This is a genomic window from Nostoc sp. FACHB-280 (genome assembly GCF_014697615.1).
In the GTDB taxonomy this organism is placed as follows: Bacteria; Cyanobacteriota; Cyanobacteriia; order Cyanobacteriales; family Nostocaceae; genus Nostoc_B.
On record NZ_JACJSD010000015.1, the window covers coordinates 1 to 57,671 of the forward strand.

Consider the following 57,671-nt stretch of genomic DNA (forward strand, 5'->3'; position numbering starts at 1 on the left):
TTTTGACAAATACTCAGCACTTTCTTGAACTTCTAGATTGAAAGGGCGTGCCATTGCTTCCTCATGAGTCTTTTTCTTCCATGTTCTTTATTCTACAGTTCTATGCACGCTCATTTAGACTTGGTATAATGATTCATCAACATCATTATAAAATTCATTTTTCAACCTTTTTTAAATCGCCGATAATTACGATAAACCGATTAAAAATATCAGGACTTAAATTTAGTCAATAAATAAGTCCTGATCTACCAAACTCAAATTAGTTAACGAGGTTATTCCTAACAAAACTATCTAGAGAATTTTTGACAGAGTTAATGTATGCTTGGTCATTTAAAACTTGTGATGGTAATTTGTTAGCTAAAACTGCGCTACGAACAACATCTTTAGCACTAATTTGTCTAGTTTGATAAGCTTGAAGCAAACTAGCATAACCAGGAATTCCTTGATTTCTCAACTGTCCTTGATAAGCCAAACCAGCAATTTCAAAAGGGTCGATTGCAGTAGTGACTTCTGAAATACCACCTAAAGCTTTGGAATTATCTACTATCGCTTCTCTGCTATAAGCAGGACTGAGAGTAGTAGATATCAACAATAAAGTTAAACCACTAAAAATTATGCTTTTCATGATAGATTTATATGTGTGAGCCAACAAAGTAAAGCAAATTGTCCCCTGCTTAAAAAGCACAAAGACATTAATAAACCTATCTATTACTAGACAAGTTATTTGCTACGAAACTTAATTTAATTTTGTCTTGAAAATTTAGTAAGTGACCTCTGACTTTAGAATGTTAATTATGTTGTTTTTAATAACAATTTTTTCTATATATATATGTCTAATGAAATATTGACAAGTTAGGTAAAAATTTTTGTAGTCAAGGCAATAAAAAAATGGGAATTAGGAATTTTTTAACTCCTATTCCCTCAACTTAAATATCGATTTTCACTATTAGACGGAGTAATAAGCGGGAAAAGATTTAGCATCTTTTGGTTTGACGTAAACCTGTTGTTGTGGCTCTAACTGCAATTCGTTGAAGCGATCGCGTGTTAGATGTGCTGTCACAACTTGACCATCGTCTATAGTTAATTCCACCTGAATTTCCCAACCTAGATGAATCAGACGGCTGACTTTAGCTGATGCTGTTGCGTCTTGAGCGTACTTTTCGATAATCACATCTTGGGGACGCAAAAAGACTTTTGGGTGTGCTGCATTAAATCCGGTGCTTTGGAAAATTCTGGCGGTGTTGGGTAAGACATTCACCGGGCCGATAAAACTCATCACAAATGCGGAAGCGGGATTGTCGTAAATATCTGCGGGTGAACCTACTTGTTCTACACGTCCTTTATTCATCACTACGACTTCATCAGATACTTCCATCGCCTCTTCTTGATCGTGAGTAACAAATACAGTGGTGACATTCACCTCATCATGAAGATGACGTAACCAGATTCTTAAATCTTTCCGCACTTTCGCATCAAGCGCACCAAAAGGTTCATCCAATAATAATATTTCTGGTTCTACAGCCAAGGCTCTTGCTAATGCTACCCGTTGCCTTTGACCACCTGATAATTGTGAAGGATAGCGATCGCCTAATTCCTTTAATTGCACTAACTCTAATAACTGTTCAACTCGTCCCTTGATTTTTTTATCTTGAACTTTGCGAATTTCTAAACCAAAAGCAATATTTTGTCGCACAGTCATGTGCTTGAACAAAGCATACTGCTGAAATACAAACCCAATATTTCGCTCTTGGACATTTTTATATGTAGCATCTTTCCCCGTGAGGATGATTTTACCGCTATCGGGCATTTCTAACCCGGCAATTAGTCTCAGTAAAGTAGATTTACCAGAACCAGATGGCCCCAGTAATGCCACTAAAGACCCACTCCTAACTGTTAAATCAACTTGATCAACTGCTTTAAAACTTCCGAAATGCTTGGATACATTCTCAACTACTATGCCCACTGCCGTTATCCCTTTATTAATTAACTACGGCTTATTAATAGGTTTACCGTATTGTATCTAACATATACCATTGCTAACAAATTAAATACAAGTAAATTTTGTCAATATATCTTTAAGTAGAAGTAAACATATATATCAATAATTCCTAACAAGAAATTGACAAAAACCCTACTATCAAGTGTGACAATAGGGTTCAAAAAGCAAATATTCACTGATACTCAAGCTAAGTATTGTTAGTAGTTTGTTAAGCCTGGTGGCGTAATGGCTTTTTCTAAATCAGCACCTTGAAAGTTTGCACCGACAATACTTGTACCTGTCAGATTAGCCTTCTCCAAATCGGCATCAAATAAGTTAGCATTATCTAAATTTGCGCCTATAATGCTTGCCTTACCTAAATCTGCACCTTGAAGATTAGCACCTTTGAGATTAGTTCCTTGTAAATTAGCTCTTTCTAAATCAACACCTTGTAAATTTGCATTTTCTAAATTCGCATTTTGCAGATTAGTATCTTTTAGTGATGCTCCTATCAGGTTACAACCAACACATTCATTCGTTGTCAGCAAATGTCTCACATTTTCTGCAACAGTTTTTACAGGTGCAGGTGTAGCTTCTGTTGTAGCTTCTGTTGTTACAGGTGGTGTTAATGATTGAGCCTTAGCACTGTGTTGGTCAAATAGCGAAAATCCTGCCACTAATACTACAAGCAATACAGTTATTAAGCAGTTAGTTAGCGTCTTAAAAATTGATTTCTTCATGCTACCTCTTTTGGTAAATGCTGAGTTTTGGTTTTACGTTTTGAGTTCTTTAGTTGATATTTACTGTAGATAAGTTAATTTTGAAAAACAAATACTATTTTTGTTCAAATCTATAAATTCCAGTGATAGCTGCTGTAGTGCTGAGGCATGAAGAAGGCAGGAGGAAAAATAGATTTATTTCTCCTGAGCATAAGGAATTGCTCAAAGGTTTAGTGAAATGTGAAAAGTTTTGTAGTATATATGTAATATGTTTTTGAGGAGTTCATCGGTAATGACAGCCGTAGAACTGGAAAATTTACGCAAGACCTTTACCTTAACGCAAGGTTGGGCTAGAAACCGCAGACAGACTGAGATTGTGGCGGTGGATGACATTACGCTGAGTGTTCCCGATGGTCAAGCGATCGCATTTATTGGGCCAAATGGTGCAGGCAAGTCTACAACCATTAAAATGCTTACGGGGATTTTATATCCCACATCTGGGCAAGCTACTTTGTTGGGGTTGAATCCTTGGAAAAAGCGGCGGGAATTGGCTTATCAGATTGGGGTAGTATTTGGACAGCGATCGCAACTTTGGTATCACTTACCGCCCCGCGACACCTTAGAATTATTAGCACGTATCTATAACCTAGACCACAAAGAATATATCAAACGCCGTGATGTCCTAGTAGAGCGTTTTGACCTCAAACCCTTTTGGCATACCCCAGTGCGTAAACTATCATTGGGACAAAGAATGCGAGCCGAAGTAGCAGCCAGTTTACTCCACAAACCAAGATTATTATTTCTGGATGAGCCGACTATTGGTCTAGATGTCATCGCCCGTCAAGAATTACGCGACCTCATCCGTGAATGGAATCGCACTGAAGGTATCACTGTATTTCTCACCAGCCATGATGCAGGCGACATTGAACGAGTCGCCCAACGAGTCGTAGTTATTAACCACGGTAAAGTCGTCCTGGATGACAAAATTTCCGCTATGCGTCGAGACTACCTCGGCTCAAAAATCCTCAGTGTGAGATTTCATGACGCAGCCCCGCAAATTATCCTTCCTGGTGTTACTGAACTCAAAAAAACCGAATACGCCCTCAAATTAGAAGTTAATACTCGCATTACCCCCATTGAAGCGGTGATGAGTCACATTCTACAAGCAGGTTCCGTGGCGGATATTGCCATTGAAGATCCACCACTAGAAGAAGTGATTGCTCACATTTACTCCCAAACCGCCCCCAGCCCCAAAACGCAAACAAGATGAATAAAATCACCAAATATATCTGGATAGCTTGGACTTCAGCCCGTTCTAACCTGGCTTACATCACAGAAGTAGCTTCAAGGGCTGTTTTTTTGTTTGTCATTCTCTATATCTTTCTGCAATTGTGGCGTGTGACTTATGCAGAGACTAACGCTCAACAGTTAGGAGACTTCACCTTAACGCAGATGCTGTGGTATTTGGGTATAACCGAATCAATTGTGCTTTCTGCCCCCACAATAGCCCAAGAAGTAGACGAAGATGTCCGCACAGGTGCTTTAGCAGTGCAATTAATTCGTCCTTTATCTTACCCTTTGTATCGTTTGTGGACGAGTTTAGGAGAGCGTACAGTTCGCTTTGGGCTAAATCTCTCTGTCTCCATCGCATTAGCTTTACTATTCGTTGGCTTGATTCCCTTAAATTTGTTAGGTATTTTGTTATTTTTATTATCCCTACCGTTAGCCTTTGTCCTCGATTTTTTAGCAACATTTTTGGTAGGTTTGGGAGCTTTTTGGTTAGAAAACACCACAGGTTTGTTGCTGATTTATTCCCGCATCAACATGATTTTAGGCGGAATGCTCATCCCTTTAGATTTATTCCCCGAACAATGGCAAGTAATTTTAAGAAATCTACCTTTTGCCAGCATTATCTATGGCCCGGCGCGTTTGTTTGTCCAACCAGACTTAAGCTTTGCCGGACAATTACTCATTCGCCAAACATTAGCTATAGGTGTACTCAGTTTATTAGTAACTTTCGTTTACAGCACAGCCGTTAAACGCATCCATGCCAATGGAGGATAATTAATCATCATGTTTAGGCGTATAGTTTCATACTTGCAATTAGCTGCGGCTTATGTGCGGCTGAACTTCAAAGCCCATTTAGAATACCGTGGTGCATTTATTACCCAAATCGTAGCAATGGTGTTAAATAACTTAGTTTGGGTAACATTTTGGGTCTTATTTTTTCAACGCTTTCCTGTATTGCGCGGATGGAATGTGCAAGATGTAATTACTTTGTGGGCTTTAGCCGCCACTGGTTTTGGTTTAGCGCATTCTATCTGTGGGAATGCTTTACGAGTTAGTAGTTTAATTGTCCGGGGACAGTTAGATGTGTGGATGCTCTATCCACGTACTCTCTTATCTCACTTATTGTTGGGACAGATGAGTGCTACAGCTTGGGGTGATTTGTTATTTGGCTATGGCGTGTACTTGTTTTTTATCAAACCAGATATCCTACATTTGGCTATGTTCACAGGATTAACAGTTTCATCTGCTGGGGTATACATCGGTTTTAATGTGTTGGTAGGCAGTTTAAGCTTTTACATTGGCAATTCTGAAGGATTAACACAGCAGTGGCGAAATGCAATGCTGACCTTCTGCACTTATCCAGCAACTTTGTTTGAAGGCTGGGTGAAGTTACTGTTATACACTTTAATTCCGGCGGGATTTGTCACTTATTTACCTATCGAAGCACTCAGAACTTTATCTTTAACGCATACATTACTAGCTTTAGCAGGAGCCATTGCTGTATTGTGCGTGGGTGCAGGTGCATTTTATCTAGGTCTGCGGCGTTATACTTCCGGTAATTTAATGGAAATGCGTGGTTGAAAAGTAAAAAGTCAGACAATCTTTGACTTTTTACTTTTGCCTTTTAACTTCCCTATATGGGTGTATGTATCTAAAACCCCTACACCCCTTCTTCACAGATAATCCTAGTACATAAGTTTTAAAAGCTTAAAATTCGTCAATTGTGAAAAAAAAGTAAAAGCTAAATCATCCGATCGCCTGTTGACTCAAGCAGATTAGCGATTATCATATAATGACTGTTAGCTAATCTAATAGTTAGTAGAACATATTAAAGCTTCCCCTATGAAAGTTTGGCATAGACAACTAGGCGATCGCATCAGTCAGGCGATTTACCATTATTTACCTGCCTTCCGTTGGCGGAATTTTCGGTTGTTTTTTGGGGGACAGTTACTATCTATGTCTGGGACATTTATGACCCAGCAGTTAACTATTCCTTGGCTTGTCTATGATTTGACTAAATCAGCTTGGTTGTTGGGAGTAGCTGGTTTTGTACAATTTCTACCGACGTTATTACTGATTCCTTTTTCGGGGGTATTATCCGATCGCTGGAGTCGTCGTGACTTGTTAATGATAGTGCAGATATCGGGAATTAGTGTCTCTTTAGCCTTAACAATTCTGACCTTTGCGAATTTGATTACCTTTCCCATCCTCTTGGTCTTGAGTGTACTTAATGGTTTGCTCAAGGGGTTAGATATGCCGGTGCGTCACACTATTGTGACTGAAACCGTAGATGATAAAGCTGATTGGAGTAATGCGATCGCTCTCAATTCAGTCATGTTAAGTTCTTCCCTCGTATTAGGGCCAGCAATGGGCGGGATTTTGATTGCAACCCTCGGAGTGAAATACTGTTTTCTCTACGATACCCTCAGCTATATTCCTGCTATCTTTACTCTGTTAGCAATGGAATTAAAAGCCAGACCAATGCAGAGCCTCACTAGCTTCCGCGATACTTTTGGAAAGTTACGAGAAGGCTTTGAATATGTTTCTCAGTTTCAGCCCATCAGAGCCATTTTATTGATGCTGGCCTTACATGGTTTAGTCGGGATGTCTCATGTCGCACTCATGCCTATATTTGCTGCCAAGATTCTCAATGGAGATGCAACGACAATGGCTCACCTCAGCACTTCAGCCCCCATTGGTTCTTTCTTTGCTTGCTTGTTTTTGAGCATCAGACGAGGCATCATCGGATTAGAGCGTGTAATTGTTACATCTCAAGTATTGATTGGGATGAGTCTGATATCCTTCTCACTCTCGCGTCAAGTTAGTTTATCTATCATTATTCTGGTGTTGGTTGGTTGTTTTTCTATTCTCAGCATTACCAGCAGTAACATGATTATCCAAACCCTAGTCGCTGAAGATAAACGTGGAAGAGTAATGAGTTTTTATGCCTTAGCAATGGTAGGTACAATGCCCTTTGGCAATCTCCTGGCTGGAACATTAGCCCAGAATTTTGGGGCGACTGAGGCCTTGATTATTTGTGGTAGTTTGTATGTCTTGGGTGCGTGTTGGTTTTATGCACAATTACCAGGAGTCAGACATTGGATAGCTGGCGAAAAAAAAGCTTGTCTTGGAAAAATTTGAATTAGCTTTGTAGCTTCTGTAAAGATGACTTGACTGTAAAGAATGGGTGTAATACCAATTTTTTATAAAGCTGCATAGAATTCGATCCCCCTAGCCCCCCTTTTTAAGGGGGGAAATTCTTCAAGTCCCCCTTTTTAAGGGGGATTTAGGGGGATCAGGATATGTGCAACTTCACATTAAATTGGTGTAAGGGTTTTGAACACCTGAACCCCTACACCCTTCCTTACTTAATCCCCTGATTTTTCTTCTTACTGATAAATTGCATCTTGATCAAAAAACAGATCAAAATTTTAGAATATTTAAAATTAAGCTCTATTTCTCACCGCATCAGGTGTAATTGCTGCATATTCTTGAGCAGTTAATGTGGCTTCTTGAATATTGACTTGTTTCGGTACAACTTTCAGTTGATATAAAAGGTCAGCAATCTTTTGTTGAGCATTGATTACTTCTTCTGTAATTGGTCGCATATCAAACTTTCTTCTGGTCAGTGCTAACTCCATAGTATCTACATCAGTCTTAACCTTGGGAGCCAGAATTTCGGCGGCTGCACGTCTATTTTTATTCGCCCACTGACCTACTTGATAATATTCTTCTAAAATCGCTTTGAGCAAATCAGCGTTATTAGTAGCAAAATCTCTAGATGCTAAGTAATAACTTCCTGGTGTATTAATTCCTTGTGCATTTCGTAAAATCCGAATGCTACCTTCTCTTTGAAGCTTAATCAAATTCGGATCGCCTTCTACAAAAGCATCTACTGTCTTATTCAGAAATGCTGCACGTCCATCTGCAATTGGTAAGTTTACAGATTCAACATCACTAATTTTTAGTCCGGCTTTTTCTAATGCTTTCACCACAAAATAGGTCTGAGCTGTACCTCTGGAATAAGCAATTTTTTTACCTTTAATATCTGCCAATGTTTGAATAGGCGAATCTTTTAATACAACAATTGCCGAACCTTCTCCTGTTCCTGGTGGAGTGTTAACTAAATAAATCAAATTTGTGCCAGCAGCTTGAGCAAAAATTGGTGGTGTTTCACCTGTTGGCCCCAAGTCAATACTACCTACATTTAAAGCTTCTAATAGTGGTGGCCCAGAGACAAACTGAGACCAAGTAACATTAATTCCTTGCGGATTTAGACGTTTTTCGATCGCACCTTTTTCATGAGTCAAATCTCCTGAAACTTGATAGCCAATCCGCACAACTTTATTACTAGTGCTTTTAGCGTTAGTTGTGCTGACATTACTACTACCTGTACTAGCATTATTTTTGCCACAACTAACTAAAGTCGTAAACGAAACTAACCCATAAACAGCATAAAGTAAGTCTCGTCTGGATATTCCATAATTACCAATTTGGACTTTTTTCATAACTTTTGACTCAACTTTGAGTCCTATAGATGTAACAGTGAAGAGGGAACAGGGAACGGGTAACAGGCAATAAGGAAATCCCCATAATTAAAATTAGGGGATTTGGATAGACGACCTTTGTAAGTGAGTGCTGATAGTATCAGCACCTTTAAGAAAGTACTGCTTCTACTTTTTTGGACTCGACTTTTTGTTGGAGAACGTTAGGGACTTCTGCACTGAAGGCTTCACCATGAACTACTTCTGAACGGAAACCATCAACTCCTACAGGAACATCACCAGTAATAGTTGTCCGATAAAGTAACCGTTCAACATCCAAATGATCCAAATCTTGGGGAGCTAAATGCACAGTGGCGCGATTGTCCCAAAAGGCGATATCACCGTTATTCCAACGGAAGCGAGTGGTGTAAGCTGGCTTGGTGATTTGGTTGAAAAATAGTTCTAGCAACAACTTACTTTCTTGTGGTGATACACCAACAATATGTGAAGTGAAGCCAGGGTTGACAAACAACGCACGTTCACCAGTTTCAGGATGAACTCTGACGACTGGATGAATGGAAATCAGTGGGTTAACAGCAATTCGCTCGGCAAATTTGCCATTTTCAGGTTGATAGCCACCTCCATTGAAGCGATGTTCCGCTTTTAAGGTATCGGCTAAAGCACGTATAGGTGCTGATAGTCCTTCATAGGCGGCTACAAGATTACTCCATTGGGTATCGCCACCAAAACTAGGAACATTAACTGCACGTAAAACAGAGGCGGCTGGTGGGTTAATTGCTGCTGTTACATCTGTGTGCCAAGGGCCTCCACTGCGAAAACCATACTGTCTTTCATACAGCTTCCGGTCTACAGGTTTAAGTTGGGGAAATCCTGGTACTGGTTCAACTTCTCCTAAAGGATGAGCAAAGGTGACTTCGCCAAAACGAGATGTAAACTCGACTTGAGCCGCATGATCAATATTTTGACCCCGAAAGAATAATACTTTCCATTTCAATAAGGCTTTGCGAATCTCTTTAACTTGCTCATCAGACAAAGGACGTTTGAGGTCTACGTTGTTGATTTCTGCACCGATGAAACCAGCTACTTGTTTGACTTCTATATGTTTGTAGCCCATGAAAATTCTCCAGAGTTTGAATGTTGAATGATGTTCACACTCCCTTGCTATCTATGGAATTTTGCTGATAGGTAATCAGAAAATTTTGATATTGGAAGCATAACTAAATATATTATACGTTATTCCGATAGATTTACCGTAGTATGCAGTTAGTATTTAGCAATTTTTTGTTCTTTTGGCTTGACATAACATTTTTTAGGCTACAGATGTACAAATTTATCTGCGTTAATCTGCGTCCATCTGCGGTTAATTATTCCTGTCTAGTACTCAATAGAGTAAGTACGTACGTAAGATATGTTAGCAACAGCGTCATACCATTTCTTTTTAGGACTTACGCAAGAACTCTCTCAAAATCTTCTAACTTCTTGTCCTACCCTGCGGGAAGCCGCTATCGCGTCTATGAATAATATGAAAATATCCTAGGTATTTTTGCAAAAATAATTTTATATAGAAAAGTTGTAATTTGTGATTATGAGCTGGGAATTTGAATTCTAAGTGGGAATGGCTTCAAACTTCAGCATCAAAATTGCTGACTTGAGAAAAAGGTGTAGGGGGAGATGAAAATATAACCCCTCCCCCTGCTTCAAGAACTTACCAAACATTCAAAGTTTGCTTGGTAGACTAATAGTCTTAATTGAGTGCTGGTTCTGCTAACGCCTTCTCAGATTTTTGCTTCAGAACAGTTGGTAAATCACTGGTTAACGGCTCACCTTCAACTATTTGCGATTTAAAGCCATCAGGCCCGACTGGAATATCACCTGTAATAGTGGTGCGATAGAGTACGCGCTCCACTTCTACATGATCTAAATCTTGGGGTGCTAAATGTGAGGTGGCGCGGTTATCCCAGAAGGCAATATCACCATTGTTCCACCGGAAGCGAGTGGTATAAGCAGGTTTGGTGATTTGGTTGAAGAACAACTCAAGCAATAATTCACTTTCTTGTGGTGAGACATCGAGAATATGTGAAGTAAAGCCAGGGTTCACAAACAATGCTTTTTCACCAGTCTCAGGATGAACGCGCACTACTGGGTGAATTGAAACTTGGGGATTAGCGGCAATACGCTGGGCATATTTGCTGTTGCTGGGTATTCGCAAACGTGCATTAAACCGATGTTCGGCTTTTAATCCATCAGCTAACTTCCGTATAGGTTCTGATAGACCTTCGTAAGCTGCGACTAGATTAGTCCACTGTGTGTCACCACCAAAGCTAGGAACATTCACCGCCCGCAAAATTGAACCCGTAGGAGGATTTACAACCGCAGTCACATCGGTGTGCCAACGGCTTTCGTAGCTGGTACGGCGTAGACCATTGCGACGCTCAAAGCGGCTACGATCAATTGGTAAGATTTGGGAAAAGCCTTCTATTGGCTCGTCTTCGTGGGGGTGCGCGTAGGTCACTTCACCAAAACGAGCCGTGAAGGCAATCTGGGCTGCATGATCTATGTTTTGATTGCGAAAGAATACGACTTTCCACTTCAATAATGCTTTGCGAATTTCGGCAATTACCTCATCTTGCAAAGGACGTGAAAGATCAACGCCGTTAATTTCAGCACCAGTGAACCCAGAAGTAGGTTTAACTTCAATATGTTTGTAACCCATGTTTATTCTCCAATGTTTGTATAACAGAAGGTAGAAAACAACCCTGATGAAATCTGCTGCACCACTAATCGGGATAGAAAACGAATGTCCGTAACTCTATACTTTCTCTGGGTGGTGCATCTGAAGGACTGGTAGGATCTTCAAAAGCTGTATGAGCCGCAAATCTGGCGCGTCCGTCTTCCGCAGAATCGAAACATTTGATAAACAGTAGTTCGTCTCTTTGCATTTGCGGAAAGTAGAACCATTGGTGTTCTTGGTTATAGGTCACTGCGTAGGTTTCACCAATGCGATGTCTAGCGACAAGCCGCAAAGCGTCTACGCGGTATACTAAATCTCCGGCTACAAGGTCGCTTTGTGCAATACTTTGAGCATCACACACTGCCAACGGTGACTCTTGAATTGTTTGAGCAATCCCCCGCCAAACATTGATAATGGCAAACCTTTTTTGTAATAAACTACCAATGTCTTGTATACCTCTTGCGCCCAATTCTTTATAAGCCCTGGTATAACCAGATTTGGCAGTGAAATCGTTGTGTACGCGCTTGGCAGGCTCTTTAATATTGTTTTCACCGGGCTTTGATTGTGCCGCATTCCGCAAAGTGTGATCAAAAATCACCACTTGAGTTGCACCCGTCAGTTCTTTGAGTATTTGCTCGGCTTCTGGGTAATAGACTTGACGGATTTCGTCTTCATCATAAAAGTCGCGGACGCTGGTATTGTAGGCATTAAAGGCAAAACCTTGCTGATCTAAAGAGATGTTTTCCGCGATGGCACGAGCATTATAAATAGGTAGTTGATAAGTCTGGAAAGTGCCGTTGGTGCGGGGAACCCCTGGAGGTGGTTCATAAGTATAGTTGACAGGCTTTTCTGCCATTGGGATGAGATAGCTGAGATTAGCTTCTACCGATGGCAAACCATAAGCAAGCGGTTTATCTAGAACTTGATGATTGAAGCTCATAGGTTATACCTATTGGAAAATGATCAAAACTACGCAGATTTAGCCGACTCCTGCTTTGGCTGGCTGTTGCCACACGGCATTGGCATACAGTGATGGCTCAAAGTCTGGTGCAACATTGTCACTGGTAATTCGGGCTTCGTGTAGTGACCAGTCAGCAAAGAATAAATCGTGGCTAATGCGTGAGACTATTGCTGGCACATCCCGCCGGATGCTGGGGACATCGCCGATGGGTAGACCAAAACTGACGAAGCCAGCCGGATTAAACACATGAATATCTTTGAGGTAAGAAGCCGTACCAGGGACTTTTTCTAGATATTCATGAGCAGAACCAAGGTAAGGATAGGTGCTAAGTTGCTCGTTGCGCTGGTCGGCTGGCGGTTCGTAGCGATCGCGCCACAGGACAATATGATGAGCAAAATCAGCTAGTTCTGTCCGTCTGGTGGGATCGACAAAGTAGCCAGTCCCTGCGATCGCAAAATCGAACTCAAACACATCATCATTCACTTGCGCCACGATGCGATCGCCTTGAGCCTGAGCTTCTTGCCACGGTGCAGATAAATGCAGATGGAAATTAGCAAAGGCTGTGACTCGCTCAATCGCATCCGGTGGTGGTGTTGAGCCAACTTGATTAAACCGCCAAGCTTGAAACCACCGCGCTGCATCAGGTAATTGCCAATAGTTACTGTAAGCTCCAGGATAACCCCGCACACGAATCACAGGCAAAGAAGCGATTTGCGATCGGCGTGCAAATAAATGTACTTCCTTCGCACCTGATTCTAGTGCCACACCAGCCGCATCAAAAGCCGAAGCCGCCGCACCTAAAACAGCTACCTTTTTACCACGCAACGCCTCAAAGTCAATTGCTTCTGAGGTATGTGCATACAAATTGCGCGGCAGAGATGTTAATGCAGAGGGGATGTTTGCCCCACCAGTACCAGCGACACCATTAGCAAAGATAATCTTTCGTGTGGTTTCTATTTGGGTGACACCATTCACTTCCAGATGTAGGCGAAAGAAACCTGCGGCTGGTTCAACTCGCACCAACTTTGTCTGATACCGAACTGGAATGTCTAAGAAATGCCGATACCAACTAAGATACTCCGCCCATAATACTCTGGGTATGCGGTCAATTGCGGCGTATGCTTCAGTTCCGTGTCGCGCCTCGTACCAAGCCTGAAACGACAGTTCGGGAATTCCCAGTTCTGGCCCTGGGAGATTTTTCGGTGTGCGTAGCTTTTTCATCCGCGCTCGCGTCAGCCATACACCTGCTTTAGCTTCGTTTTCAGCTGCATCAATAATTGTCACGCGGCCAATACCTGCACGCCGCAGCGCAAATGCAAAAGTACTACCACTGCCACTACCACCCACTATGGTGACGTTGTGGTCAATCTCTGGATGATCAGGTATCCAGTTTTCGGGATCGGGGCCGATGAGGCGCAACGCTTCGCGTGCGGCAAAATCAGCGTCAGTCGTTGTTGTCATATCGGTCTTTCAGGATGAAACGAGGTTTAAGCGAGATTCGTACTGGAAGAAAAATAATCGTTTGTCTGATGCCAAGATATGGATCAATTACCTAATGTTTTCTTACAACCAAAGTTTAGTTGCAGACATTTACTAATTACTACGCCAAGAGTGAGATAAGTCCCAAGGATTTCGTGTTGTGAGTGATTGACCACAAATTTTTGTAGTAATTTACTCAGCAGATACAGCTTACATCTGTTGATACCAAAAATATGTACTGACGATCACAATCTTTGTGACCCTAATAATTAGTTTATCTAATATTAAGTTTTGCAAACAGCTTATGGTTCATGAAACCAGGTAAAAGAAAGGCTTTTTAGCTTACTAAAAAATCCCACTTTCTTTGTTTTTGGTGGAGGAAAACATTGAGCATCAGGAGATATTTGTGGTGGTAATTCCCAAATATCGTGGCTTTTATATCCTTCCCGTTCTGCTAAAGGATAATGTTGATTAATTAATCCAAATTCCCCGTCTAATAATTCTCTTTCTATTTCGTGAAACATATTTTCACCATGAATAAAATTTTGAGAATCTGTACTTTGCTAGATAAGATTCATATCCTATTTCTGCGTTCCTACTCCCTATCTACACAAGCAAATTCGGCAAGAAAACCACATTTTTATACCTTTAATGCTGACTTACCCAAAGAAGAACAAATCACATCATTTTGTGGCGTATGAATCCGACTACATAGCACATCTCGATAATGTCTTTCCAGGGGATTTTTTTTAGATAAACCCGGATTTCCGATTAGTTGTAAACCAGTTTCTACCGCTTTAATTGCATTACTGGTGACTAAATATTTAACTGTTTGTGCTTGTAAATTTACCTTCGCGTCTAGTTCACCTTTATCAATATCTGCTGCGAGACTATAAATTAATCGCTGGTTAGCATAAAGTAAGGCTTCAATTTCACCAACAGCTACTTGAAAGCGGGGTAAAGTTGCGAGAGTTGCGCCTAAATTGGTGGGCGATCGCTCATTCAAATATTCCACTAACCAATCTCTGGCGGCTGTTGCTACACCTTGATACAAAGCACTCAACAATAAACTGCCAGCAGCCAACATCAAAGGATCGGGTTGTGACCAAGCTTTTAAAGGACGCACATCTAAGGCATATTCTGAAGGAATGCAGACATCTTCTAAAATCAAATCGTGACTGCCTGTTGCCCGCATACCCAAGTGATCCCAAGTTTCCACAATCTTGATCCCTGGAAGATTTCGTGGAACCAAAAAACTCCCTATTTGCGATTCCTCATCTTCTGTTCGCGCCCACACTACAAAGTAACGCAAAATCGGACTGCCTGTAGTGTATTGTTTATGACCAGTGATTAACCAACCATCAGATGTCCGTTTAGCAATGGTGGCTGGTAATCCGCCTCTGGCTGGTGTGCCTAATTCCGGTTCCACACGGGCAGCATTGAGTAAAGCAATACCTTGCACAGACTCTCGACACAATCTTTCATAAACAACCGGATGCCAACGTCGATGTCGGGCGGCGTTAGCGTGTTGTAAGTAGTGCATTGTTAGCACCAAAGCAGTAGAAGCATCTCCACTGGCGATTTTTTCAATTACCCGACAGGCTGTAGTGTATCCCACCGCTAACCCGCCAAACTCTACAGGTATAGTCAGACTTAATAATCTAGCTTTGTGCAGTGCATCAAAGTTTTCAAAGGGAAAAGAACTATCACTGTCATGGATAGCGGCGCGGGTAGCAAAATCAGCAGCCAGAGAATCCACAAGTTCAAATAGATTGGGTAATAATTTTGCTGTTGTGGTAGCTGCTTCTAAAACAGGTGGTTTGGACATTTAGCTAATCCTGAATTGGGGGTGTAAGGGGGTTAGGGTGTAGGGGTGTTAGGGTTCCAGGGTGCAATTTTTCCCCTATACCCCTATACGCCTACACCCCTACACCCTTAGTTTGATTTGCATTTATTGATATCTTCGTTAAAACTGTTATCCCACAGTTGTTTGACCTCAACCTTGGCAGGAATTACACCTGCTTGAAAGAAGGTATCTGCAACTTTTTGTTGAGAAGCTATGGCTTCGTCAGAAATAGGTAGGATTTCTTGACGGCGTTGTTTTTGACCTTGTTGGGCATCTTGATAAACTATGCCTTCATCAACATTAATGGCGGTTGAATATGTCTTTGACCATTCCTTGAGGTTAGATTCCCGCCAGTTTTGGGATTTTTGTAAGCGACATAAGAAATCTGCGATCGCTCCTTTTTTTTGTGGATCTGCGATCGCATTTGGTGAAGCAATAATCACAAAATTACCGCTTAAAATATCTTTTGCCGATTCCAACACCCGCGCCCCTTCTTTTTGGGCTTGGGGAATAGAGTAACCATAAGTCGCCCAAGCATCTAGTTCGCCTTTGCGAAAAGCCGAAAGTCCATCGGGTATAGATAAAGGAACTGCATTGATATCCTTCATTGTCAGCCCGACTTTTTCCAACATCTTAATTAAGAAGTAGTGGGCAGTTGTAGCTTTAACGTAACCGACTTTTTTACCTTTGAGATCAGCGATAGTTTTGGCGGTTGAGTTCTTCGGTACAAGTACAACTTGACCAGTCGTCGGCCCTTTGAGGGTAGCGATAATTTTGACCGATGCTTTCGATTCAATCGCAAAAATCGGCGGAATTTCACTAGCCGAAGCCAAGTCAATTGCACCAGCATTGATGGCTTGTACCATCAAATTACCGCCAGTAAACTCAGTAAACTGCGTTTTGTAAGGAAAACTATCTTGTCCAGCTAACTTTAAACTCAAATCCCAGCCACCTTTATACTTAGCCACACGTAATTGAGTTGTATCCGGTGCTGCAACTTCATAAGGGGCGGGATTTGCTGCGATCGTTGTTGGACTGGTAGACTTAACCTCTGAGCAAGCCGTTGTTCCTAAAGCCAGAAAACAACCCAGAGAAAAAATAAAATTCTGCCGCAACCAATTAGTAGACACGTTAGTTTTTAGGTATAAAAAGACAATAAAAATATTAAGATTTCCATTTTGTCTTGTGGGGTGGGCATACTTCGGCAAGCTCAGTACAAGTCTTGCCCGCCCAAAATTGAGGACAGGCAAGATGCCCATCCTACAAGAAAATGTGGGATAGTTCTGATCCACCAACTACTCCAATAAATCCGGTTCTTCCCGCACAATCCGGTCATAGAGAGGCTGAAAACTGAACCAACCGCCCGTATGGGTTCCCACTTGACCATGAGTGAAAGTAGCAGTTTCATGATCAATCGGTAGGGGTTTGCCAGCCGCTTCTGCCAACAATTGGGCTTGAGTCGATCGCTCAAAAGAGATGTACCAAAAAGCAGCCTCGTCTACTGTCTGTCCCACGGTCAAAAAGCCATGATTTCTCAGGATGACAGCCTTTTTATCTCCCAAAGATTCAGCAATTCTTTTACCTTCGGAAGTATCTAAAACTACACCTTTGTAGTCATCAAATAGCGTATGGTCTTGATAAAAAGCACAAGCATCTTGAGTTAAAGGGTCAAGCAAACGACCCAAACTTGACCAAGCTTTGCCATGTAGGGAATGAGCGTGAGCGGCTGCAACTATATCAGGACGTGCTTCATGCACCTGGGAATGAATCGCAAAGGCGGCGCGATTTACAGGCGCATTACCTTTGACCACTTCCCCTTCTCTATCAACTAACAACAAGTCAGACACACGGATATGACCAAAGTATTTACCCAAGGGATTCACCCAAAAATGGTCGGTAAATTCAGGGTCACGGGCGGTAATGTGTCCGGCTATTCCTTCGCTAAAGCCAAAACGACCAAACAGGCGGAATGCTGCTGCTAGGCGTTGTTTGCGATAAAGACGTTCTTCTTCCACCCGTTCAAATACTGGTGGTTCTGGTCTAGTGAAATTTGGCATAATTTTTTCCAGTGCTAAACAATTAGGTGTGGGTTTTCCTTGTTTTATTTGAAAAGTACATTGGAATATCCAGAGCGAAAAGACCGCACACTCTGTTGTTGGGGATGATAATGATGTCGCCAAATGCTACCAGTATCATTCCCCATAACATGAATTGAGATTGATGGAGCGAAGACGTTAGTAGCTTTGACAGAGTGAATATCGTTATCTGGAGGTAATAAATGATAAATATCCCCAGTTTTCACTTGATAAGTTCCTACCGTTTCCAAATAGGCGTATCCTTCTAATTCACCGTTATCTACGCGACGATATACTGTTTCTTCTTGTTTACCTTGATACAGTCCGACTAGTCCCCAAGATAAATGATCGTGGACAGGTGTAATTTCATCGGGAGGAATCACCAAACTAAAAATAGTTAAAGAGCGATCCTGGGAGCGATAAAGTAACCATTGTCCGATTCCCCCGCCTAAACCACTGTCAGGATTTGGCTGGGCAAAATTTGTTGGTAGCCAGTTCTCTTTTTTTAGCAGTGCTGCAAAGTACGGTTCTAGAGTATTGAGAGTTTCGGCGCGGTTATGAGTCGTGCTAGAGATAATGTCTTTAGCTGTTGCTACAAACTCACGCAAATCAGGGCTATCAACAAACCATTGGTCTGCTTGTAAAGGTTCAAGAACAGTTGTCTGAGGCATAGATTTAGCTGATTTAATGGAGGCAGGAGTTGAAAGGCAGGAGGCAGGAGGCCGATTAGAGGGGGACTTAAACCCAAATAGGCGAGTCAAAAAGGCTTTATTCTTAATTCAAAATTTTCCCTTCTGCCTCCTGCCCTCTGCCTTCTGCCTCGCCCGAAGGACATTTAAGCTACGGTTGCTGTTTGTCTTTCTAGTCGTTGGACTTCTTGACGCACTAAAGGAATTACATCTCGACCATAAGCGATCGCATCTTCCACTGGGTCAAAACCACGAATCAAGAGTGTTGTGACCCCAGCTTTGTAGTAATCAAATAATGATTCTGCTACTTGTTCTGGAGTCCCAACCAAGGCTGTAGTATTACCCCGCGCACCCGTAGCAGCTGCAATTGGTGTCCATAAACGCTTATCGTGGATTTCCCTTTCTTTGGCAAAGTCCAACAAACGCAAGGAACCCACAGCTTCAGGTACTGCCGGAGCCTGACCACGAATTTCATTAATCCGCGAGAGAATATAATGGGCTTTTTCCCAGGCCTTTGCTTCGGTTTCGCCTAAAATTGGACGCAAGGAAATACTGAAACGTAAATCTTTTCCTGGCGGTGCTGCGGCTTTGACTTCAGCAATGCGTTGTTTAATTGCAGCTATGGGTTCTCCCCAAAACGCATAAACATTACTGTGCTTTGCACCTACACCCACAGCTGCACCAGAAGCACCACCAAAATATATAGGAATATGTGGTTGCTGTAAGGGTTTAACATCCGAAAATGCGCCTTTGAATTGGTAAAACTCGCCTTCATAATCGAAAGGTTCTTGGCTTGTCCATACTCGTCGCACAACATCAAGATATTCATCAGTTCGACGATAGCGAGTATCATGGTCAAGCCAGTCACCATCACGCTGTTGTTCAGCATCACTACCACCAGTAATAATATGTACGGCAACACGACCATTGCTAAAGTGATCTAATGTAGCTAATTTACGTGCGGCTAAAGAAGGAGACACAAAACCCGGTCTATGAGCCAGTAAAAACTTGAGTCGTTCTGTTGCAGCCGCCACATAACTAACAACATTAAAGCCATCTGGCCCTGTGGAACTATAACCAACTAGCACCCTGTCAAAGCCCCCATCTTCATGGACTTTGGCAAAGTTACGCACATAGTTTAAATCTATGCTTCCCCCCGTAATTGATACGGTTGGGCTATGTAACTCTGACGCATTTCGCGTACCAATCATGCCAATAAATTCAACAGGCATAAATATCTTTACTCCAAGTTATTAATCATGAGTCAAAAATTCTTCTCCCCCTACCTCACCTAGAAGCAGTAGTTCCCAAGGGACACACAGATGCAGCAATATCTACTTTTTGGGGAATAATTTTTTGTTCTAATAACCAATCAGCAGTTTTCTGGAGTTTGGCAACATCTTCACTGTTGGGAAATACGTAAGACTCTGGGCCGCGATTTTGAGTTACTTGTTTGGCTACTGCATCCGAAAGTTTTAATTCTTTAACTAAAAAATCTGATGCGGCATTAGTATTTTTATTTAGCCAGTCACCATCTTCACTTAAAGCAGTCAGCGCAGCTTTAACTGCTACAGGGTTTTCTTTCGCTGCATCACCACGCACAACCATAATGCCGTAGGTAGGTGCAGGGTGTGTAGTAGTAATTCTTCTGGCTTTATGTTCTAATTCGGCAATAGAAATATAAGGTTCCCACACAGCCCAACCATCAACAGAGCCTTGATATAACGCAGGTGCAGCGTCATTTGGTGATAGATAAACTCGCTGGACTTTCTCTTTAGGAATCTTTTCTTTTTCCAAAACTTTTAATAGTAAATATTCGCCTGCGCCACCTTGATTCACTGCAACTTTTTTACCGACTAAATCAGCAGGTTTACGAATAGTAGAATCACCACGAACAACGATCGCACTGCTCAAAGAATCGGGACTCGGACGCTGTACAGAACCAATACAAAGAGGTTGTCCCGCCGCAATTCCAGAGATGGTAGGAATATCACCACACCCGCCAATATCGGCTCGATTACCATTAAGAGAACTTAATAGCGTAGCACAACGATCAAATGGGCCACTCCATTCAACTTTAATATTTTGTGCTGTTAACTGACGCTCTAACTCACCTCTTTGACGGGCTAGGGGAATAATCCCACCTTTTTGGTAGCCCAAGCGAATGACATTGTTTTTCTCTGTTGTTTTGGTAGCAACAGTATTTGAATTTGAGGTTGTATCGGACTTAGCTGAGACATTAGTAGCTGTTTGTTGGCTGCAACTAGAAGCGATTAGTCCTAAAAAAGAAGCTGCGATCGCTAATATCTTACCAGCAGAATATTTTTGTGTATCCGCAAAGCGGGGGTCTTGGCAATTGTTCACTACAATTTACTCCTTGATGTCAATTTTTAGGAGTTTAAGCAGCCATTATTGATGATGATAGCGACTTAAATACATTAAATCGACCGATTTACCGTATTTAATAAAAATCAGCATACCATTTTTCGATAGACTACCCAAACCAAATCAATATTTCTTTATCTCTGAAGCAGAGAATAAAACCTTGGCACGACACATTTTTGCTAAAAAACTGGTACAAGCCTACCCTTATATTCCTGATTGATAAAATCTTTGACTTTAGGGTTAACTAGTAGCTTGTTTAACTTTTGAATCTTGGCTTCATTTTCTCGACCCTGCAACGTCACGAACGCCAGCGCATATTTTTTATCTTTGGCTGTTTCCTGACCCATAGAATTAGGTTCTATCCCCGCCAGCGCAACAGTTTGAGCCGAAGATACAATAAAATCTACGTCATTAATGGCGCGGACTACTTGTACACCTTCGACTTCTTTGATTCGCAAGTTTTTGGGATTAGCAGCAATATCTCTGCGGGTCACAAATTGTGGAGCATTTTCTTTTAACTTAATTAGACCATTTGCTGCTAATAATCGCAATCCTCGGTCGTTATTGATGACATCATTCGCAATGGTGACGGTTGCATTTTGCGGAATTTCGCCGACTGATTTGAGATTTTTTGAGAAAAGACCAAGTGTGTTTAAATAAACTGTATTTAATGCTACTAAATTTATTTTCAATTCCTTCACAGCATTATTCATAAATGGTCTGTGCTGAAAGAAATTGGCATCAATTACCTTATCTCTCAAGGCGGTGTTGGGTTGTATCCAGTCATTAAAGGTAACAACTTGAATTTCTAAGCCTTCTGCTGCGGCAAGATTATTATTGACAAATTTCAAGATATCCTGAGAGACTATACCGGTTACGCCGACTTTAATGATTTCTTTTTGCTCTTTTTGGCTAATTGTCTGCGTACTATTATTAGATTCTTGGGTTGCGGGTTGGCTACAACTGGCAAAAACTAAAGAAGCAGTTAGGGAACCTAAAGCTGTTAAGAAAAATCTGCGTGTATTCATAAAAATTTTAATTAAGAATGATGATGGGAATTTCTGCTGAATATGGGATTTTTAACGTAAAGGTACGCGGAGGTTTGATGAAGAGATTGTTATACCAATTCTGTGTGAAGTTGCGCTTAATTAAGAAACGAACCGCATAGACGCGGTAGCGGCTTCCCGCAGGGTAGAGCGCAAAGTACGCGAAGAGAAGAAAAGAATAAGAGAGAGTTTGGCGCAGTTTTGTAAAGAAATGGTTTTACGGTTTTTGTTTAGCGTTTTCGCATACGTTGGGCAATTAAATCACCTAAGAATTGAATAATTTGCACCAATGCAATTAAAACTACAATGGTAGAAAACATTACCCCTACATCAAAACGTTGGTAGCCGTATTGAATTGCTAAATTACCTAATCCACCGCCACCTACAGCCCCAGCCATTGCAGAGGAGTTAAGTAAACTCACGATTAAAATTGTCATCCCTAATATCAGTGAGGGGAAGGCTTCAGGAATCAATACTTTAAGAACAATTTGCCAATAATTGCATCCCATTGCTTGGGCGGCTTCAATGAGTCCCTTATCAACCTCTAAAATGCTGGTTTCTGCAATGCGTCCAAAAAATGGAATGGCAGCGAGGGTAAGAGGAACTAAGGCGGCAGTGCTACCGATGGAAGTACCAACAATTAAGCGGGTGAGTGGTGTTAAAACGACAAGCAGAATAATAAACGGAAATGACCGTCCCGTATTCACGATCGCACCCAATACTTTATGCAGTTGGGGAAAATCCAGCAAGTTACCGGGGCCTGTCATCACTAAAAATAAACCTAACGGCAAGCCTAAAACTATGGCAACTAGGGCAGATATCCCAACCATATAAAAAGTTTCACTAGTGGCTTGCAATAAGCTTTGGAGTAATTCTTGTCCTTGCATCTTTTCAGAAGGGTGTAAGGGTTTAGGGCTGTGAGGGTGTAGGGTTTGATTAAAGTCTTAGACCAGCCTGCTTCAATAGTGGTAGAACGCGCTTACCAAATAAATCTAAATCCGGCTCGAAATCGTAAAAAGCTATCTGGAAACCATCAACACCAGCTTTATTGAGTTGCACAAGTTGTTCGGTGATTTGTTCTGGCGAACCAATGAGTTGCACATTACCACCGATCGCACTACCAACGCTATGACGCAGATTTCCCTTTTTATGCCCTCTCCAAGCGTGTGCATCGCTGCTAACAAGGGAACGTCCCGCAATTGATTCATGATCAGCCTGATCAACAATGGCTTGGGCATATTCTTCTGCCTCTTTTTCCGTTTCTCGCAAAACAATCAACGGATTTAGCAGCGTGCGGACTTGTCTACCTTGAGCGATCGCAGATTGTTTCACCCGTTCTGTATGGGCGGGTAAGGATGACAAAGCACTGTCTATATCTCCGCCAGCCGGACTGGTAATAAACACAATATCAGAATGGCGGCCTGCAAACTCGATACCCGCATCTGAACCAGTGGCGTTAACTAAAACAGGACGACCATAAAGCGGACGAGGGCTAATGTAAGCATCTTTGAACTGCCAAGAGCTTTTTTGACTCTGGTAAGAAAAGTTCTCGGTTTCTGACCAAAGTCTCTTTAAGACAGTGACAAACTCATCCGCCATTTCATAGCGGCGATCGTGTTCGATTTGACTCCAACCGAACAATTCATGCTCATAAGCCCGGTGTCCGGTGACAACGTTAATTCCCCACCGACCTTTGGAAATGTGGTCTAATGTCGCCCCAAATTTAGCTAAATGAATGGGATGCCAAGGCCCATAAAGAACGTGAATAGTAGAAATTAAGAGAATCCGCGAAGTCATCCCAGCTAGAGAAGCTGTTGCAATGAAGGCATCTAAACCCGCTTCCGTGCGAGTCGGCCCCTGTCCACCCTTGGGTTGCCATGTAGAATAACCAAAAACGAGGTCAAATCCCAATTCCTCAGCCTTTTGGGTCAACTTGGCATTATAGTCAAACGACCAATCGGTAGTGCGAGGTAAATATGATGAACTCCAGCCACCGTGATGAATTGGTAAGAATAACCCTAGTAATACAGGCTGTTTCAGAGCTTGGGATAATGGACTATCAGGATAGTCTGTGGGAGAGGCGATCGCTTTTATCTCCGTTCTGACAGCAGTAGTATCAATTACGCTCATAGTTAAATTTCACAAATAAAAGTCTTGTTAAGAAAGGGTGTGGGGGTGTAGGGGCAATACATTTCGGTGAACATTTCTATCTTGTTCAGATCCCCCCAACCCCCCTTTTTAAGGGGGGCTATATGGCGATTTTCACTTGGGTAGAATACAAATTCATCCGCGTTCATCTGCGGTTAATTATTTTCTCTTGTAGCTCACTGAGTGGAGAATCGCTATAACTTTCTTTTACCCCCTTTTTAAGGGGGTCGCCGTAGGCGGGGGGATCTAATCTTCCCCCTACACCCCTACACCCTTAAACCCCTACACCCCTAAAAGAATCCTCTCTGCGGCAACGGTGTACCATTTATCTCATAGTCGCCAATCGCACGCGCCTTAAAGTGATTGGGATTATGTGAGGATAAAGTACGGGCATTGCGCCAGTGACGGTCAAAGTTTGAGCTTTTCTTGGTTGTGGAAGCCCCGCCGACTTCAAATAGTAAGGTGGCTGAACGTAACGCTAAATCATCAACAATTAATTTGGCTTTGGCTGCATTCAAAGAAGTTTCTAACGCTACAGCCGTCTCTGCTTCTTCACCTTGGGCTTTAGCCGCAGGCAGGCGATCGAGTCCGTCGGCGGCGGCTAAAACGATCGCTTCTGCGGCAAAGGCATTGGCCGCAATTTGTCCGACGGTTTGCTGTAAGATGGGGTCTTCTGCTGCTTGCTCGGATACAGCATGGTAAAAAGTCCGAGGACGTTTATGAACGAGGTTTGTGGCATCACGCAGCACGCTACGAATAATGCCAGCGTTGATTGCCGTCAAAAATAATTGCGGGATGATATTGTATGGCAAATTGTCTTTGTCTGTGTCTGTCTCAAAAAATACTTCACTTCTCTCAACACGGACATTAGTAAAGTTAGTTGTTCCTGTGCCTGTAAGCCTTTGACCAAAGCCATCCCAGTCATCTATAAGCTCAATTCCATCGCGGTTTGTCGGGATGAGAATAAACGCCGTAGTGCCATCTGGTACTAGTACACGCACAAAAATCAAGTCTGCATAAAGGCTGCCAGTGCTGTAATACTTCGTGCCATTCAGACGATAACCGTCGCCATCGGGTGTTAATTTTGTATTCACAACTTGACCACCGCCAGCCCGTTTAACTTCTAATTCGGTGGAAGCGAGGCCAATAATTGCCCCATCAACTACTTCCTTTAGCCAGCGACGATTTCTTTCGGTGCGTTCTGAGCGCAAAATTCGCTCTGTGACAGAAAAATGATTCCGCACAATGTGAGCTACGTTCGGGTCAGCATCGCCTAACTTAATCACCACCTCAAATAATTCCCGCGCCGTGCTACCACCGCCACCTTCAGCAACGGGGATTCGTAATGCACCCAACCGAGAACGCCGGATTAATTCAACTACATCAAAAGGTAAGATGCGATCGCGGTCGCGTTCACTTGCTCCCAGAGCTATATGATCAAACAACTGCTGGAGTTCCGGTGAGTTAGTTCTGACTGGAGCCGAAAACTGGATTGTTGTATCTGCAACTTTTTCTAGACTTTTAATCATTATTTTTATCTCCGATGTAGAAAATCTATGTTGGCGAGTTGTAAGCAACTAGTACAGGTCGGCGTAAATAAACTTTCATCGCCCTTTTGCTGATTCGCCTAGAACACCAATTCAGTAATCTTGAAAGAACCTCTCCCCCTACCCCTCTCCTACGAGGAGAGGGGAGTTTGGCTCCCCCTTCCCTCGTAGGGAAGGGGGCTGGGGGGTTAGGTTTGAGAGAAAGTTGCACACGGCGTTATATATGGAGAGAATGTCAAGAATGCTTTTATATCTGCGGCGATTACCTCTGGTAACAAATTTAAGTTAAGCTAAACACCAAGAAAGAACTAAAAATCTACCAAAATACCGTAGATTAATAATCCTAAATTTTCCCTAAGTTGTCAATCTTTTAAGCTAATCGTCATTTAAATTGCACCATGTTCATGGTAATCAAAGCTGCAAACCCTCTCCCCTGCTCCCTGCCCCCTGCCCCCTGCGGTCTTAATTGGCTTTCTTAGATGCTTAACAGCTTATCCGCCCAAGGGCTGGCGTTGCTGATTGACCCATAACTGAACAGATGGCCGTTGCCATTGATGTTTAGCGTATGTCACCAAATTCTCTGGTACTGGGTCGCCATTCAAAATTAGGCGATGGAGTATGAGTGCGAGGTCAACATCGGCGATAGACCACTGACCAAAGAGGTTTTCTGTATTGGCAGATAGTAGTAACTCAGCAGCGAAGAACAATTTCTCGGCGGCTGTTTGCGCCTTTTGTGATAAAGGTGGCTTTGTTGCCCCGGAGAATATCACTTCAGTAGGACGCTCTTGTTTGATCGGGTTAAGATCGCTGCGTAGCCATGCTTGCACCTGACGCGCTCTGGCCCGATTTTGTGGTTCTGCTGGGTATAACGGAGTACCAGGAAAAACTTCATCAATGTATTCTGCGATCGCCGAAGACTCCGACAATGAGAATCCATCGTGAATTAAAGTCGGTACGCGGCTCGTCAAAGACTTAGTGGCAAAGCCTGGTTCATGCTGGGCTTTAGCCGCAAGGTCAATGGTCTGGATGTCGAATGACAGTCCTTTTTCATGCAGAGACACGAATGCCGACAGTGCATAAGGGCTGAGGTACTGAGTATCGACATAGAGAAGGATAGATGTGGATGACAATGTTTTCTCCTGTGAGGACTGTTGATTACTAACTAAATCACTGCTGGCGATCGCTCTGATTGAAAGAAACGGTTAGCGGGGCGGGGAAGTCCCAGATTTTCCCGCAAAGTTGTTCCCTCATACTCGGTGCGGAAAATTCCCCGGCTTTGGAGTTCTGGCACAACCTTGTCAACAAAATCATTCAACCCTTCCGGTAGATAAGGGAACATAATATTAAAGCCGTCCGAGCCTTCTTCCTTCAGCCATTGCTCCATTTCATCAGCGATGGTTTGGGGAGTTCCCACGAAAGCTAACCCGCCGTAACTGCCAACACGTTGCGCTAGTTGCCGAATGGTCAAGTTTTCACGCTGTGCTAAGGCGATGACTCTTTCCCGTGAAGAGTGTCCAGCATTGGTTGGGGGAATTTCTGGTAAGGGGCCATCAGGGTCGAAACCAGAAACATCGTAGCCCAGCGCACCATTTAAGCTGGCAATTCCACTGTCATAATGTACGAGGCTATCTAAATAAACGCGCTTGGCTTGGGCTTCAGCAACGGTTTCCCCGACCACAACTAAAGCACCAGGTAAGATTTTTATACTATCGGGGTCACGTCCAATTGCTTTCGCCCGTCCTTTGATGTCTGCAAATAAAGCTTTGCCAGCCTCCAGATTACCAGCCGGCGCAAACACAGCCTCGGCAGTTTCGGCGGCTAATTGTCGTCCGGCTTCCGATGCACCCGCCTGGACAATTACAGGCCAGCCTTGGACAGGTCTTGCAATATTTAATGGCCCCCGCACCGAGAGATATTTGCCTTTGTGATTCAGAACGTGAAGCTTTTCGGGGTCAAAATAAATTCCGGCTTCCACATCCCGAACGAAGGCATCATCAGCAAAGGAATCCCAAAGCCCCGTAACCACATCATAAAATTCCCTCGCCCGACGGTAGCGTTCATCATGCTCTATCTCTTCTTCTAAATTAAAGTTGAGTGCTGCATCGGGATTGGCTGTGGTGACGATGTTCCAGCCAGCGCGACCGCCACTGATATGGTCGAGAGAGGCAAAACGACGCGCGATGTGAAAGGGCGCGTCATAAGTTGTAGAAGCTGTAGCTACTAATCCGATGTGTTCGGTGACAGTAGAGAGGGCAGAAAGCAGAGTAAACGGCTCGAAAGATGTCACAGTATGACTGCGTTTCAGGGCATTTATGGGCATATTCAGCACGGCTAAGTGATCTGCCATGAAGAATGCGTCAAACTTGCCTGCTTCGAGTTTTTGGATGAATTTTTTCAGTGCTGGGAAGTTGAAATTAGCATCAGGTATAGCCCCAGGATAACGCCAAGCACCTGTATGGATGCTGACGGGGCGCATGAACGCACCTAGTTTTAATTGCTTTATTCTACTCATTATCCCTCCGTATCATGTTTAGAATGCAGGGGCGATCGTCCCTTTGAGATAGTTATTGATGTAGTCTTTCAATTTGGGATCGACCACCAATTGATTTAGCTTTTGGATATTTGGATCATTTACTTTTGATTGTACAGTTGCTAAACCCACTGCATAATTTTTGTTAGCCATACCAATTTCGTCTAACACAATTGGGTCTAGGGATACTTTTGCTTGGACTAAAAAAGATGCCGAGGTCACGGCTAAATCAACATCATCCAATGCTCTGACGATCGCATAATTATCTAATTCTTGAATTTGCAGATTTTTGGGATGCTTAATTACATCTTTGACGCTGTAATACTCTCCCGTCTTTTCTTTTAAATTGATTAAGTTAATTTGTTTGAGAAATTTTAAAGCCCGATCCTGATTGCTATCATCGTTAGAAATAGCGATGGTTGCTCCAGTAGGAATGTCCTTAAGGGATTTTGTTTTGAATTTTTTTGAATATAGCCCTGTGATAGTAGTATAGCTACGGTTTAACATGACAAAATCAGCATTCAGTCTTTTAGCAGCTTGTTTCATAAATGGTTCATGCTGGAAAAAGTTAGCATCAATTTCGCCATTTTTAAGAGCATCGTTAATTTTGACAGAATCAGCAATAGTCACAATTTGAAAGTCAAAGCCGTGACTGGGGGCTATTTCTTTTTGAATGAACTTTAAAACATCTTCGGTGGTGGTATTGCGAGAACCAACTTTGAGTAATGTTGTCTTGGTTGATTGACTCACCAATTGACTAGTAGAAGTAGGTTGTTTTGGTGTACAACTGGCGAAAGAAATAGATGCGATCGCACTTCCGATACCTAAAAGAAAATATCGCCGATTGATTCTTGTTAAACTAGCCATGATCAATGTACTTCCACTTCAAATTCGGCTTCGTGTAAATAGTTCAAAGCTTGCGTTACCTTTTGTCCTGCTAATTCAATGTGGAACTGACCAACCCGGCGATCGCCTACAGTTTCCACACTCCCACTCAGGATATTGACATCTACATCAAAATTACGTGCTAAGGTGGCGAAAATTGGCTGACTGGCTTGTTCTCCCGCAAAGGCGATCGTGGCGAGAACAGCACCAGGTTTTGCTCTATAACCATTCCGCCGGGGAAAAAATTCTTGGGCAAGAAATGATTCTGGTCTAGCGATTAAATCACTCACATATCCCTTTTCGACAATTCTGCCAGCATTGAGTATTGCCACACTATCGCAGATTTGCTTGACCACACCCATTTCATGAGTAATCAGTAAGATTGTCAAACCCATACGCTTATTCAAGTCACGCAACAAGTCCAGAATTGACCTTGTAGTTTGGGGATCAAGTGCAGATGTCGCCTCATCAGATAATAAAACTTTCGGTTCTCCCGCCAAAGCCCTAGCAATACCGACTCGTTGCTTTTGTCCCCCAGACAGTTGCGCCGGATAAGTATCAGCTTTACCTTGCAAACCCACAAGTGAAATTAATTCTTCTACCTTAGCCCGACGTTGTAGCCTACTAAGACCCATCACTTCCAAAGGAAAAGCAATGTTTTCTGCCACCGTTCTGCAACTTAGTAAGTTGAAATGTTGAAAAATCATGCCGATATGTTGACGAGCGACACGTAATTTATCTCCCGTCAATTTTGTTATTTCCTGTCCATCAACCACAACTGAACCTGATGTTGGTTTTTCTAGTTGATTAACACAACGAATTAACGTGCTTTTACCTGCGCCACTTTGACCTAAAACGCCAAAAATTTCTCCTGGTTTAACAAACAGACTCACTCCATCTAAAGCGACAACTTTTTGAGTACCTTGGTGATAAATTTTGCGAACATCAGTAAATGTGATCATTTCAGAATCCCCCCACAATTAATCATGACTATTTTTTAAGGAATGGGAATCACTGCGCCTTGATATTTATCTCTAATAAATTGTTTGACTTGATCATCCCGTAACAACTTATAAAGTTTTTGAATTCTGGGGTCATTTTCCTGCCCTTGTAATGTTGTCACTGTCACCGCATAAATCGGATTTTTACTGGATTCTAACGCCAAGGCATCTTTATCTGTTTTTAGTCCTCCTGCAAGCACTGTTGCACCCGTCATAACAGCTAAATCAACATCAGGAAGCGAAGGAATCATTTGAGTGGCTGGTACTTCTTTGACTTGTAAGTTTTTAGGATTTTCGGCAATATCTTTAGGACTAACTAAACCTTTAGCAGTAGTTTTTAACTTTACCAATCCAGCTTCTTCAATTACCTTTAAAGCCCGATGAGCATTATTAATATCACCAGGAATAATCACAGTGCCATTTTTAGGTAATTCTGCTAAAGATTTGTGTCTTTTGGAATATACACCCACTGGATTTAAGTGAATTGGCGGATTTAAAGCCACCATTTTAATATTATGTTGCTGCCCAAAATCCTCCATAAAAGGAACGTGCTGAAAGTAATTAGCATCAATTTGTTTATCTCTCAGCGCAAAGTTATTTTGTACACTGTCACTAAAGGTGAAAATTTCAATATCTAGTCCCGCTTCTGGTGCGAGATTTTTCTTGACAAACTCTAAAATTTCTCCGGCTGGAACTGGTGAAACTCCAACTTTAATTTTTTCTTTGGTTGCTGTTGTTGTTGTGTTAGAAGCTGTGGTTGCAGATGGATTAATATTTGTATTAGCAGAGTTATTTTGTGTTGCACTACAACTCGTAAAAACTGTAGAAGCTGTAAAAGAGACAACTGCTATACGAAAAAACCGACGATTGATGTTGTTAAGCAAAGTCATTGATTTAATTACAAAGAATGAAAATTAAGGGATGGGAATCACTGCGCCTTGATATTTATCTCTAATAAATTGTTTAACTTTATCGTCCCGCAACAACTTATAGAGTTTCTGCACTCTGGGGTCAGTTTCTTTACCTTTTAATGTTGTGACAGTCACCGCATAAATTGGGTCTTTAGCTGTCTCTAAAGCTAAAGCATCTTTATCGGTTTTTAATCCAGCTTGGACAATCCAATTACCTGTAACTCCGGCTAAATCCACATCAGGAAGACTGGGAATTGCTTGCGCTCCTGGTATTTCTTTAATTTGAATATTTTTGGGATTTTCAACAATATCTTTAGGACTCGCCGGACGAACATTTTCCTTCAGTTTGATTAATCCTGATGATTCTAAGACTTTTAAAGCCCGATGAGCATTGCTAGGATCATCAGGAATTGTCACCAGAGCTTTGTTAGGTACATCTTTGAGTGACTTATATTTTTTAGAAAAGAGTCCCACGGGATTTAAATGAATTTGCGGCGTAAAAGCATACATTTCAAAATTATGTTTCTTGCCATAGTCCTCCATAAAAGGAATATGTTGGAAATAATTGGCATCAATCACACCATCTTTCAAAGCAGTGTTATTCTGCACAAAGTCATTGAAAGTAACTATTTCGATATCTAGTCCCGCTTCTGGTGCTAAATTCTTTTTGACAAACTCTAATATTTCGCCGGCTGGAACTGGTGTGACACCAACTTTGATTTTTTCTTTGGCAGGAGTTGTGGTTGTATTGGCTGCTGTGGTTGCTGAAGGATTCACATTGGTATTCACAGCCGAATTATTCTGCGGTGAACTACAACTAGCAAAGACTGTAGAAGCTGCAAATGATGTGATGGCAATTAAAAAGAATCGGCGGTTAATGTTAGTAGGTAATTTCATAGTTGTAATTACGAGTTAATTTGACTGTAAGAACTCAGCACCCAGAAATCAAAAGTCAGATATTGATCAGGAATGCAGCCTGATTTATCTATTTAGTCATTCAATATTATTCAGATTCTTTAACTATTCTGGCTCCTGACTTCTGACTCCTGAATTCTTACATATTGATTTACCACTTTTGGTCAGGAATCCAGTTGTAGTTTTTATCTTTGACATCTATTTTTTTCGGAATGATTTTAAGTTCATAAAATGTATCCGCCATCCGTTGCAGACCGCTCAAAACTTCATCTGTAACTGGTAATACTTCCCGTTTACCACCTCGTTCTTCTACTGTTTCCATTGTTTTTAGGTCAATTTTGTACAGTTTAGAAAGTAGTTTTGCAGAATCTTTGTAGTTTTCTCTCGACCAAGTACCCGCTTTTTCTAACTCTTGCAAAATTACTTTGAGAACGTCTGGATGATCGCGGACAAAATCTGGAGCAGCATAATAAAAACTAGGGCTTTCGAGTGCTGCTTGATCTCCAAATACGGCGCTATTATCTGCCAGTAAGCGAGTGCGGAGTTTGCGTTCAGCTTCAGCTGTGTAAGGGTCCCAAATTAACCACGCATCAATATCACCACGTTCAAATGCTGGTAAGGCTTCTGCTGGTGTCAGATATAGAGGTTGAATATCACTAAATTTCAATCCAACTTTTTCTAAAGCACGCACAATAATATAGTGTTGACCAGAACCTTTTGCAAAAGCAACTTTTTTACCTTTTAAATCAGTAAGTGTTTTGATTGGGGAATTTTCTTGGACTAAAATAGCAGAACCTCTGGTGCTACCTGTACCAGCTGCAACTCTGACAAAGGGTTTATCACCAGCTTGAGCAAACACGCTTCCTGTACCGCCACCACCACCAAAAACGATCGCACCTGCTCCCATCCCATCCAAAAGCGGTGCTGTGGAAGAAAACTCATTCCACGTTACAGATATTCCCAAGGGTTGTAATCGCTTTTCTAAACTTCCTTGGGCTTTGATAATATTCAACAACGCCATCCCTTTTTGATGACCCATTTTCAGGACTGTGAGCTTGGGTGCTTGGGCTTTTTGGGTGGATGTATCAGCTGAATTACTGGGGGCGCAAGATGCGATCGCTAAACTCAATCCTATACCCAGCACAAATAATACAGCAAAAGTCTTAATTCTTTGATTCTGAAATAATCCCCACTTTCTGAAAGAACTTAACAATTTATTTAGTATTTGCTCTATCATAAATTAACCCTCCTTTGTGTCACATTATTCCAATGCAAATCTTGGGGTTTTTGCAAGTATTATGAACTAATATTAGGCATAGAAAAATATCTTTTCTCTATGCCAAAAATATCGTTAAAGCTGGTTGAAACCTGTCTGCAAATTAGTTCTATTAGAAAGGATATAATATATCTATTCTCTAAATAGTTGTTGTGTTCCTTGCGACTAAATTTGAAATTTTTACATATTAGTATTTAACCCAAAATTTTTCTGCAATTAAACAAAGAAAAGATTACTAATTATGGAAATAATTAGTAATACTTAAAGACGTTATGAATACAGCTTCAATAAATCACAAAGTAGTTTTATACTACTTTTGATTTAATATTTATTAATCATTAACACTCACAAGTTTGGGTAGCTTAGATACAGGTATATCTAAGAAATAAGCAAGTACCTCTCGCCGCCAAGTGTCATAAAGTACTGGCAAATTATCAATTTCAACTCCAATAGCTTTTTGACTCAATTGCCAATGATTGCGAAGATAAGAATTGCGCCGACGTTGACCTTCTTCATCAGCTTCTAAAACTTGGGCAATTAAATCTTCTTTCTCGGCTTGTGAAGCCTGATCAAATTTACGTTGCCACCAATCAACCACACCTAAACGATGAACGGCTTCATCTGGTAAGATTTTTTCTGCTGCATATTTGGCAGAGTCTGGGTCATTAATTTTGCTAGTACGGCTATTGATAAATAACAAAGCCACAATATGCAGTTCATAATGTAATTCAAATGCTAAAAAGCCTTGCCAATTACGAATAGGTAAATCACCCATATAATCCCAATGTTTCTGCACTTGCTTTTGGATATCTTCAATGGGGTCATGTCCCGATATTGCCTGCGCTCTTAAACGAGTGTTTTGAGCGTGTGCGCCATCATCTCCTATTTGTCTGCTCAAAAATAGTTGTAATTCTGGGTCTGGAAAGGAGTCAATTATCTTAGCGCAGACTTGCACAATAAATAAATCATGGGCTGCACCAGCTACACGAAAACGATAAAAATTCTCTCTTTCTTCATCAGTTTCCGGTGGTCTTGGTTCAACTAATCGCTTTTTGGGAATGTGCGGTGCGTGTTTATCAACTAATTTATCGAAGATTTCCAGTTCTAAATCTGTAGTCCAAGCTGGACGAGTTAAGATTGCAGTCATAAAGTTACCTTTGGGTAATGAGAATTAGGAAAAGATGTTTGGATTCAATCTAAAATTCTTAATACCAATTCACTAAAATTACGAAACAGATGTCAATCCCCAAAACCTTGATTAATCAGGCTTTGTTAATTGCGAATTGAGAATTGCGAATTGGTATTAGCCCCTATTTTGGCGTTGGCGATCGCTTCACTTTCTCCTGTTATCGCTCTTACTCTTGGTATAATCTCCGCAGCAAAACGCTCCATTTCTGTAGCGAAAGGTTGGAATTGCAGCATAAACGTATCAATTCCTACTTTGGTAAATTCAGCAATGCGCTGGGCTACGGTTTCATAACTCCCAACCAAACCAGCCGCAGTCCCGCCATTACTCGCCACACCTGGATATTTCGCCATGTTTTTGAACATAACCACTTCGGAATCTACGCCTTTGAGTAGTTCTGTGCGATCGTCCTGGGCGAGTACCATTGCTCTGAGGTTTTGATATTCTGCTTCGGCTTCTGCGTCTGTTGGTCGAGCAATGACAAAGGCTGACATTGCAAAGCCAATAGGTTGAGAGCGAGATTGAGTTTTTTGCCGCACTTGAGCAATTGTTTCGCGGATAACTTCTATCGGACGACCATTGAGAAAGAATGTATGCGCTTGTTTTGCAGCTAGTTCTTGCGCTGGTTCTGACTCTCCCCCGACATACACACGCGGATGGGGTTTAGCAATAGGTGGAGGATTCAGCTTCAAATCATTGATGTGAAAATAGTCGCCGTGGAAGTTAACGTTTTCCCCACTCCACAAAGCTTTGACAACTCTTATCCATTCATCAGAATAGCGATAACGTTCGTCGTGAGACAAAAAATTGATCCCTGGTTTTTCCATTTCTGGTCTAAACCAAGCACTCACTAAGTTAATTGCAAAACGTCCTTGGCTAATTGCATCAATTCCTAAAGCCATCTTGGCTAAGACGGCGGGATGAAATAGTAATGGCTTAACAGCTGCAATAATCTCAATAGAACTTGTCGCTTCTGCGAGTGCTGCGGCGGCTGTCCAGGTTTCTAATTGGTCAAGTTGTTGGTTCCTGGGATTGATGATATGTTGCGCTATTAAAGTTGTGGTAAATCCGCACCTTTCAGCCAACCGAATTAAACTCTTAGCTCGTGAGTAACTAGCATCACGAGGTTCAAGAGGATGGTTCATCACGCCGCAGTTGCCGTAAACGGGAATCCATATCCCATAGCGTGGTTCAGACATAGCTTTCTAGAACCTTTGTAGTCGGCACTAAAACTCAAGTTTTGTACCCAGATATCCTACGGTAAATCGGTAGATTTATAGTAGTATACTATGAGGTTTGCATATATGAGCATAAAAAACAAGGGGATATTGAGATTTTTCTCTCCTAGGGCTTATGTACAAAAGTTGTTTGTTGAGGCTGGTTCAGGTTGAGTTTAAGAGTTGAGGGGTAAGTAGTTCACTAACCCAAAATTGCTGTGTAGACCTAGCAGGGGGCAAGGGAGAAAATATTTAGACCCTTACATACATTCACCCTGACTCAAACCCTTGATTTTGCTGATTAATACCTCAGCCTTATTTCTGTTGTGTTTGTTGAACTTGGAGGTAAAAGTGTCAGAACCACGTTATGGTATTTGGTCGCCTGTTGGCGGTAACTTTGGCCCATTAAATACACCGGATGAGCCGCTTGATGCTAGTTATGAGCGCACGCGATCGCTAGTATTAGAAGCAGAACGTTTAGGATATGTCACAACCTTAGTTGCCCAGCACATTGCCAACCCCCGCAGTTTAGATTTAGAACAGTTAGAAACTTGGACAGCCTGTGCAGCCTTAGCCGAAGCCACAGAAACTATCGAAATTATCGCCGCCATTAAACCTTTATTATTTCACCCAGCCGTCTTAGCCAAAATGGCTTTAGGTATTGATGCCATTAGTCAGGGACGTTTTGCCATTAACTTAATTAGTGCTTGGTTCCGTCCAGAAATGGAACGGACGAATATTCCCTTTCCCCCCCACGATGAACGTTATCGCTATTCAGGTGAGTGGTTGCAAGTAGTCAGAGCCTTGTGGAGTGGTGAGAAAGTAAACTTTGAAGGCGAATATTTCAAAATTCAAGATTTAAGTTTTCGACCCTTTCCTGTTGCTCAACCTTATCCACGGATTTATCTTGGCGGCGCATCAGATCCAGCGCAGATATTAGCAGTGCAACAAGCTGATGTTTACTTTATCAATGGTCAACCAATTGCAGATGTCCGCAAAGTAATTCAACAAGTTATCAGCCGTCCCCGTTCCTTACCCCAACCAGTGCGTTTTGGTTTGTCAGCCTTTGTCATTGCGCGTCCCACCGACGAAGAAGCACAAGCAGAACTAGAGCGACTGATGGCGCTGCAAAAGCTGGAAGAACAATATAAATTGAGTGTTGCCAAAGGCGTTGACAAAGAAGCAGTTATGTTTCAACTCTTTGCCAAAAATCCTGCTGTTGGCGGGAATGGTGGCACAGCCGCAGGTTTAGTTGGCAGTTATGATACAGTTGCTACTCGCGTTGCAGCTTTTGTGGATGCCGGGATCAATACTTTTATGCTGCAATTTAATCCCTTTGTCCGAGAGATGACACGTTTTGCCGAAGAAATTATGCCGCGTGTGCGACACTTGCAAAAAGTTGCTTAGGAATTTCTCAGCAGACAAAGTAACAAAATTAACTTGTGTTACCTAATGTTTGACAAACTAATAGTTAGAGTATCATACTATCTGTAATTCGTTTTACATACTCTTTGTGCATAGCAGGGGACAGGTAATAGGTGACAGGTGACAGGGTTAAAAACTTTGTGGTGTCTAAGTTTTATTATTTATCGATGTCCTAACTAACTTGGCTACTGCAATATGTTGTGCAGACTCTATTTTCTGCATAATTAGTCCGAAGAAATAGCACTCATTCATCACAAACAAATCAGCGACTACCGCTAAGGCAATACCAAAAAGGAGAAAAAAATTGCTCACAGAAAATGAACTACAACTAAATGCTGACGTGCTGGTGATTGGTGGTGGCCCTGCCGCAGCATGGGCAGCATGGTCAGCAGCATCTCAAGGTGTCAAAGTCATCATTGTTGATAAAGGTTTTCTGGGTACGAGTGGTGCTGCTGCGGCGAGTGGTAATGGCATCATGGCTCCTTCTCCAGAGAACTGGGAAAAAGTTGTCTCAGAGCGTTATCGTGCAGGAAAAGACTTAGCTAACTTGCGTTGGATAGAGCGTGTAGTTGAAAAAACTTGGCTGAGTTTGCCCTTATTAGAAGATTGGGGTTATCGTTTCCCGAAAGAAAATGGGGAATCTGTGCGTCAGAGTTACTACGGCCCGGAATATATGCGGGTAATGCGAAAAAACCTGCTGCGTTCTGGGGTGCAGATTCTCGACCAAAGTCCGGCTCTTGAGCTTTTAGTCGCTGAAGATGGTTCTGTGGCTGGGGCAAGGGGTGTACAAAGACAACATCATCGTTTTTATACAGTTCGTGCTGGTGCAGTAGTATTAGCGAATGGTGGCTGTGCATTCTTAAGTAAAGCATTAGGTTGCAACACTAATACAGGTGATGGAATGCTAATGGCGGTAGAAGCTGGCGGTGAACTCTCTAGTATGGAAGCTTCTAATCACTATGCAATCTCCACTGCTTTTAATGCCACAGTCACACGAGGTGTTCCCTTTGGTTGGGCAAGTTATAGCGATGAAGAGGGGAATGATTTAGGTGGCTATATTAATGGTCGTCGTGATCCTAGCTTCTTACCAAATGCTTTGATGAAAGGGTCTGTTTATGCTCGTTTAGATAGAGCTATACCAGAAGTTAAAGCTGTGATTGAAAAGTCCCATTTCATCGCTTTTTTACCATATAAAAAGGCTGGGATTGATCCCTATACAGAAAGAGTACCTGTGACATTGATTTTAGAAGGGACAGTCCGGGGTACAGGTGGCATTCGGATTATTGATGATAGTTGCGCGACAAAAGTACCTGGACTCTATGCGTCTGGGGATGCGGCATCGCGGGAATTTTTAGCTGGTTTAGCTTCTGGTGGTGGTGGCCCGAATGCGGCTTGGGCAATCTCTACAGGGCAGTGGGCAGGAGAAGGGGCGGCTAAGTTTGCCAAGAGTCTGGGCGCACGTGCAAATGAAAGAACTGTACGTGCAGCTGGTCAGGTGGGAATGCGATCGCCCTCCACATCTTCTGATACTTTTGATCATGAGGCGATCGTGCGTGGTGTGCAAGCCCAGATGTTCCCATTAGAGAAAAACTACTTGCGTTCCGAACAGAAGCTTCTAGACTCCCTGGCTAAATTAGAAACGCTGTGGCAACAAGTACAAGGTAATCCAAAACAGGATACTGTACGCGATATCGAATTTTCTCGGCGTGCGGTTGCTCTGACATCTGTCGCCAGATGGGCATATTTTAGTGCATTACATCGCACAGAAACCCGCAGCGAACATATCCGCATAGATCATCCCCAAACTGATCCCAACCAGCGATATTACCAAGCCACAGGCGGTTTAGATAAGCTGTGGGTGAGACGCGATTGGATTACGGATGCTTCTGTTACATCACCAGTAGAAACTACTCAAGCCACACCCGTTGTATCAAAGTTGTAGCCAAAATAAAATTATGATTGAGCTTGTCAGCCATAAACTCTGTATTAATTGCAATCTTTGTGTTCAAGTTTGTCCGACTAATGTTTTTGATGCAGTTCCTAACCAACCACCTGTGATTGCTCGCAAAGAAGACTGTCAAACTTGTTTTATGTGTGAAGCTTATTGTCCTGCGGATGCGCTTTATGTTGCACCCCAGTCTCATACGGAGATTGCAGTTAATGAGGATGATTTGATTGAAAGTGGCATTATGGGTGAATATCGTAAGATATTAGGTTGGGGATATGGCAGAAAAAATAATAGTGAATTAGATACGGCGCATAAATTACGCCAATTACCGCGCCCATATCAAAGTTAAACAGATTTTCTGGGGAGACTGGGTGATACCATGTTCGGTAAATCACTTACGATTAAAGCCCGATTTTAATCCACGAGTGAAAACCAGTTAACCCTTGAATCAACTCTTGCTGTTGAAGCAAAGATTGACAGCGATGAAATAAAATTTCCTCCAAATCATCAAGTGTCTCAAATGTTGTATTGGCAATTGGTTCATCAACCAAAGTCCACAATCTTTCTGCGGGTTGTAATTCAGGGGAATGAGGTGGGAAAAAAGTTAAGTGAAGTCCTTCGGGAATCTTTAAATTCTTGCTGGTATCCCATCCAGCTCGGTCAATAGCTAAAAGAATGCTGACTTTTATTATAAAAAATTAATAGGTTCCATCGTTAATCCTTGATATGTCAGCTTTCGATGTATCTAAGATACATACAGCCAAAATAGGGTGCGTTACTTTATTTGCGTAACTCACCCTATTTTTAAGCAAGTTTTAACTGAATTATCTTCCTAACGTCTGCGGATAAATATTTGGGTGAAGTAAACTGCACCTCTGCTATTTGCCGCCACACCAACACCTGTGAGGTTGTAATTACCTTTGATATTAGCCAAATGTCCTGTGCTTCTCAGCCAACCTTGCACAGCCTGGGTTGCAGGATCGCTATATCCCTGATTGTAAGCCACATTTTCTGCTGCTGCGCTGTAGGGTATTGTAACTGCGATCGCTTGAATTCTTGCGCCAAAACCATCATGACCAAATGCAACTCGCCCCTGAGCCATGTTTTGACTATGAGTCCTAGCTTGATTGTCAATAGTTGAGTTACGTGTTAATGCTGGTAGACCAACAGAAGCTCGATATTGATTAATTTGGTTGAATACTGTAAGTTCTAACGCCGCAGTATTTACAGTTGATTGTGCCAGTTGGATGCTGTGGTCTGACATCTTAGGTTGTTGCAAGGTAGCAGGTTGAACTGGTGCGGAAAAAGCGGTTACGCCTCCAATTAAGGCTAGAGTCGCTACACCAGCACTGTATATTTTATTCTGAATCATTAATAGGTAGCCCTAAACACACTGAAAGAGAACACTTCCAGATAATGTACCGGACTCATGTAAACTGGACAAATAGGCTATGAGCCAGCATCTGGGGATTTATGCTGCTCTACCTTGCAAAATTGCCAACCAACTTACGTATTCATCAATTTTCATACATCATCATTCTCTAGGCAGAGAAATAAATGCTGACACACCTAAATTATGTGTTCAGTTGGCAGAGGTGTAGAGGAAGAATATCTTACTCTACACTCAGCACTCAGCACTTTCTACTCAGCACTTTTTACTGTGGAGTTAAAAACTTAGCGACGGTTTGCACATCTTTGTCACCGCGTCCAGAACAGTTAATGATAATTTTGGGACTACCGTTAAGTTGGGGACAGAGGGTTTCCAGATAGGCGATCGCATGAGAAGTTTCCAAAGCTGGGATAATACCTTCTAAGCGAGAAAGCTTTTGGAATGCTGCCAAAGCTTCTGCATCTGTCACACTGTAATATTCTGCCCGATTCGTATCTTTTAAATAACTGTGTTCTGGCCCTACACCGGGATAATCTAACCCCGCGCTAATTGAGTGCGCCTCGGTGACTTGTCCATCTTCATCTTGTAGTAGATAACTCATCGCGCCGTGCAGTACCCCAACCCGTCCTTTTGTCAAGGTAGCGGCGTGTTTATCTGTATTCACACCTTCGCCAGCAGCCTCTACCCCAATTAACCGCACAGATGGCTCATTGACAAACTCATAAAACAGCCCCATTGCATTGGAACCACCACCCACACAAGCCAAGAGAATATCAGGTAAACCGCCCCACTTTTCTAAAGCTTGGGCGCGAGTTTCTTGACCAATCACCGCGTGAAAATCGCGCACCATCATTGGGTAAGGATGCGGCCCGGCTACAGAACCAAGAATGTAGTGAGTTGTTTCAACATTTGTCACCCAATCCCGAATTGCTTCCGAAGTCGCATCCTTGAGAGTACCTGTACCAGCTTCCACCGGACGGACTTCTGCTCCCATCAACCGCATTCTAAACACGTTCAAAGCTTGGCGTTCCATATCGTGAACACCCATGTAAATCACACATTCCAAGCCAAATCGGGCGCAAACTGTGGCTGTTGCAACGCCATGCTGTCCAGCGCCAGTTTCGGCAATAATTCGCTGCTTACCCATGCGCTTGGCTAATAATACTTGACCCAAAGCGTTATTAATTTTGTGTGCGCCCGTGTGATTTAAATCTTCCCGCTTTAAATAAATCTGCGCCCCTGTACCATCAGGTCGGGCATAATGAGCAGTCAGCCGTTCAGCAAAATACAACGGTGTAGCGCGTCCCACATAATCCCGCAGCAGTTGTTGGAGTTCTGCTTGAAACTCTGGGTCATGACGATATTGCTGATAAGCTGTTTCCAATTCAGCTAAAGCAGGCATCAGGGTTTCCGGGACGTACTTACCGCCAAAGCGTCCAAAGCGTCCTTGTGTATCGGGAACCTGAGCAGTTGTGGAAGAATTTGGAGAGAGGGGAGTAATAGTCACGGAATTATCTTGATGACAAGTAAAGACTTCATTAATTATAAAGAGTCTAGAACAGTAATTCGTAACTCCTCAACAATCTCTCTAAAAATACCTCCGCACACCTTTGCGTTGAAAACGGTAAATTGCGAACCACTGTGAAACTCGCCTTACCTGACACCATAATGGATGTAGTAGAACTGATCACTACCGCAATTTTGTATGTCTGCTTCCAAATCCAACTCTGATAAAAAGATTGTCTATCAAGAATTCGGTAACGATAACTCCGCCGCTATCGAACGACCAATTCAGGAACTTCCACCGCAACAACAAAACTTGAGAATCCAAGCCACACGCACCGGACGCAAGGGAAAAACGGTAACGGTGGTTACTGGGTTTCAAGCCAAACCGGAAACTTTAGCAGATTTAGTCAAGCAGTTAAAAACCCAATGCGGTACAGGTGGGACAGTCAAAGAGAACACCATCGAAATTCAAGGCGAACACAAGCAGAAAATTTTAGAGATTGTTACCAAATTAGGTTACAAAGCCAAACTCAGTGGCGGCTAATGAATCAGATAGACCACATTTTTGCGATGCTATCTTTGAGGAGTATAAACATAGTCTGACAGGAGGCTTACATGGACTTAATTAGGCTAGTAGCGGCAATTTTTCTACCGCCTTTGGGAGTATTTTTACAAGTCGGTTTAGGGAAAGATTTTTGGATTAATATCCTTTTGACATTTCTAGGGTATATTCCGGGGATTGTACATGCAGTTTGGATAATCGCCAAGAAATAATCGCGATCGCTTGATGATCATCCATTATCGATAGTATGTAAGCAATAGTGGTTTTCATCAAGCATTGTGACAATTTTGGCAAAACCTGAACTTTGTGCCTCAGTGTGTTGGGAAAATATTAATTTTTCAGGTAATAATACTACTTCTCCAAGACGTGAAGACCGATCCAGTTAGTTGCGCTATGCTTCATACAATAACCATATAAGAATTTGTTTTCTCTGCGCTTCATATTTGGAGTGGTTATTCAAAAAGCCTATGCAACCTACTAACCCTAACCAATTTACCGAAAAAGCTTGGGAAGCGATCGCCCACACGCCGGAGATTGCTAAACAATATCACCAACAACAAATCGAAAGCGAACACCTGCTCAAAGCACTGCTAGAACAAGAAGGTTTAGCCAGCAGCATTTTAACCAAGGCAAGTGTGAATCTGCAAAAAATCCGCGATCGCACTGATCAATTTCTCCAGCGTCAGCCAAAGGTGTCTGGTACAAGTAGTTCTGTGTTCTTGGGACGCAGTTTAGACACCCTGTTAGACCGGGCGGAGAACTATCGCAAAGATTTTAAAGACGAATATATTTCGATTGAACACTTGTTGCTTGGTTATGCCAAAGATGACCGCTTTGGCAAAAGTCTACTCCAAGAGTTCGGTTTAGACGAAGGCAAGTTGAAAAATATTATTAAACAAATTCGTGGGAGCCAGAAAGTGACCGACCAAAATCCAGAAGGTAAATACGAAGCACTGGAAAAATATGGACGTGACCTCACCGAAGCCGCCCGCAAAGGTCAACTCGATCCGGTGATTGGTCGGGATGACGAGATTCGCCGGACTGTGCAGATTCTCTCCCGTCGTACCAAGAATAATCCGGTGTTGATTGGGGAACCTGGGGTTGGTAAAACTGCGATCGCCGAAGGATTGGCCCAACGTATTGTAGCTGGTGATGTTCCCCAATCCCTGAAAGACCGCAAACTCATCGCCCTAGATATGGGTGCTTTGATTGCGGGGGCGAAATTCCGGGGTGAATTTGAAGAACGCCTGAAAGCAGTTTTAAAAGAAGTTACCGAATCTGGCGGGAATATAGTTCTATTTATTGATGAAATTCATACCGTTGTCGGTGCGGGTGCAACCCAAGGGGCGATGGATGCGGGAAACTTGTTAAAACCGATGTTGGCGCGGGGTGAGTTGCGTTGTATTGGGGCGACAACTTTAGATGAGTATCGCAAATATATCGAAAAAGATGCCGCTTTAGAAAGACGCTTCCAACAAGTTTATGTTGATCAGCCCAGCGTTGAAGATACGATTTCGATTTTGCGCGGCTTGCGGGAACGCTATGAAAACCACCACGGGGTGAAGATTTCTGATAGTGCTTTAGTTGCTGCGTCTACATTATCGAGTCGGTATATTAGCGATCGCTTTTTACCAGATAAAGCCATTGACTTAGTAGACGAAGCCGCCGCCCGGTTGAAAATGGAAATTACCTCTAAACCGGAAGAACTCGACGAAATTGATCGCAAAATTCTCCAATTAGAAATGGAGAAATTATCTTTGCAAAAAGAAAGTGATGCAGCTTCTCGTGAACGGTTGGAAAGATTAGAAAAAGAAATTGCCGACCTTAAAGAAGAACAAAGAACTCTCAGCGCCCAATGGCAGTCTGAAAAAGATATTATCAACAAAATTCAGTCTGTTAAAAAAGACATTGAACGGGTAAACTTAGAAATTCAGCAAGCAGAAAGAAACTACGACCTCAACCGTGCGGCAGAATTAAAATACGGTCAGTTAACTGATTTACACCGCAAACTTGAAATTGCTGAAAGTGAATTAGCCAACGCCCAAAGAAGTGGTAAATCTCTGCTACGGGAAGAAGTTACGGAATCTGATATTGCGGAAGTTATTTCTAAATGGACAGGAATTCCGATTAGTAAATTGGTGGAATCTGAGAAAGAAAAGCTGCTGCATTTAGAAGATGAATTACATCATCGAGTAGTTGGACAAGCAGAAGCCGTGACAGCAGTCGCCGATGCAATTCAGCGATCGCGTGCTGGGTTAGCTGACCCCAATCGTCCCATCGCCAGCTTTGTTTTCCTTGGCCCTACAGGTGTGGGTAAAACCGAGTTAGCCAAAGCCTTAGCGGCGTATATGTTCGACACGGAAGACGCACTGGTGCGAATTGATATGTCGGAGTACATGGAAAAACACGCCGTGTCGCGGTTAATTGGTGCGCCTCCGGGATATGTAGGTTATGAAGAAGGCGGACAACTCACGGAAGCAATTCGCCGTCGTCCTTACGCCGTGATTTTGTTTGACGAAATTGAAAAAGCCCACCCCGATGTATTTAATATATTTCTGCAAATTTTAGATGATGGGCGCGTCACCGATGCTCAAGGTCATACTGTGGACTTCAAGAACACAATTATTATTATGACTAGCAACATCGGTTCACAGTTCATTCTTGATATTGCTGGGGATAATTCTCGCTACGACGAAATGCGTCATCGGGTAATGGAAGCAATGCGGAATAGTTTCCGTCCAGAGTTCCTCAACCGGATTGATGAAGTTATTATCTTCCACAGTTTAGATAAGAAAGAACTGCGGCATATTGTCCAATTGCAAGTTGGTAGATTAAGAGACAGGTTGAGCGATCGCAAAATATCTCTCAAACTCTCCGATGCTGCGCTAGACTTTTTGGCAGAAGTTGGTTACGACCCTGTATTTGGCGCACGTCCACTCAAACGCGCCATCCAACGCGAGTTAGAAACCCAAATCGCCAAAGCCCTACTCCGCAGCGAATTCCACGACGGCGACACCATCTTTGTCGATGTGCAGAATGAACGCTTGGCGTTTAGTCGCTTACCTGTGGAAGTATTTAGCAGTTAATTTGTAAATATTTCGCGCAAAGGCGCAAAGGCATAAAGGGTGTCTTTGCGTTTTTTTATGGGTTGTTATCTGGTTCTGTATACTTGCAGAAAACGTTAATGCCGATTTTGAGGATATATAAGACTACAATTGTAGCGATCGCACTGCATAACCGTTGAGACTGCGATACATTCCCCTTAAAGATGGTGCCAGAAATTGATAATCAGGGGTATACAGCAACTCCCAAGGCAAATTTAATACTTTGGGGTCATCAGAAGAAATATTAATTTCGCACTTGTCTAGCCCTTCCCTTGTCGCTTCTTGAAAAAAATCCCAAGCTTTGGTGGTGCGAGGAAACACTAACTCAAATAACTGTTGTCCCCACTCTTGAAACTTTTGCTCGATTTTCTCGGCTTGCTCAGGGAAAATACCGTAAGGAAAATCTAAATACTCTTCTAAATACCAGCGTAATTCGGTTAACGTCTGTTCATTAAATGGATGCTCAAAGGTGACTGGAGGTGCTGAACGTGGCGCAGATTGTTCTCTTTGCCAGGAAAGTTGGATTTTGTCATCTTGGTGAGTAATCCGCAACCAATTCTGCGCCATAACTCCCTCTATCACTGGTTAGTTAATCTGATGGTAACTTAACTCAGTAATTCACGTAGAGGTCGGTTGATTACGTAAAATCGATATTGTTTTGATGGTTTGTTCCCAATCTTTCCTAGCATCTGTGAACTTTATGATACTGCGTTGCGATCGCCCATCAATCACCTGCTATTTTAAATGTCATTTCCCTTCACGATAGTTAGCATCTAACCAACAGCGAGGTAAGCTTTCTCCAGAGGGAAAAACAAGATTTTCCTTGGCAAAAGTATCTACATCTTGTTCTTCTTGACCTTTTTGGTCTTTTGCATGAACCACATTCACATTCGGGTCAATTAATTCCTGAATATCAGCAATTTTTACTAAATCACTGGTGTTTTTGATTTGTAATAACATATAATTAACCTCCAAAAAATATTTAAAGTATCAACCGTTAAATTGAATACAAGAATGGCTACTCACCAGATGTTTCGACTAACTTTTTAAAGCACATATATGCTTGTTCTGGTGTGAGCGGTTGAGATTCTTGTTCGTTAGGAATGTAGTACTGCCGACTATCAGCAAAATAACGTACGACAAAACTAGGTATCAGGTTTAAATTTAAAGCCTTTTGTCCTAGTTTATCTGCTGTTTCTGCCAGAGTATATTCATCATGAAACTCATAGGCAGGCATATATTTCACCTCTTACAGATAGGGGTGCTAAAACATAATTTGTAAAAAGTAAGAACACAGAAGTCAGAATTGCTCAAAGTTTAATAAGTAAATTATTAAACTCTCTGTCTAGGAGCAAATTAAAATTATTCTGACTCCTGAATTCTTACAGCTAAATTAGAATTCGCGTTGATATTTTTCTAAAATATCCACTAGATTCACCTGACATTGCAGGGGAAGTAAATCAATGAGTGCTAGTTCTCTTCTACCGCCGCCTATCTTGACTGGTATCGATTCTAATACTTTAGTTACGCGGTCTTCATTAACATTATTAGAAGTTATTAAAGGATATAACTGTTCAGCGACAACGGTGTGCAGTTTGGCATCAGATAAATAAAGATGCCATTTGGCAATATCTATATAGACATTTTCGCCAATTTCCGATGCTAGGGCTTCTAGTAATTCTGCGGTGTTAGTCTTAGCCATAAAAATCACCCTATATTAAGAAAGAGCCAATGCTCCCAACCTATATATTATTATCGCTCAATTAATCAAGCTAACTCTACCCCCACAGGTTACAAATTCCTTAGCATCAACTGTACATCTCCAGGTGGATTTAGGTGGTGCAGATGAAGAGAGAGCCTCACTAATCATTTTACCAAGCAAGGCTGAGATGAAACAGAACAGTTGTCATAACCTAACGATGAGGGTAGGGGTTTAAAAAAGCAACAAAACAGGAGGTAAAATAAACTACAATTGTCAAACCAGAAAAAATTCACAAAAAGATGCAGTGAACAATTGCCTCTGGGGACTAAATATACAAATTAAATGCTTAACAGCTTATTAAATCTTGATAAATGACCAATTCCAAACCCCTTATTTGGCGTGATCATCGTTTTTGGAAAATCACAGCACAATTTTTTGCTGTATTTTTAGCGGCAATTTTAGTAATCATACTTTGGAGTAATCTGAACCGCAATTTACAACAATTAGGTATTCAATTCGGATTTGATTTTCTCAAACAACAAGCATCTTTTGATATTGGTGAAACACCAATTGCTTACAAAGCGACTGATACATATACCCGTGCTTTGTGGGTGGGATTAATTAACTCCTTACGTGTAGCGATCGCAGGCATTTTTTTTACGACAATTGTCGGTGTAACTGCTGGGATAGCACGGTTATCTGATAATTGGTTAGTGCGAAATCTCAGCTTAATTTATGTAGAGATTTTTCGGAATACGCCTTTACTGTTGCAATTACTATTTTGGTACTTTGCTGTTTTTTTGAGTTTTCCCAAAGTTGAAAATAAAGTTTCTTTGTGGGGTTTTGTTAGCTTTAGTCAAGGTGGAATTGATTTACCTTGGATTCATTTTTCACCAGAGTTTTCGGCTTTACTTTTGGGATTAATTTTTTACACAGGTGCGTTTATTGCAGAAATTGTCCGGGGTGGGATTAAATCAGTACCTAAAGGACAATGGGAAGCGGCGCGATCGCTTGGTTTAAAACCAGGGCTAGTAATGCGCTTGGTAGTTTTTCCCCAAGCCTTGCGGGTAATCATTCCGCCGTTAACGAGTCAATATCTGAATTTGACGAAAAATTCCAGTTTAGCGATCGCTATTGGTTATCCAGATATTTATTTTGTGGCTTCCACCACCTTTAATCAAACCGGGAGAGCTGTAGAAGTAATGTTAATACTTATGTTGGCTTACCTTACCTTGAGCCTAACCATCTCTATTATGATGAATTTGCTCAATCTTACTGTACAAATTCCAGAGAGATAAAAAGATATAGAAAAGAACAAATGATAAATTATCAATTAGCTTGGCTGCGGAAAAACTTATTCAATACTTGGTACAACGGCTTACTAACTGTTGTCTGTTTAGTATTTATATTTTGGTCATTAAGTAGTGTAGTAACTTGGGCAACTACTCAAGCACAATGGACGGTAATTCAAGTTAACTTGCGCTTATTCTTAGTCGGAAGGTTTCCCCAAACACTGTATTGGCGTGCTTGGATTGTTTTGGCGATCGCGTCTGCTTTATTCTCTATAACTAGCGGTATTGTATTTAATAAACAGCAGATTACTAAGCTGGGATTTACTATTTTTGCTTTTATTTATAGTGTACTATTAATTTTTCTGCCTTTGGATTTCACCGCGCGTATATGGTTACTGTTTATTGCAGCATTAACATTAACAAGCTTTTGGCTGGGCAAAACATTTTATAAAACCATAACTCCTTGCCTATCTCCACTCTGGGTATTATCATTTCCTGTAATTATTTGGCTAATTGGTGGTGGATTAGGCTTACAAACTGTCCCGACAAATTTATGGAATGGTTTACTACTGACTGTTTTAATGGCAGTTGTGAGTATTATACTTTCGTTTCCTTTAGGGGTTTTATTAGCTTTAGGACGTACTAGTAATTTGCCTATTTTACGTTGGTTTTCTATTCTATATATAGAGATTGTAAGAGGATTACCACTAATCGGTATCTTATTTCTCGCTCAGGTAATGTTACCTTTATTTCTCCCACCAGATTGGCGGTTAGATAGAGTAATTAGAGGAATTGCCGGATTAGTTTTATTCAGTGGAGCTTACATGGCAGAAAACGTACGTGGCGGACTGCAAGCAATTCCTCGTGGGCAAATTGAAGCCGCCAAAGCATTAGGATTAAAAACACCATTGGTAATCTTATTAATTGTCCTTCCCCAAGCCTTACGGGCGGTTATTCCGGCAATTGTCGGACAATTTATTGGCTTATTTAAAGATACTTCACTCTTATCTTTAGTAGCTTTAGTAGAATTAACGGGTATTTCCCGTTCCATCTTGGCACAGCCACAATTTATCGGGCGCTATGCAGAAGTTTATTTATTTGTTGGGTTAATTTATTGGCTATTTTGTTATTCAATGTCGTTAGTGTCTCAGCGTTTAGAAAGACAGTTTAATTAATTATTGCGTGGCATCACTTTCATCAGATAAGACAGCCAGAAATTCTGCCAAAGAACTGACAGTAATAGCCGCATCCATGAGATTTTCTAACTGTTCTACACTCGCACTTTCCAAACTTGCGATTAATGAAGGTGGAACTTCACCAAAGCGTCGTTGTAAAACCCGTATTAATTGCCGTCGCGCACCTTGCTCTAAGCCTTGTTCTAAGCCTTGTTCTAAGCCTTGTTCTAAGCCTTGTTCTAAGCCTTGCTGAAGACCTAATACTTTACCTTCAGTTAAAATTTCTTCATACCAAGGTGATTCTCTTAACACTGTCACATCCCACCTCATAATTTGCTGTACTAAAGGTGTCTCTAACACAAAACTAGCAAAAAAAGCCAGCAATGATTCTAACTGGTTGAACTGTTCATCTGCTCGTAGTATTTGTAGTGCGCGTTGTACAACAGATGCGTCTCCTCCGCCTCGCAATATTGGCACAAATGGTAATAAAGATGGTATTGGTTGCTGAAACACAATCTCAGCATCTACTTCCCACAAATTAATCACGCGATAATCTTGGATAGCACGTAATCCGAAAAATTCTTGCTCGTAACTACTGACAACTTTTACTGTCGTTGGCGGTGGCAAGATGTTGATTAATACTGGATAAGTAGGCAGTTGGTAACGTTCCTCTGCCAAAGCTGCATAAGCCCTCATCCTTAAAGGCATTTTGGTTGTGTAGCGCAATTGCAATTCGGTGAGTACCAAAAAATCGCCACAAACCTCACTGTATGCTTTTACAAGCACATCTGTTTCGCGGCTAATCCACTGAAACTCAGAACCTAAAATTTCTTTTGCTATAACTTCTGGACGCTGAGTCACCCATTTTACCCAGGCATCGGGAGCGAGACTAATTAATCGCTTACCACCTGTATCTGCTGGTTTAGACACCGACTTTTTTGTAACAGTACTAATATTTAATAATACATCAATTGCTAATTTCTGGAGCCGTTATTTGATACAATTCAGGCACTATTTTTATTGACTAGATGTTATTAAAAATACAATTTAGGTAGAAAAATTCATGATGACAGATAAGGAATCAATTATTATTGCTGAGAATGTTCATAAATGGTATGGAAAATTTCATGCCCTCCAAGGTGTGAGTTTAACTGTTAACCGAGGAGAAGTAGTTGTATTAATGGGGCCTTCTGGCTCAGGAAAATCAACTTTTATTCGGACATTTAATGCTTTAGAAGAATATCAAAAAGGAAAAATTATTATTGGCGGTATTACCCTAAGTAATGACTTGCGGAATATTGAAGCAATTCGGCAAGAAGTTGGTATGGTTTTTCAACAATTTAATTTGTTTCCCCATCTCACCGTACTGCAAAATATTACCTTAGCGCCAATTTGGGTACGTCGCTGGTCAAAAGCGAAAGCTGAAGAATTGGCAATGCAACTGTTAGAAAGAGTAGGAATATTAGAACAAGCACGGAAATATCCTGGACAGTTATCTGGTGGACAACAACAACGGGTAGCGATCGCGCGTGCGTTAGCTATGCAGCCTAAAATTATGCTATTCGACGAACCCACATCAGCTTTAGACCCAGAAATGGTACGCGAAGTATTAGATGTGATGCGTACTCTAGCCCGTGATGGAATGACGATGGTTGTAGTTACCCACGAAGTTGGATTCGCCCGTGAAGTTGCTGACCGAGTAATTCTCATGGATAGCGGTTCTCTTGTAGAGTCAGCAACACCTGATATCTTTTTTACCAACCCTCAAGAGGACAGAACGCGCCAATTTTTATCTCAAATTCTTTAACTACGTAGCTGCACCGGCATAGCTAAATAAGTCATCTTCAACCCTCCCAGGGGTGTAAAAATGACTGGTGTGAGGTTTTGATTAATGTGCATTTGAATTTCGGAAGATGGCAAAGCTTTGAGTCCTTCCATTAAATATTTGACATTAAAAGCAATTTCGATATCTTCGCCAGAGATTTCTGCAGGTATGGACTCTCTACCACTGCCCATTTCTTGGGCTTCACAAGATAAAGTTAATTCTTGGGCAGCATGATCAATGGTGAGTTTAACTATATTATTCTTTTGATCTGCTAGTACAGCAATTCTTTCTAATGTACTTAAAAATTGTTTGCGATCAACTGTAACTTGGCGCTCAAATTGGCGGGGAATAAGTTGGCGATAGGCGGGATATTGCCCTTCTAATGTGCGGCTAGTTAAGCGTTGGTTTTGCCACTCAAAGATAACCTGACCTTGGTCTAAGTATAGGGCGATCGCATCTTCAGCCGCATGATGCCCCAACATCCTCTCTAGTTCTCGTAAGGCTTTGCTGGGTACTGTCACTTCTAATTGACCACCACCAGCCAAAGGACTCTCGTTTGTGGTTTCTACAACAGCTAGGCGATGTCCATCAGTCGCACCAAATTCTAGGGTGTCTTGTTTCACACTCAAATGTACACCTGTGAGAACTTGCTTGGTTTCATCAGCACTGGTAGCAAATAATGAACCCCGCAGTCCTTCAATTAAGGCGGCGGCTGTTAAATTAATTGGTTCTGCATCTTCAATTATGGGGAGTTCGGGAAAATCTTCCGCACTCATGGCGCGTAATTGATAATAGCCGCTTTTGGGTGTGAGGGTGACAATTAAACCTTCACCAGTAGATGCTTCTGATGCTTCGTCATCTAAAGTGATTTCCCCTTCTGGTAAACGCGAGGTAATATCTACCAAGAGTTTAGCAGGTATAGCGATCGCACCTCCTTGCCAAACTTCTGCACTAAAACTAGTACGGATACCCAAACTCAAATCAAAAGCCGTTAAACTAACTTGGTTCGTTTCCGCATCCGCTTGTAAAAGTATATTCGCCAATACAGGATGATTCGGTCGTGAAGGTACAGCACGACTCACAAGGGAAAGATTAGTGCTGAGGTCGCTTTGAGAACAAAGTAATTTCATAGGTGAGGAACTAGAAGCTAGGAGTTAGAGGTAGGGATGAGTATTTTTTACTTTAGTCAATATTCACATTTTCTAGCTATAGCAATCCTAAATGATTTATCAACATCTCTCTCCCTTGTCTACCCCCTCTTCCTTGTCTCCCTTGTCTTTGTTGTTCACGCCTCTAGCCTCTAACCTCTTAAATAAACAGTGTCAATACCTGTGGAAAACCTGTGGAAAACTTTTATGGTTTTTCCACAAGGTAATTATACTGGATTGAGTTTTCCACAGAATTATCGGTTTTTTTCCACAGAAAAGAATTATTTTTCCACAGAGAGATTTAATTTTAATCGTTTTTTATACTTAACTTAATATTTGGAATTTATTACTTAACCATTTCGATCAGTAATTAGTTTGCAGGCTGTGGAAAACTCCAGATTAATTCCTTGATGATTTTTGTGAACGACTGTTCATATTAATCCGATCGCTCAGTTGACGAAGTGTGTTTCCTAAGTTGCGATCGCTTTCTTTGAGTTGAGTGATTTTCTCACAACTATACAACACGGTTGTATGATCTTTGCCACCAAACTCTTCCCCAATTCTCGGTAAACTTAAATCAGTGTGTTGACGCATTAAATACATCCCGATTTGCCTAGCCCAGCTAATTTCCCGCCGTCGGGAGTTACCTTTGAGGTCTTCAATTGACACATCAAAATTCGCCGCCACCGCGTTTAAAATAGCCTCTGGAGTCGCAGCCACTTTCTCGCTTGGCGTTTCTAAAACTGGGGTAATATTTTCTACTGTCATCGGCAAACCCCAAATCGAAATATAAGCCAAAGCCCTAATCAATGCTCCTTCCAATTCCCGAATATTAGATTTGTAGTTAGTTGCTATATACTCAATTACATCCTTGGGCAAACGAATATTTTCATACTCCGCCTTTTTTTGTAAAATTGCCATTCTTGTTTCTAAATCAGGCGGTTGAATATCAGCTATTAACCCCATAGAAAAGCGTGAAGATAACCGCTCTTGCAATTGAGGAATTTGGTTTGGTGGACGGTCAGAAGCAATGACAACTTGCTTACCCGCTTCATGTAATGTATTAAAAGTATGGAAAAATTCTTCTTGGGTATATTCTTTACCTTCAATAAACTGAATATCATCCACTAACAGCACATCAGCCGCCCGATAATGTTCTCGGAAACTCTGCATACTATCATTACGGATGGCTGTAATTAAGTCATTGGTGAATTGCTCGGTAGAAACGTAAAATATTTTAGAATTTGAGCAAATCTCCCAGCGATAATGACCGATCGCTTGCATCAGGTGAGTTTTGCCTAAACCAACACCACCACACAAAAACAACGGATTAAACTCTCTACCTGGAGATTCAGCAACGGCTAGGGATGCTGCGTGCGCCATACGGTTATTTGCACCCACTACAAACCGTGAAAACACATATTTGGAATTTAAATCGGCGTTAGTTTGAGTTTTCTGTGTCAGGCTTTCTGAGACGAAATTAGCACTAGCCAATTCTGGGATAGTTTCTCGTGCTTCTATGGGCGAAACTTCATCCCCTTGTGCGACGGTAATGTAAATGTCTACCGGATAACCCAAAATACTCTGCACGACATTGGCAATGGTATTGATGTAATACTTTTGTAACCAATTGCGAGCAAAGGGGTTGGGCGTAATAATCACTAAACAATTATTCTCGAACCGTTCCGCTTGGGCAGTTTTAATCCAAGTTTCAAAGGTAGGACGGGATAATTCTAGCTGTAGGCGCTCCAGCACCTGAGACCACAGACTGTCAAGAGAAATTTCCATCACATATCACCTTTGCTGCTAACCGCCAGAATAGAAGATATGAGCAAACACCAATTTAGCATCCAGATACTCTAGACCTAAGCTAAACTTTGAGTTCTAATCATTTTGGGACTACCCAGTAGGCAATATCCTATCACCCACTGACCAACACGGAGAAGCAAAGACACATGAAGACAACAGTGCATAATATTGATAGCTGGGATTGGCTATTGAGCAAAATGGCTAAAAATGTGAAGTTAATGCTGCTCAGTGGGGTAGCAGTGGTGTCCTTGGGGGGCTGTGGCTTTCTACCAACTAAAACCTTTGAAAATTCTGTCAATCAACCTGGAACATCCGAGGACAAAACATCGAATTCCGAATCTGCGATCGCACTTTCACCGATTTCATCTGGTGATCCAAATTTTGTGGTTGGCGTGGTGAAAAATGTTGGCGGTGCAGTTGTGCGAATCGACTCCGCCAGAACAATTACATCGCGCATTCCCGACGAATTTAACGATCCTTTCTTTCGGCGGTATTTTCGGGATTCCCAACCCAGACAGCGTGTTGAACGGGGTAGTGGTTCAGGATTTATCATTAGTTCCTCTGGGCAAATTTTGACTAATTCCCATGTCGTTGACGGTGCTGATAAAGTAACCGTGACGCTTAAAGATGGCAGAACTTTTGATGGTCAAGTCTTGGGAGAAGACCAAGTTACAGATGTCGCTGTGATTAAAATCGATGCCAATAACTTGCCAACTGTATCGTTAGGTAATTCGGACGTTTTACAACCAGGGGAAGCGGTAATTGCCATTGGTAATCCTTTGGGGTTAAACAATACTGTGACATCCGGGATTATTAGTGCAACAGATCGGTCTAGCAGTGATATTGGTGCTAGTGATAAGCGAGTTGACTATCTGCAAACAGACGCAGCGATTAATCCAGGGAATTCTGGTGGCCCATTGCTGAATGCACGCGGTCAAGTTATTGGGATGAACACAGCAATTTTGCGTGGCGCTCAAGGTTTGGGATTTGCTATTCCGATTAACACAGTCCAGAAAATTTCTCAAGAATTAATTACGAAAGGTCGGGTTGATCATCCTTATTTGGGTGTGCAGATGGTGTCACTCACACCAGAAATTAAAGACAGGATAAACGAACGATTTGGCGATCGCATTACTCTGACGGCAGATAAAGGTGTATTGTTAGTGCGTATTGTGCCTAACTCTCCGGCTGCGGCGGCGGGACTGAGACCAGGAGATGTAATTCAGCAAATTAATAACCAATCTGTCACTAAGCCAGAGGAAGTACAAAGAATCCTAGAGAAAAGCCAAATCGGTAATCCTTTATCAGTACAAATTGAGCGTAACGGACAAATTACCCAAGTCACCGTTAGTCCTGCACCTTTACCTGTACAACGCGAAAACTAATTAAAGTATGAAGTGTGAAGTCTGAAGTTCATGACTAAATACTTTAGGTTAAAAAACTTACATACTATATATTAGTAAATTTTATGTCTGCAAAAATTGACAATGCACCTTTGTCAACTTTTATTTAATTAGCACTCTTTTGATTAATTATCTGCTAGTTACCAATGGAGTTTTCGATATGGCTGACTTATTACCAATTATCCAGTTAGGCGACCCAGTGATTCGGCAAACCGCAGCTTGGGTTGATAACATTCATGATGAGAAAATTCAAAAATTAATTGATGATTTAATTGCCACAGTTTCCCAAGCAAATGGTGTAGGGATTGCTGCACCGCAAGTTGCCGAACAACAGCGTTTATTTATTGTCGCCTCTCGTCCCAATCCCAGGTATCCCAATGCTCCCACAATGGAACCTACAGCTATGATTAACCCTAGGATAGTGTCACATTCAACAGAAATTGTTAAGGGTTGGGAAGGTTGTTTATGTATCCCTGGTATCAGAGGATTAGTACCGAGATATCAAGCAATAGAAGTTGAATATTATGACCGCGATGGAAAATTACAAAAGCAAGAATTAACTGACTTTGTAGCGCGAATTTTTCAGCATGAGTATGATCATTTAGATGGAATTGTATTTATAGACCGTGTTGAAAGTACTCACGATATCATCACCGAGCAAGAATACCAAAACCGAATAGTTAACATTACTTCATCTAAAAATAAATCTTGAGGATGAGTTCACATACGGAATTTATGAGTTATATTTAACCTATTGTTAACCTTTGAGCCTTGGTGCAACTATCGAGTAAATGACAAAAACTCTCAGTAGTCGCGGATTAAGTCCGAAAGAGGCTTTGTCTCCTGACTTAATCTCTACTCAGCGTCACAGTGATCAATCACAAGTGAATAGACATACTAGTTTGGCAACTGCAAAGTTAGAGACGCATTTACCAACTGGTTGCCTAGAAATCATCCATGCAACCCACGGTCGCATCCGTATCCGCGCTACTGACGGCAGTTTAAACGCAAGCTTAGAATTAGTATCCCAACATTTACAACAGCACAAAGGAGTCATTGAAGTTACGACAAACGAGCAATTAGGCAGTTTAGTCGTTAACTATGACGAAAATGATTTGACATTACCTCAAATGTTGGGAATACTAGAAAAACTGAATATTTATCCTTCCCTAAATTCGCCTCAATCAATGAGCAGCAAAGATCCCTTTGCAGTGTGGAAATCTCCTGACTTTTGGATGGAGCAAACAATTTCCTTTATTCCTCTGATGACTGGTTTAGCAGTTACAGGAGGTCTAGGGATTAGTGGATTTGCATCGATTCCAGTCTATATGATTACCGCAGATGCCACACGTCGGGTAATCGACTATCTAGAACCGCAAATTGCTAAGTCAGACAGCAATAGCCAATCTGTAAAATCAAATAACACAACTAGACAACCGAAATTGACACAAACAGTAACTAAACCTGTTGCTGAACAAGTTAGGCAAGACGTAAAACCGTCAGCCAAGATTGCCTACACTGTAGTTCATCACATTCCGGGCAGAATTAGGTTTCATTTAACCCGCATTGCCCAGGATCAAGCTTATGCGAGACGGCTGGAAAGGTTATTGAAAAGCGATGCTTATGTAACTAACGTGCGGATGAATTGTGATGCAGCCTCAATTGCGATCGCATATCATCCAGATGAAGTTGCACTCAGCCATTGGGTAACACTGATGGAGTTGGCTTTGCAGGCTCATCCTGCCGTACCTAGTGTTCAAATCGCAGAACCACAACAGCCTGAAGAACAAAATACTCAGCTTGTTGTATCGGCTGATACAACAAAAACACTAGCAGAAAGTAACAATCTAAACATATCGAGTATTTGGGCTGAGATGAAGCCCGCAGCTATGTCTTTTTCTTTAGCCTATATGGCGAACTTTCCGTTGTAGATCGTTCCGTGAAGGAACACAGGAGGATGAAAATGGAGGGTTCTGTATCCTCATCGGCCTCGCAGCCTCCTGGGCATAGCCCCTGGAAAATAGCAGCCAAACCAAACCAAATCGCCCATCAACCATCTGCC

The 57,671-nt window shown here is 41.9% G+C and carries 54 protein-coding genes and 1 pseudogene (1 of these 55 running past the window's edge); 17 read left to right on the plus strand and 38 right to left on the minus strand.

Annotated features, from left to right (window positions below; translation table 11 throughout):
• Positions 1-259: 259 nt before the first annotated feature.
• From H6G75_RS12990 to H6G75_RS13000, 3 genes are all read right to left on the minus strand, one after another.
• A complete protein-coding gene (locus H6G75_RS12990; RefSeq protein ID WP_190980477.1) occupies positions 260-625 on the minus strand; it encodes a hypothetical protein in 366 nt (121 codons plus the stop codon).
• Positions 626-946: 321 nt separating this feature from the next.
• A complete protein-coding gene (locus H6G75_RS12995) occupies positions 947-1,963 on the minus strand; it encodes a TOBE-like domain-containing protein (protein ID WP_190980478.1) in 1,017 nt (338 codons plus the stop codon).
• A gap of 233 nt (positions 1,964-2,196) precedes the next feature.
• Positions 2,197-2,718: a pentapeptide repeat-containing protein gene (locus tag H6G75_RS13000; protein WP_190980479.1), complete on the minus strand. Its 522-nt coding sequence runs from the start codon at positions 2,716-2,718 to the stop codon at positions 2,197-2,199.
• Positions 2,719-2,989: 271 nt separating this feature from the next.
• Here H6G75_RS13000 and H6G75_RS13005 point away from each other — a divergent pair, with 271 nt between their 5' ends.
• The 4 genes from H6G75_RS13005 (at position 2,990) to H6G75_RS13020 (ending at position 7,128) form a co-directional block, all read left to right on the plus strand.
• On the plus strand, positions 2,990-3,967 hold the full coding sequence (locus tag H6G75_RS13005) for an ATP-binding cassette domain-containing protein (protein WP_190980480.1): 978 nt from the start codon (positions 2,990-2,992) through the stop codon (positions 3,965-3,967).
• Positions 3,964-4,761, plus strand: coding sequence for an ABC-2 family transporter protein (locus H6G75_RS13010; RefSeq protein WP_190980481.1), 798 nt, complete (start codon positions 3,964-3,966; stop codon positions 4,759-4,761). The genes H6G75_RS13005 and H6G75_RS13010 overlap by 4 nt, the downstream gene beginning before the upstream one ends.
• Before the next feature lie 9 nt (positions 4,762-4,770).
• Positions 4,771-5,568: an ABC transporter permease gene (locus H6G75_RS13015; RefSeq protein ID WP_190980482.1), complete on the plus strand. Its 798-nt coding sequence runs from the start codon at positions 4,771-4,773 to the stop codon at positions 5,566-5,568.
• Between the two features lie 261 nt (positions 5,569-5,829).
• The gene (locus H6G75_RS13020; RefSeq protein ID WP_190980483.1) at positions 5,830-7,128 is read left to right on the plus strand and encodes an MFS transporter; all 1,299 of its coding nucleotides are present in this window, start codon (positions 5,830-5,832) and stop codon (positions 7,126-7,128) included.
• Between the two features lie 305 nt (positions 7,129-7,433).
• Here H6G75_RS13020 and H6G75_RS13025 read toward each other — a convergent pair whose 3' ends face one another.
• From H6G75_RS13025 to H6G75_RS13145, 25 genes are all read right to left on the minus strand, one after another.
• On the minus strand, positions 7,434-8,495 hold the full coding sequence (locus tag H6G75_RS13025; protein ID WP_190980484.1) for an aliphatic sulfonate ABC transporter substrate-binding protein: 1,062 nt from the start codon (positions 8,493-8,495) through the stop codon (positions 7,434-7,436).
• Between the two features lie 148 nt (positions 8,496-8,643).
• A complete protein-coding gene (locus tag H6G75_RS13030) occupies positions 8,644-9,606 on the minus strand; it encodes a TauD/TfdA family dioxygenase (RefSeq protein ID WP_190980485.1) in 963 nt (320 codons plus the stop codon).
• 630 nt (positions 9,607-10,236) lie between these two features.
• Positions 10,237-11,205, minus strand: a complete 969-nt coding sequence (locus tag H6G75_RS13035) for a TauD/TfdA family dioxygenase (RefSeq protein ID WP_190980486.1) — start codon at positions 11,203-11,205, stop codon at positions 10,237-10,239.
• A 64-nt stretch (positions 11,206-11,269) separates the two neighbouring features.
• Positions 11,270-12,163, minus strand: coding sequence for a CmcJ/NvfI family oxidoreductase (locus tag H6G75_RS13040; RefSeq protein ID WP_190980487.1), 894 nt, complete (start codon positions 12,161-12,163; stop codon positions 11,270-11,272).
• A 39-nt stretch (positions 12,164-12,202) separates the two neighbouring features.
• A complete protein-coding gene (locus tag H6G75_RS13045) occupies positions 12,203-13,645 on the minus strand; it encodes an NAD(P)-binding domain-containing protein (protein ID WP_190980488.1) in 1,443 nt (480 codons plus the stop codon).
• Between the two features lie 320 nt (positions 13,646-13,965).
• Positions 13,966-14,187, minus strand: coding sequence for a hypothetical protein (locus tag H6G75_RS13050; protein WP_190980489.1), 222 nt, complete (start codon positions 14,185-14,187; stop codon positions 13,966-13,968).
• 116 nt (positions 14,188-14,303) lie between these two features.
• Positions 14,304-15,491 carry an acyl-CoA dehydrogenase family protein gene (locus H6G75_RS13055; protein ID WP_190980490.1) on the minus strand — a complete coding sequence of 396 codons (1,188 nt, stop codon included), beginning with the start codon at positions 15,489-15,491 and terminating at the stop codon, positions 14,304-14,306.
• Between the two features lie 107 nt (positions 15,492-15,598).
• Positions 15,599-16,639, minus strand: a complete 1,041-nt coding sequence (locus H6G75_RS13060; protein ID WP_313934839.1) for an ABC transporter substrate-binding protein — start codon at positions 16,637-16,639, stop codon at positions 15,599-15,601.
• Between the two features lie 165 nt (positions 16,640-16,804).
• Positions 16,805-17,566, minus strand: coding sequence for a class II aldolase/adducin family protein (locus H6G75_RS13065; RefSeq protein WP_190980491.1), 762 nt, complete (start codon positions 17,564-17,566; stop codon positions 16,805-16,807).
• A 44-nt stretch (positions 17,567-17,610) separates the two neighbouring features.
• A complete protein-coding gene (locus H6G75_RS13070) occupies positions 17,611-18,255 on the minus strand; it encodes a hypothetical protein (protein ID WP_190980492.1) in 645 nt (214 codons plus the stop codon).
• Positions 18,256-18,419: 164 nt separating this feature from the next.
• Positions 18,420-19,505 carry an LLM class flavin-dependent oxidoreductase gene (locus tag H6G75_RS13075; RefSeq protein ID WP_190980493.1) on the minus strand — a complete coding sequence of 362 codons (1,086 nt, stop codon included), beginning with the start codon at positions 19,503-19,505 and terminating at the stop codon, positions 18,420-18,422.
• 55 nt (positions 19,506-19,560) lie between these two features.
• Positions 19,561-20,637 (minus strand): aliphatic sulfonate ABC transporter substrate-binding protein, encoded by a 1,077-nt coding sequence (locus tag H6G75_RS13080; protein ID WP_190980494.1) that lies wholly within the window; start codon positions 20,635-20,637, stop codon positions 19,561-19,563.
• A 200-nt stretch (positions 20,638-20,837) separates the two neighbouring features.
• A complete protein-coding gene (locus tag H6G75_RS13085) occupies positions 20,838-21,686 on the minus strand; it encodes a MetQ/NlpA family ABC transporter substrate-binding protein (RefSeq protein ID WP_190980495.1) in 849 nt (282 codons plus the stop codon).
• Between the two features lie 248 nt (positions 21,687-21,934).
• Complete coding sequence (locus H6G75_RS13090) at positions 21,935-22,591, minus strand: methionine ABC transporter permease (protein WP_190980496.1); 657 nt, start codon at positions 22,589-22,591, stop codon at positions 21,935-21,937.
• A gap of 49 nt (positions 22,592-22,640) precedes the next feature.
• The gene (locus H6G75_RS13095) at positions 22,641-23,834 is read right to left on the minus strand and encodes an LLM class flavin-dependent oxidoreductase (protein ID WP_190980497.1); all 1,194 of its coding nucleotides are present in this window, start codon (positions 23,832-23,834) and stop codon (positions 22,641-22,643) included.
• Between the two features lie 308 nt (positions 23,835-24,142).
• The gene (locus H6G75_RS13100; protein ID WP_190980498.1) at positions 24,143-25,381 is read right to left on the minus strand and encodes an acyl-CoA dehydrogenase family protein; all 1,239 of its coding nucleotides are present in this window, start codon (positions 25,379-25,381) and stop codon (positions 24,143-24,145) included.
• Positions 25,382-25,890: 509 nt separating this feature from the next.
• Entirely contained in the window at positions 25,891-26,529 is a 639-nt protein-coding gene (yfcF, locus tag H6G75_RS13105; protein WP_190980499.1) for a glutathione transferase, read from the minus strand.
• Positions 26,530-26,561: 32 nt separating this feature from the next.
• Positions 26,562-27,911: an LLM class flavin-dependent oxidoreductase gene (locus H6G75_RS13110; protein WP_190873691.1), complete on the minus strand. Its 1,350-nt coding sequence runs from the start codon at positions 27,909-27,911 to the stop codon at positions 26,562-26,564.
• A gap of 18 nt (positions 27,912-27,929) precedes the next feature.
• Positions 27,930-28,796, minus strand: a complete 867-nt coding sequence (locus H6G75_RS13115) for a MetQ/NlpA family ABC transporter substrate-binding protein (protein ID WP_190980500.1) — start codon at positions 28,794-28,796, stop codon at positions 27,930-27,932.
• Between the two features lie 2 nt (positions 28,797-28,798).
• Positions 28,799-29,776, minus strand: coding sequence for a methionine ABC transporter ATP-binding protein (locus H6G75_RS13120; RefSeq protein ID WP_190980501.1), 978 nt, complete (start codon positions 29,774-29,776; stop codon positions 28,799-28,801).
• 35 nt (positions 29,777-29,811) lie between these two features.
• On the minus strand, positions 29,812-30,705 hold the full coding sequence (locus tag H6G75_RS13125; RefSeq protein WP_190980502.1) for a MetQ/NlpA family ABC transporter substrate-binding protein: 894 nt from the start codon (positions 30,703-30,705) through the stop codon (positions 29,812-29,814).
• 24 nt (positions 30,706-30,729) lie between these two features.
• Positions 30,730-31,623, minus strand: a complete 894-nt coding sequence (locus H6G75_RS13130) for a MetQ/NlpA family ABC transporter substrate-binding protein (protein WP_190980503.1) — start codon at positions 31,621-31,623, stop codon at positions 30,730-30,732.
• 169 nt (positions 31,624-31,792) lie between these two features.
• On the minus strand, positions 31,793-32,878 hold the full coding sequence (locus tag H6G75_RS13135; RefSeq protein WP_190980504.1) for an aliphatic sulfonate ABC transporter substrate-binding protein: 1,086 nt from the start codon (positions 32,876-32,878) through the stop codon (positions 31,793-31,795).
• Positions 32,879-33,248: 370 nt separating this feature from the next.
• Positions 33,249-34,064, minus strand: a complete 816-nt coding sequence (locus tag H6G75_RS13140) for a hypothetical protein (RefSeq protein WP_190980505.1) — start codon at positions 34,062-34,064, stop codon at positions 33,249-33,251.
• Positions 34,065-34,189: 125 nt separating this feature from the next.
• Entirely contained in the window at positions 34,190-35,302 is a 1,113-nt protein-coding gene (locus H6G75_RS13145; protein ID WP_190980506.1) for an LLM class flavin-dependent oxidoreductase, read from the minus strand.
• 369 nt (positions 35,303-35,671) lie between these two features.
• Between H6G75_RS13145 and H6G75_RS13150 the strand changes: the two genes are divergently transcribed.
• The 3 genes from H6G75_RS13150 to H6G75_RS13160 all read left to right on the plus strand — a co-directional run bounded on the left by H6G75_RS13150 (position 35,672) and on the right by H6G75_RS13160 (position 39,042).
• Positions 35,672-36,727 (plus strand): LLM class flavin-dependent oxidoreductase, encoded by a 1,056-nt coding sequence (locus H6G75_RS13150; protein WP_190980507.1) that lies wholly within the window; start codon positions 35,672-35,674, stop codon positions 36,725-36,727.
• A 322-nt stretch (positions 36,728-37,049) separates the two neighbouring features.
• A complete protein-coding gene (locus tag H6G75_RS13155) occupies positions 37,050-38,687 on the plus strand; it encodes an FAD-dependent oxidoreductase (RefSeq protein WP_199337863.1) in 1,638 nt (545 codons plus the stop codon).
• Positions 38,688-38,700: 13 nt separating this feature from the next.
• Positions 38,701-39,042, plus strand: a complete 342-nt coding sequence (locus tag H6G75_RS13160; RefSeq protein ID WP_190710328.1) for a 4Fe-4S binding protein — start codon at positions 38,701-38,703, stop codon at positions 39,040-39,042.
• 52 nt (positions 39,043-39,094) lie between these two features.
• On the opposite strand, the pseudogene H6G75_RS13165 reads toward H6G75_RS13160, so the two are convergent.
• From H6G75_RS13165 to trpB, 3 genes and pseudogenes are all read right to left on the minus strand, one after another.
• Positions 39,095-39,370 (minus strand): annotated as a pseudogene (locus H6G75_RS13165) (transposase); the annotation flags it as partial.
• Between the two features lie 155 nt (positions 39,371-39,525).
• On the minus strand, positions 39,526-40,065 hold the full coding sequence (locus tag H6G75_RS13170) for a CAP domain-containing protein (RefSeq protein ID WP_190980508.1): 540 nt from the start codon (positions 40,063-40,065) through the stop codon (positions 39,526-39,528).
• Positions 40,066-40,348: 283 nt separating this feature from the next.
• Entirely contained in the window at positions 40,349-41,590 is a 1,242-nt protein-coding gene (gene trpB / locus H6G75_RS13175) for a tryptophan synthase subunit beta (RefSeq protein ID WP_190980509.1), read from the minus strand.
• A gap of 198 nt (positions 41,591-41,788) precedes the next feature.
• Here trpB and H6G75_RS13180 point away from each other — a divergent pair, with 198 nt between their 5' ends.
• The 3 genes from H6G75_RS13180 (at position 41,789) to clpB (ending at position 45,237) form a co-directional block, all read left to right on the plus strand.
• Positions 41,789-42,133, plus strand: a complete 345-nt coding sequence (locus H6G75_RS13180) for a translation initiation factor (RefSeq protein ID WP_190980510.1) — start codon at positions 41,789-41,791, stop codon at positions 42,131-42,133.
• A 71-nt stretch (positions 42,134-42,204) separates the two neighbouring features.
• Positions 42,205-42,363 carry a YqaE/Pmp3 family membrane protein gene (locus H6G75_RS13185; RefSeq protein WP_190980511.1) on the plus strand — a complete coding sequence of 53 codons (159 nt, stop codon included), beginning with the start codon at positions 42,205-42,207 and terminating at the stop codon, positions 42,361-42,363.
• A gap of 255 nt (positions 42,364-42,618) precedes the next feature.
• On the plus strand, positions 42,619-45,237 hold the full coding sequence (gene clpB / locus H6G75_RS13190) for an ATP-dependent chaperone ClpB (protein ID WP_190980512.1): 2,619 nt from the start codon (positions 42,619-42,621) through the stop codon (positions 45,235-45,237).
• Positions 45,238-45,360: 123 nt separating this feature from the next.
• Here the strand turns inward: clpB and H6G75_RS13195 are convergent, their stop codons facing one another.
• The 4 genes from H6G75_RS13195 to H6G75_RS13210 all read right to left on the minus strand — a co-directional run bounded on the left by H6G75_RS13195 (position 45,361) and on the right by H6G75_RS13210 (position 46,957).
• The gene (locus tag H6G75_RS13195) at positions 45,361-45,822 is read right to left on the minus strand and encodes a hypothetical protein (RefSeq protein WP_190980513.1); all 462 of its coding nucleotides are present in this window, start codon (positions 45,820-45,822) and stop codon (positions 45,361-45,363) included.
• Positions 45,823-46,002: 180 nt separating this feature from the next.
• The gene (locus tag H6G75_RS13200) at positions 46,003-46,215 is read right to left on the minus strand and encodes an acetyltransferase (RefSeq protein WP_190980514.1); all 213 of its coding nucleotides are present in this window, start codon (positions 46,213-46,215) and stop codon (positions 46,003-46,005) included.
• Between the two features lie 58 nt (positions 46,216-46,273).
• Positions 46,274-46,492 (minus strand): hypothetical protein, encoded by a 219-nt coding sequence (locus H6G75_RS13205; protein ID WP_190980515.1) that lies wholly within the window; start codon positions 46,490-46,492, stop codon positions 46,274-46,276.
• 156 nt (positions 46,493-46,648) lie between these two features.
• On the minus strand, positions 46,649-46,957 hold the full coding sequence (locus H6G75_RS13210) for a DUF3181 family protein (protein WP_190966329.1): 309 nt from the start codon (positions 46,955-46,957) through the stop codon (positions 46,649-46,651).
• 371 nt (positions 46,958-47,328) lie between these two features.
• On the opposite strand from H6G75_RS13210, the gene H6G75_RS13215 reads away from it, so the two are divergent.
• Positions 47,329-48,255 carry an amino acid ABC transporter permease gene (locus H6G75_RS13215; protein WP_190980516.1) on the plus strand — a complete coding sequence of 309 codons (927 nt, stop codon included), beginning with the start codon at positions 47,329-47,331 and terminating at the stop codon, positions 48,253-48,255.
• Positions 48,256-48,275: 20 nt separating this feature from the next.
• Positions 48,276-49,424 (plus strand): amino acid ABC transporter permease, encoded by a 1,149-nt coding sequence (locus H6G75_RS13220; protein WP_190980517.1) that lies wholly within the window; start codon positions 48,276-48,278, stop codon positions 49,422-49,424.
• On the opposite strand, the gene H6G75_RS13225 is transcribed toward H6G75_RS13220, so the two are convergent.
• The gene (locus H6G75_RS13225; protein ID WP_190980518.1) at positions 49,425-50,354 is read right to left on the minus strand and encodes a DUF4351 domain-containing protein; all 930 of its coding nucleotides are present in this window, start codon (positions 50,352-50,354) and stop codon (positions 49,425-49,427) included.
• Between the two features lie 133 nt (positions 50,355-50,487).
• Here H6G75_RS13225 and H6G75_RS13230 point away from each other — a divergent pair, with 133 nt between their 5' ends.
• A complete protein-coding gene (locus H6G75_RS13230; RefSeq protein WP_397331983.1) occupies positions 50,488-51,231 on the plus strand; it encodes an amino acid ABC transporter ATP-binding protein in 744 nt (247 codons plus the stop codon).
• Here H6G75_RS13230 and dnaN read toward each other — a convergent pair.
• Entirely contained in the window at positions 51,228-52,379 is a 1,152-nt protein-coding gene (gene dnaN, locus H6G75_RS13235) for a DNA polymerase III subunit beta (RefSeq protein WP_190969873.1), read from the minus strand. The genes H6G75_RS13230 and dnaN overlap by 4 nt on opposite strands.
• A gap of 417 nt (positions 52,380-52,796) precedes the next feature.
• Positions 52,797-54,185, minus strand: a complete 1,389-nt coding sequence (gene dnaA, locus H6G75_RS13240) for a chromosomal replication initiator protein DnaA (RefSeq protein ID WP_190980519.1) — start codon at positions 54,183-54,185, stop codon at positions 52,797-52,799.
• Between the two features lie 167 nt (positions 54,186-54,352).
• Between dnaA and H6G75_RS13245 the strand changes: the two genes are divergently transcribed.
• The 4 genes from H6G75_RS13245 to H6G75_RS13260 form a co-directional block, all read left to right on the plus strand.
• The gene (locus H6G75_RS13245) at positions 54,353-55,591 is read left to right on the plus strand and encodes an HhoA/HhoB/HtrA family serine endopeptidase (RefSeq protein WP_190980520.1); all 1,239 of its coding nucleotides are present in this window, start codon (positions 54,353-54,355) and stop codon (positions 55,589-55,591) included.
• A 178-nt stretch (positions 55,592-55,769) separates the two neighbouring features.
• Positions 55,770-56,321 carry a peptide deformylase gene (gene def / locus H6G75_RS13250; protein WP_190980521.1) on the plus strand — a complete coding sequence of 184 codons (552 nt, stop codon included), beginning with the start codon at positions 55,770-55,772 and terminating at the stop codon, positions 56,319-56,321.
• A 79-nt stretch (positions 56,322-56,400) separates the two neighbouring features.
• The gene (locus H6G75_RS13255) at positions 56,401-57,540 is read left to right on the plus strand and encodes an HMA2 domain-containing protein (protein ID WP_190980522.1); all 1,140 of its coding nucleotides are present in this window, start codon (positions 56,401-56,403) and stop codon (positions 57,538-57,540) included.
• A 32-nt stretch (positions 57,541-57,572) separates the two neighbouring features.
• On the plus strand, positions 57,573-57,671 hold the 5' end (the start) of the coding sequence (locus tag H6G75_RS13260) for an HMA2 domain-containing protein (RefSeq protein ID WP_190980523.1). 729 nt of this gene lie beyond the right edge of the window; only the first 99 of its 828 coding nucleotides appear in the window; it begins with the start codon at positions 57,573-57,575; the stop codon falls past the right edge of the window.

Bases quoted from the DNA above. Each gene is read 5' to 3' on its own strand.
- H6G75_RS12990 (WP_190980477.1), bottom strand. From the start codon at position 625: ATGAAAAGCATAATTTTTAGTGGTTTAACTTTATTGTTGATATCTACT.
- H6G75_RS13000 (WP_190980479.1), bottom strand. From the start codon at position 2,718: ATGAAGAAATCAATTTTTAAGACGCTAACTAACTGCTTAATAACTGTA.
- H6G75_RS13005 (WP_190980480.1), top strand. From the start codon at position 2,990: ATGACAGCCGTAGAACTGGAAAATTTACGCAAGACCTTTACCTTAACG.
- H6G75_RS13010 (WP_190980481.1), top strand. From the start codon at position 3,964: ATGAATAAAATCACCAAATATATCTGGATAGCTTGGACTTCAGCCCGT.
- H6G75_RS13015 (WP_190980482.1), top strand. From the start codon at position 4,771: ATGTTTAGGCGTATAGTTTCATACTTGCAATTAGCTGCGGCTTATGTG.
- H6G75_RS13020 (WP_190980483.1), top strand. From the start codon at position 5,830: ATGAAAGTTTGGCATAGACAACTAGGCGATCGCATCAGTCAGGCGATT.
- H6G75_RS13025 (WP_190980484.1), bottom strand. From the start codon at position 8,495: ATGAAAAAAGTCCAAATTGGTAATTATGGAATATCCAGACGAGACTTA.
- H6G75_RS13030 (WP_190980485.1), bottom strand. From the start codon at position 9,606: ATGGGCTACAAACATATAGAAGTCAAACAAGTAGCTGGTTTCATCGGT.
- H6G75_RS13035 (WP_190980486.1), bottom strand. From the start codon at position 11,205: ATGGGTTACAAACATATTGAAGTTAAACCTACTTCTGGGTTCACTGGT.
- H6G75_RS13040 (WP_190980487.1), bottom strand. From the start codon at position 12,163: ATGAGCTTCAATCATCAAGTTCTAGATAAACCGCTTGCTTATGGTTTG.
- H6G75_RS13045 (WP_190980488.1), bottom strand. From the start codon at position 13,645: ATGACAACAACGACTGACGCTGATTTTGCCGCACGCGAAGCGTTGCGC.
- H6G75_RS13050 (WP_190980489.1), bottom strand. From the start codon at position 14,187: ATGTTTCACGAAATAGAAAGAGAATTATTAGACGGGGAATTTGGATTA.
- H6G75_RS13055 (WP_190980490.1), bottom strand. From the start codon at position 15,491: ATGTCCAAACCACCTGTTTTAGAAGCAGCTACCACAACAGCAAAATTA.
- H6G75_RS13065 (WP_190980491.1), bottom strand. From the start codon at position 17,566: ATGCCAAATTTCACTAGACCAGAACCACCAGTATTTGAACGGGTGGAA.
- H6G75_RS13070 (WP_190980492.1), bottom strand. From the start codon at position 18,255: ATGCCTCAGACAACTGTTCTTGAACCTTTACAAGCAGACCAATGGTTT.
- H6G75_RS13075 (WP_190980493.1), bottom strand. From the start codon at position 19,505: ATGCCTGTTGAATTTATTGGCATGATTGGTACGCGAAATGCGTCAGAG.
- H6G75_RS13085 (WP_190980495.1), bottom strand. From the start codon at position 21,686: ATGAATACACGCAGATTTTTCTTAACAGCTTTAGGTTCCCTAACTGCT.
- H6G75_RS13090 (WP_190980496.1), bottom strand. From the start codon at position 22,591: ATGCAAGGACAAGAATTACTCCAAAGCTTATTGCAAGCCACTAGTGAA.
- H6G75_RS13095 (WP_190980497.1), bottom strand. From the start codon at position 23,834: ATGAGCGTAATTGATACTACTGCTGTCAGAACGGAGATAAAAGCGATC.
- H6G75_RS13100 (WP_190980498.1), bottom strand. From the start codon at position 25,381: ATGATTAAAAGTCTAGAAAAAGTTGCAGATACAACAATCCAGTTTTCG.
- H6G75_RS13110 (WP_190873691.1), bottom strand. From the start codon at position 27,911: ATGAGTAGAATAAAGCAATTAAAACTAGGTGCGTTCATGCGCCCCGTC.
- H6G75_RS13115 (WP_190980500.1), bottom strand. From the start codon at position 28,796: ATGGCTAGTTTAACAAGAATCAATCGGCGATATTTTCTTTTAGGTATC.
- H6G75_RS13120 (WP_190980501.1), bottom strand. From the start codon at position 29,776: ATGATCACATTTACTGATGTTCGCAAAATTTATCACCAAGGTACTCAA.
- H6G75_RS13125 (WP_190980502.1), bottom strand. From the start codon at position 30,705: ATGACTTTGCTTAACAACATCAATCGTCGGTTTTTTCGTATAGCAGTT.
- H6G75_RS13130 (WP_190980503.1), bottom strand. From the start codon at position 31,623: ATGAAATTACCTACTAACATTAACCGCCGATTCTTTTTAATTGCCATC.
- H6G75_RS13135 (WP_190980504.1), bottom strand. From the start codon at position 32,878: ATGATAGAGCAAATACTAAATAAATTGTTAAGTTCTTTCAGAAAGTGG.
- H6G75_RS13140 (WP_190980505.1), bottom strand. From the start codon at position 34,064: ATGACTGCAATCTTAACTCGTCCAGCTTGGACTACAGATTTAGAACTG.
- H6G75_RS13145 (WP_190980506.1), bottom strand. From the start codon at position 35,302: ATGTCTGAACCACGCTATGGGATATGGATTCCCGTTTACGGCAACTGC.
- H6G75_RS13160 (WP_190710328.1), top strand. From the start codon at position 38,701: ATGATTGAGCTTGTCAGCCATAAACTCTGTATTAATTGCAATCTTTGT.
- H6G75_RS13170 (WP_190980508.1), bottom strand. From the start codon at position 40,065: ATGATTCAGAATAAAATATACAGTGCTGGTGTAGCGACTCTAGCCTTA.
- H6G75_RS13180 (WP_190980510.1), top strand. From the start codon at position 41,789: ATGTCTGCTTCCAAATCCAACTCTGATAAAAAGATTGTCTATCAAGAA.
- H6G75_RS13185 (WP_190980511.1), top strand. From the start codon at position 42,205: ATGGACTTAATTAGGCTAGTAGCGGCAATTTTTCTACCGCCTTTGGGA.
- clpB (WP_190980512.1), top strand. From the start codon at position 42,619: ATGCAACCTACTAACCCTAACCAATTTACCGAAAAAGCTTGGGAAGCG.
- H6G75_RS13195 (WP_190980513.1), bottom strand. From the start codon at position 45,822: ATGGCGCAGAATTGGTTGCGGATTACTCACCAAGATGACAAAATCCAA.
- H6G75_RS13200 (WP_190980514.1), bottom strand. From the start codon at position 46,215: ATGTTATTACAAATCAAAAACACCAGTGATTTAGTAAAAATTGCTGAT.
- H6G75_RS13205 (WP_190980515.1), bottom strand. From the start codon at position 46,492: ATGCCTGCCTATGAGTTTCATGATGAATATACTCTGGCAGAAACAGCA.
- H6G75_RS13210 (WP_190966329.1), bottom strand. From the start codon at position 46,957: ATGGCTAAGACTAACACCGCAGAATTACTAGAAGCCCTAGCATCGGAA.
- H6G75_RS13215 (WP_190980516.1), top strand. From the start codon at position 47,329: ATGACCAATTCCAAACCCCTTATTTGGCGTGATCATCGTTTTTGGAAA.
- H6G75_RS13220 (WP_190980517.1), top strand. From the start codon at position 48,276: ATGATAAATTATCAATTAGCTTGGCTGCGGAAAAACTTATTCAATACT.
- H6G75_RS13230 (WP_397331983.1), top strand. From the start codon at position 50,488: ATGATGACAGATAAGGAATCAATTATTATTGCTGAGAATGTTCATAAA.
- dnaN (WP_190969873.1), bottom strand. From the start codon at position 52,379: ATGAAATTACTTTGTTCTCAAAGCGACCTCAGCACTAATCTTTCCCTT.
- dnaA (WP_190980519.1), bottom strand. From the start codon at position 54,185: ATGGAAATTTCTCTTGACAGTCTGTGGTCTCAGGTGCTGGAGCGCCTA.
- H6G75_RS13245 (WP_190980520.1), top strand. From the start codon at position 54,353: ATGAAGACAACAGTGCATAATATTGATAGCTGGGATTGGCTATTGAGC.
- def (WP_190980521.1), top strand. From the start codon at position 55,770: ATGGCTGACTTATTACCAATTATCCAGTTAGGCGACCCAGTGATTCGG.
- H6G75_RS13255 (WP_190980522.1), top strand. From the start codon at position 56,401: ATGACAAAAACTCTCAGTAGTCGCGGATTAAGTCCGAAAGAGGCTTTG.